This is a genomic window from Sorangium sp. So ce119 (assembly GCF_051524405.1).
Taxonomy (GTDB): domain Bacteria; phylum Myxococcota_A; class Polyangia; order Polyangiales; family Polyangiaceae; genus Sorangium; species Sorangium cellulosum_G.
In genome coordinates this window covers 10,423,592-10,481,262 of the sequence record NZ_CP150310.1, presented here as the reverse complement: position 1 = coordinate 10,481,262, position 57,671 = coordinate 10,423,592, and the positions used below count along the sequence as shown (strand labels likewise).

Genomic DNA, 57,671 nt, shown 5'->3' with positions numbered 1-57,671 from the left:
GCCGGCGAGCGACGGCTCGAGGAGCGCGGCCACCACCTTCGGCGCCGGGCCGTCCTCGCGCCCGAGCCCCCGGCGGACGAGCACCGCGAAGCGCTGCGCCATCGCGAAGGACAGCTCCTCCGGCCACGCCGCGGGCGCGATCCCGCGGTACGCGAGCTCGGGGAGGATCGCGAGACCGCGATCGGGGAGCTCCCTCTCCACGCGCGCGAGCACGCGGCTCGCCGAGAGGCTCCGGCGCAGGTGCTCGACGGGGTTCGTGCGCACGAAGTTGGTGATGCGCATGTCCACGGGCAGCTTGAAGAAGCAGTCCTGACCCGGCAGGTAGACGGTCCGGACCGACGACGTCGCGTGGGCGTGCTCGCCGAGCGGGCCGAGGTGGACGAGGCGCCCGTCGCGCAGGAGCGGCGCCACCTCGGGGCGCTCGAGGAGGTGGTCGGCCTGCCACGGATGGCAGGGCAGGAGCGGCCAGGAGCGGCGTGACGCGCCCGCGCGCTCCGACGCCTCGCGCCTGACCTCGGCCGAAGCGATCTCGCCGGTGCCCGGGAGCGCGTCCTCGAGGACGATCTCGGGCGAGACGGCGAAATAGTGGAGCTGGAACGAGGCCGACAGCTCCGGCCTGTACCGCTTCAGATCGGCCCGGCGGACCAGGCTCGAGCTCTTGGGGGCGGGGTGGAACGGGTGTCCGAAGACGAGCGACTGTTCGGCCCCGAGGAAGCCGTCGATGCCGTCCGACCGCAGCCACGGCGCCGGCGCCGCCTTTTCCAGGCGCGGCGCGGCGAACACCGCCGTGCTCTCCACGCTGCGCGCGACGTCGAGCAGCAGCTCGCGGCGCCGCTCCTCGGCCGCGGCGGGGCTCGCCTCGCGCAGGGCGAGCTCGGCCAGCATGACGTCGGCGAGCAAGAGGGGCTGCGTCACCTCCTCCGGCGGCGCGCCGCCGCCCGAGGCCACGAGGATGGGCCCAGCGAACTCGTGATGACCGGCCGGAGAAGATCTCCTTATCGCGGTCAGGATCGCCCTGCCCGTCATGGGCAGGTCGACGCGGATCGGATTGCCGTGCTGCCGCAGCTCCTCCTGCTCCCGCGGCGACGCGAGGTCGCTGTCGGGCGGGGCGGCGGGCAGCGGGCTCGCGCCGCCGACCTCCCGGAGGTACGTGTTCAGCAGGCGATGCATGATGATCGGCGCGACGGCGCCGGCGGCCTCGCTCCGGCCCTCGCGCGGGTCGGGCGCCGCGTCCCTCTTCGCGCTCAGCACAGCGGCAGCCATGTCCCTGCTCCCGCGTCGACCGCCGCCTGATAGACCGCCTGCGCGCAGGCGATGTCTTCAACGGCCATTCCCATGGGGTTGAGGAGGATGATCTCCCGATCGTCCTCCCGGCCTGGCCGGGCGCCGGCCACGACCTCGCCGAGCTCGGCGTGCAGCCGCTCCCGCGAGAACCGCCCCTCCTCGACGAGCTGGTGGATGACCTTCTTCTCCCGGTTGCACTGATCCCAGTCGTCGACGACGACCTTGTCGGCCTCGAGGAAGACCTCCTTGTGCACATCCATGATCGAGACGTTGCTCAGGAACGCGCCCTTCCTGAGCCACGCGTGCGGCAGGTAGGGTTTGTCGACGACCGTGGCGGTGATCACGAGCTCTCCCGCGCGCACGGCCGCCTCGGCCGACTCCGCCACGACGACCTCCGGCCGGCGTGGGCGGCTCGCCAGCTCGTCGGCGTACCGCCCCGCGGCCGCGCGGTTCACGTCGAAGAGGTGGACGCGCCGGACCGCCGGGAAGTGCTCCAGCACCATGTCGACCTGGGTGCGCCCGATCGGCCCGCAGCCGAGGCACGCGAGGTCCTCGAAGCCCTGCCGCGCGAGGTGGCGGGCCGCCACCGTGGTGACGGCGGCCGTTCGGTAGCTGCTGATCAGCGCCCCCTCGAGGATGGCGATCGGATAGTGGCTGTCCGTGTCGTTCAGCACGACGAGCGCGCTCGCGCGCTCGACGCCGCGCGCGGCCGGGTTGTCGTGCTTGCTGCCGATCCACTTGATGCCGGCCGCGGGGCGATCGCCGCCGAGGTACGCCGGCATGGCGATGATCCGGTCGGCGACGTGGTTCTGCTCGCCCCGCCAGCGCAGGTACGGCTTGAGCGGCTGGACGAACTTGCGCTCGGCGTGCAGCCTGAGCGCCCTCTCCACCGCGTCCACGTAGAGCCGGGTCGACGCGCCGCTCAGGCGCGAGACGTCGGCGCGGCCGAGGTACAGGAGCCGCTGCTCGCTCACAGCGCACCTCCCTGCCCCATCGCGAGGGCGGCCGGCCGCCGCGCGGGCCGCGCCGAGAGCAGCGGCCGGAGCTCGCCGTCGACGCCGTCGAGCCGGTCGACCCAGGCGTCGTCGTAGACCATGTCGAGGTACCGATCGCCGCGGTCCGGCAGCACGGTGAGCACCGTGGACGGGCGCGGCAGGCGCGGCGTCAGCTTGCGGATGGCCGACACCACCGCGCCGGAGGACCCGCCCGCGAAGATCCCTTCGTGCGCGGCGAGCGCGCGGCACCCGTGCACCGCGTCCCTGTCGTTCACGTGGATGACCTCGTCGATCTCGGCCGGGGTGAACAGCTCGGGCACGCGGCTCGCGCCCATGCCGGGCAGCTCGCGCCGCGCCGGCGGGCCGCCGAAGATCACGGACCCCGCCGCGTCGACGGCCACCACGCGGACGCGCGGGTTGTGCTCTCGCAGTCGCCGCGCGAGCCCCAGGATCGTGCCTGTCGTGCTGACCGCCACGATCAGCACATCGACGGGCGCCCCCAGCTCGCGGACGATCTCCTCCCCCTCCCCCTCGTAGTGCGCTCGCCAGTTGAGCTCGTTGGCGTACTGGTTGATCCACACCGTCCCCGGGGCGCTCTTCACGAGCTCCTGGACGCGGCGGATGCGCGTGCCGAGATAGCCTCCCTGCTCGTCGCGCTCATGGACCATGTCGATCCGCGCGCCGAGGGCGCGGAGGACGCGCAGGTTCGCGGGGGATATCTTCGGATCCACCACGCAGGTGAACGTGAGCCCATAAGCCCGCGCCACCATGGCCAGGGCGACGCCGAGGTTGCCCGAAGAGCTCTCGACGAGGGGCGTGCGGGCGTCGATGGTCCCCGCCTTGAGCCCCTGCTCCACGATGAAGCGGGCGGGGCGGTCCTTGACGCTCCCGCCGGGGTTCAGGAGCTCGAGCTTCGCGATGACGGAGAGCCCCTGGAACGGGAAGAGGCGCCGGAGATGGACCAGCGGTGTCTTCCCGACGCAACTGACGATCGAGTCGTGTACCATGCAATCCTCCTGTGGATCGGTCCTGTCGTTCAAACGTGGGTGCGGCTCAGTACGTGAATGCGTATCCGACGCTGACCCTCATCCCTGATCCGGCGGCGTGGCTCGAGTTCGAGCCGGAATAGAGGAGCTGCGACGTCACCGGCATGACCTGCTGGTTGAGCAGGTTGGCGACACCCACCCTCAGCCGGCCGGGGCCGACTTCGGCCGTGCTGAGCAGCTCGAGGAGCAGGAACGGGTCGACCGGGAGCTCGCCGAACCCGGGCTCGGCGACCCCGGAGAAGCGGTCTCGCGCCCCCGAGTAGATCGCCTGGAGCTGGACGTCCCAGTCCGGCACGATCTGCTTGCCGAGGTACGCGGTGACCTTCGGCGGCGGGATGCGGTACGTGTTGAGCGGCGTGTATGCCCCGTCATCCTCCCTGTCGAGCTCCCCCTCGAGGAGGCTCACGCCCGCGCCGGCGCGGAAGCTCTCGAGGAAGCGCGCGTCGACGGTCGCCTCCAGGCCATAGACCCGCTCGGGCGCGCGGACGACCGGCGCGTTGAGCCCGCCGGAGCTCGTGCCCAGAGATGACGTGTTGTAGAAGACTGCGACGGTCCCGGTCACGGCGCGCCCCTCGCGCCGGACGCCGACCTCGATGGCGTCCACGAGCTGAGGCTCGGTCTCGAGGCTCTCCACGGTGGAGCCCGCCGGCGCGTTGCGCAGGATGAGCCCCACGTCGGGCAGCGAGTAGCCCTGGGCGAAGCTGACGAAGGCCGAGAGCTGCGCCGGCATGGTCACGACCGCGCCGGCGTGCAGCAAGGGCCTTTGGAAGAACAGGCGTCCTCCCTCGACCGCGTTGCCGACGAGCGTCGTGTAGTCACCGACGCTCAGGGTGACGAGCTCCTCGCGCACCCCCGCGCGCAGCGCGAGCCATGGGGTCGCCGCCCATTGCAGCTGGACGAAGGGGGCGAGGTTCCCGACCTCCATCCGCGGCACCCACGTCCGGTATCCCGCGGCGCGGAACACGAGGCCGCCGCTCGCGTCGTGGGCCTCCTCGTCCATGATCGCCACCGGCTGCGCGGTGCGCTCGCCGGAGACGTCGATGCCGTAGAGCGCGGTGAGCCGGTGCGGGAGGGACGTGCTCGCCTGGAACCGCCCGCCGAGGCGCTGCGATTCGAGCTGCGACTGGACGATGTGGCGGTAGTTGGCCGCCTCGCGGCCGTCGAACGGGAAGAACCGGCTGAGGTAGTTCCGGAAGTAGATCTGCGCGTTCACCTCGCCGCCGAGCGCGCGCACGTTCCTGTAGGTCGCGCTCGCCTGCGCGTTGCGCGTCCCCTGCGGATCATCGAGGTCGAGGCCCCGCGCGGCGCGCGCCTTCAGCGTGCCCGGCGGCGCCGCGTCCACGGCGGGATCGCTCGCGAACTCGGTATCCTGGACGTTCTGGTAATAGCCGGCCGACAGCTCGAGCCGCTCGGCGGGGCTCAGCTCGACGCCGAGCCGCCACTGGCCGCTCCACGCCCAGAGGTCGCCCAGACCGCCCTGCCCGTGCGGATCGGGCGGGATGCGATCTCCCTCGGCGTCGAAGAGGCCTGTCGTCTTCTCGAGGCTCGCGTGCACGTTGTAATAGAGTCGACCGTGCTTGCCGGCCACGGCCTGGGCGACGCTGCCGGCGAGGCTGTCGGCCAGGTCGAGCGGCGCCGCGCTGGCCGCGACGTCCGTCGTGAGCTGGACGCCCTCCGCGGCCGGCCTGCGCGTGATGATGTTGACGATGCCGCCCGCGGCGCCCTCTCCGTAGAGCGGCGTCGTCCCGCGGATCACCTCGATGCGCTCCACGGCGAGCGGCGAGATCGTCTGGAGATCTCTCGAGACGTTGCGGATGGTGTGCTGGGGAATGCCGTCGATGAGCACCAGCACCTTGCGACCGCGGAGCGTCTGTCCGAACGAGCTTTGCGTCTCGCTACCCAGCCCCATCCCGGGCACGAGCTTTCCCAGCGCGTCGCCGAGGCTCCCGTTCGACAGCGCCGCCTCGGCCTGGACCTGCTCCTTCGACAGCACGGACACCGACGCGGGTACGGCGTCGATGCGCTCCGGCCGCCGCGCGGCCGTCACGAGGACCTCGATCGGTCGTGCCCCGGCGACCTGCGCGGAAGCTGCGGCCGCCTCGCCGGCCTGATCGCCTGAGGCCTGCGGCGCCGGTCGCTGCTCGGCCGCGGCGCCGGCTGGCTCGCCCGCAGCCTGGCCCAGCGCGCGCACCGGGGCGCCGATCGCGCCAGCGCCGGAGAGCAGCGCCACGGCGCAGCGAAGCGTCGCCCAGGCGCGACCCCTGCAGCGGCCATTGAATATGAATTTCATTTTCATATCGTGCGAAGATCTTTCCCTGCCGAGCGGTCGTGGTGACCGCTCTTCATCCGGACGCCGGCGCCTTCAGGGCGCTGAACGCCGTCGCGCTGCCCGCGCTCGCGAGTCTCCCTCCTTCCGGAGCTCGCCCGCCTGGCCGCCACCGTGTGCTCCCTCACCTACGCCTTGATGATGAATATGATTTTCATTTTCTTGTTTGAGATGCAAGCGGACTCTCAAGCGGGGCGCTTTTTGTGAGCTGGGATGCGTGTGAACGGAAAATTCTTTCCTCTGTGCGCATCCGGGGCGGCGATCGCGGGCGATGGCGAGCAGCGTCGGCGGCCCAGAGAGCGCCCGGACAGGTTCTCGCCGCTGAGGGCGCCGTCTCGCGGGCGGCCTCGACGGCCCTTCAGGTTCCCAGGTCGAGCGCGCAGCGCGCGCCGCTGGGCGGCGTGATCACCCTGTTGAAGAAGTCGCCCGTTCGATCCTCGCCTGCAGGTACGACCCAGCGCTCGCCCTCGAGCCAGAGCGCGAAGGGACGTCCCGTCGCTGTCTCCGCCGTCAAGACAGCGATGAACGGGACCTGCCCCGCGCTGCTCCTTCACGAACGACAGCGGCGGATCCGAGGGTTCGACCCACGCGGAAGCGCCCTTGCTCGATATCGGCTTCGCGGTCGACTATGCCCTTCCGCCCGTGCTCCGCATCGGTGGACACGCCGGCTTCGAGACGCTCTGGGCGAAGGGCTTTCGCGGCGGTCCTTCACCGGGATCCACGCCGGCGTCGCGTTCACCTTCGTGTTCAGCGGGCCCGCGCGATCGGCCACTGAAACAGCCGCCGCGCGATAGCGTCATCGAAGAGCCCGCCTCATCCGCCGCCCCTGCCCAGGAGCGCGCCCCGCGCTGCGCGCACGCCATCGGCCAGCGTCGCATAGCGCGGGATGGCGTACCGCTCGCATACCACATCGACGTTGCCTTTGCGCCAGAACCCCTCCGGGCAGACGACATGCATCTTCCCGGAGCGCCCGAACAGGCCGAGCTCGAGCAAGCTGATCGGCGACCGTGATCCGGCCGCGAAGTACATCAGGATGACGTCCGCCTCTTCCAGCCCGCGGAGCTCCCACTCGACCTGCTCCACGAAGCCCGGATTGTCGAGGCTCTGCGCCCAGTCGGGCTCCCAGCGCTCGCGCCGTGGATTCAGGATCACCACGTCGAGATCGGCGAGCTCCTGCGCGACGCTCGCCTGCCAGGGCTCGGCCTGGCCGTTATCGATGGTCCCGGCCAGGAAGAGCTTCGGTCCTCTCAACGCGTCGAACGGCCGTGGCGCCAGCACCTCGATCATCGGGAAACCTCGCTGTTCAGAGCACGTCGATCTCGCTGCCGCCCTCGCTCCGGCCCCCCTCGCGGTCGCGCTCGCCCGCGGCGCCTCACCCGCCCTCGCCGCCCGCGCCCACCCCGCGCAGCCCCGCCTCCGTGACCGCCTTCTCCACCCGGTCGGGCGACCACGCGCCGGCGTGCCGCGTGAACAGCGTCCGCCCCTTGAACGCGCGCCCCGCGAGCTCGCCCGGCATGTCGGGCCAGCGCGCCACGAAGCTCCCCTTCTCTGCCCCCTTGCGCGCCGCGACCCACGAGGGGACCCCGCCCTCGATCGTGAACCAGTCGATCACGCGGTCCACGTCCTGGGCCGCCTCCAGCCGCCCGATGAGCTTCGTGCTCGTGTTGCCGAACACGTTGTAATCCACCGAGCGGGGGCTCTGCGTGCAGAGCAGGCAGCCCACGCCGTACTTCCTGCCCTGCGTGAAGAGCCGTATCAGCGGCTGCTTCGCGGGCGGCTTGCCGCCGCCGGCAGGGATCCAGTCGCGCGCCTCGTCGATGTAGAAGAGCAGGTTCACCCTGCCGCCAGTGCTCGCGTCGACCGTCGTGATCATCCAGCGGTAGAGCTCCGTCGCGAGCGCCGCGAGGAAGAAGTGCTTCTCGTCATCGTTGCTGAGCGCGTTCAGGTAAACGATGTTGAGCGGGACGCGCCCGGGCCTCGACGGCCGGAGCAGCTCGGTGAAGTCGAGGCGCGTCCCCCCGGTGAACAGCCGCGCCGACGGGCCCTGCACGAACGTGTTGAGCCGGCGCGCGAGCCGCTCGCGCTCGGACTTGCGGATCAGCGTGTCCACCTCGTCCATGCCGAGGTCCTCCGGGGCGCTCACCGCGGCCACGATGTCCCGCAGCCGCACCGGCGCCGCGCGCGGCAGGTGCCGCAGCACCTGGTAGAGGAACGTGCGCTGCGACTCCTCCTCGCCGCCGCACGCGCACAGGCTGACGAGGTTCGCCGCCACGGCCACGAGCAGGCCCTCCTCCTCCTCGGCGCGCAGCGCGGGGTTCGCGATGTGCGAGAGCTCGCTCGCGCTCGGGAGCCGAAGCGGGTCGAGGCAGAGCCGCAGGCCGTGCGAGGACCCGGGCGTGAGGATGCGCGGCTCCATGCGCTCCTGGAGCTCCTCCCACGCGCGGCGCAGCGCCGGCGGCACGTCGGCGCGCGGGCGCGCCTCCATCATCTGGACCAGATCGCCCTGGGGATCGATCGCCAGCACGGGGACGCCGGCGCGCAGCGCCTCCTCGGCGATGATCTTGGCCATCCACGTCTTGCCGCTGCCCGCGGCCCCGACGACCGAGACGTGCGTCCGCAGCACCGCGGGATCCAGGCAGACCGGCGCGCCGCCGTCGTCGAACCCGAGGAGCATGCCGGTGACGCCCGCGGTCCGGGCCTCCGGCGGCCGCGCGCCCGGCGGCGCCGTGGGCCCGCGGCCCGGCGGTGCCTCCGCGGGCGCCTTTTTTTCGCGGCCCGGGGCCGGCGCCAGCTCCGGGCGCTCGGCCGGCTTCACGACCGCCAGCGCCGCTTCGAGCTCGGGATCGTCGTCCACCATCGGCTCGTCGGCCGTCGTCTCGCTGGCCGCCGGCGCGCGGGCCGCGGCCGGCGCGCTCTCGTCCACGCCGTCGCCGCGGGTGGCCTCGAGCGCCGTCCAGCGCCGGTCCCATGAGCCCCTGTCCTTGTGGCCCAGCGCTGCGACGCAGGCCCCGGAGCGCTCGTGCTTGCAGCCGTCGCAGTACGTGCGGTCGCCCGGCGGCGGCAGCCCCCCGGCGCCCAGCGCGTGGTCGGACCAGGCCACCATGCTGGCGATGAGCTCGTGGACCTTGCCGCGCTTCGCCTCGACCTCCTCCCAGCGCGCCTCCCGGACGCTGCGCGTCGGGTGGAGATAAAACACCGCCACGTCCGGCCTCGTGCCGTGCTGGTGGTGGTGCATCAGCGCGTAGGTGAAGACCTGGAACAGATCGCTGTTGGGAGAGGTCGCCGGCGTGAGCTTGTAGTCCACGATGCGGTGCTTCCCGAGCCGCGGATCGAAGTACACGTAGTCGATCGCCCCGGTCACGTGGACGTGGACGTCGTCCCCGACGTGGAAGGTCACGTCGACCCGCTTGCGCGAGTCCGCGAAGAGCTGATCCCTGAGCTCCGCCGCGGGCAGGCCGGCCGCCCTGGCGTGCACCGCGAGGCGCGCGAGCTCCTCCATGTAGACCTGGACCGCGGAGATGAAGCCCAGCCGCAGCGGCACGGGGCGCGCCGCGAGCGCGTCGAGGTCGAGGCACGCGCCGTTGAACCAGCGCATCAGCGCCTGCTGGAGGCCCTCGGCGTCGCGGGCGCCCTCGAGCGCGCCGAGCACCTCGTCCGAGCTCCGCGCGGCGGCGTTGAAGCGCTCCACCGCGGTGTGGAACAGCGCGCCGCAGCCGGGCGCCTCCCCGCCCTTGCGCCAGATGCGGCTCACGACCTTCCGCCCGTCCTGCCGCTCGGCCGTGGCGCGCGTGTCGAACCAGTGGAGCCTCGGGCACGTCGCCGCGACGCGGAGCTGGGTCACGTTGACGTGGACGAGCCTCATTTCTTGCCCCGGAGCTGGACGAACAGGTCGTCGTCCGTCGCCGTCGCGTGCACGTGGCCCTCGTCGTGGAGCGCCTGCGCCGTCTTCTTGATGTGCGACCAGGCCTCCGGGAAGCGCTTGTCCGACAGCTTCTTCCGGGCCGCGAAGATCTGCGCGAGCTCCTTCGCCATCAGGCCGAGGCGCCACGACAGCTCGGCCATGATGTGCTCCCGCGTCTGCTGCGGATCCCACGGCAGCGGCGCCACCGAGTCGGTGCCGCCCTTCACGATCTCCTCGGTGAGCAGCTCGCGCAGCAGCGGGTGCGCGAGCAGCAGGCTCTGGCGCTGGAAGGACGCCATCACCTCGGCCTCGGTCACCTTGCGGTACTGCCCGCGCGGGTGCTCGATCTCGAGGTCCTGGCTCCTCGCGGCGCCGAGCAGCCCCACCAGCGAGTCGAGCTCCGCGTGCCCGGCGAAGTCGAGGTGGAGGTGGAGGAAGCGCTGGCGGCCCAGCTTGCAGAGCGCGTCGTACGCGGCCTTGCCGGCGCCGCCGAGCCGCAGCGGCCGGCGCTCCTCGTCGGTGACGAGGATGCGCTTGTCCGTGTGCTTCGTGTCGTCGGCCATGCGCTGGAGCGGCATCCGCGCGCCGTGCCCGCTCGGCGCGCAGAGGAACGTCACGCCCGTGGTCACCGTCACGCCGTCGGCGCGCTTCTCCCTGGCCAGCAGGTGGTACGCCGGGGCCTTGCCCCGCTTCTTCGCGGTGAGGTGCTCGATGCTCACGAGCGTCGAGGCGTTCTGGCCGGCGCACCTCGCGAGCAGGTGGTGCGTGAGGCTCGCGAGGTTGTCCTCGTCGGGCGGCAGCGACGCCTGCTGCAGCCGGCGGCGCATCTTGCCTTCCTCGAGCTTCTTCTTCACCTCGGCGTCGATGACGTCCTCGAGCTTCGCGGTCGGCGCCGGCGCTCGGCCGCCGTCGGGGCCGGGGCCGGGCCACTCCTTGAGCCAGCGCTTGCCGCCGACGGCGGCGAGCCGGTCCTGCTGCGCCTCCCAGCGGTCGCGCGCCCAGAGGATCGCGTCCCGCGGCCTTAGCTCCTGCACGCCGTCGAGGCGCTGCTCGAGCCACGCGCTGCCGAGCGGGAACAGCCGATCGCGCTTGCGCGCGGCGATGACCTCCTCGATCTCCTTCTCCTCGAAGCCGGAGAGCGCGGCGTCGAGCCGCCCCTCGAGGATGGCGCGGGCTTCCTCGGGCGAGATCATGTGCAGCTCGAGGATCCGCTCGGCGATCCGGTCCCACGCGGCCGCCGGGATCACCTCGCCGGTGCGCAGGGAGAGCATGGACTGCTTCACCCCGGAGACGATCACGACGAGGTGCTTCGCCCGGTCGAGCAGCGCGTGCGCGTACGACATGAGGGCGCGCACGGCGTCCCGATCGAGGTTGTCGACCTGGTCGAGGCAGAGCACGAGCGGGAGCTCGGCGAGGGCGCACAGGTGGGCGAGGACGTGGAGGACGCGCTCCACCGCCGCGTCGTCCGGGAGGGCGAGGCCGTCGTCTGCGGCGCCGGCGGCCTGGTCGGGCAGGCGCGCGCCGTCGAGCAGGCGCGCCTCGTCGGGCCCGAGCGTCTCGCCGGAGAGCCAGAGCACCGCCGCGTGCGCGCGCCGCTCGGCGGCGGCGTCGCCGAGGCTCCCGTGCGACGTCCCGGTGAGGAACGCGTTGAGCACGGGGATGACCGCGTTCTGCGGGTCGATCCTGGCGCCGAGCCGGGCCAGCGCCTCCTTGCGCGCCTCGATCTCCCTGGGCCCCATCATCATCTTGCGGCCCTTGAGCGCGCCCGACCTGATGAGGGCTCGGTTGAGGATGGTGTAGAGGCGCGACTGCGTGTAGTCGCTCCCGCGGTGCCCCGCGAGGTCGCTGACGGTCGCGTTGAGCACGTACCGGAGCATCCGCTCGGGCGAGGCGAGGATGTTGTGCAGGTAGACGACCGTGGCCTTGTCTTCCCCGGCCCACTGGAACAGCCGCGCGAGCAGGTGGCTCTTGCCGACGCCGGGCGCGCCGATGAGCAGCGCGCCGAGGCTGATCGGCTCCTTCGCGGCGTCCTGCACGACGCGCGTGAGCTTGCTGAAGGCGTTCTTGTGGATCGACTCGACCGTGGCCTCGCCGCTCCCGACATCGGTGATGCGGTGGCTGCGGAACGGGTTGGTGCCCCGGACGGCCGCGAGGAAGCGCTCGAATGTGGGCTCCTCGCTGCTCATGCGCTCGCTGGTCATGCGTCGTGCCTCCGGGCGACGTAGACGAGCAGGTTGCCGGCTTCGAGGATGCCGGCCTCGCGCTCGGCGTCGGCCATCTGGTGGTGGCGGCCGTCGGAGGGGTCGAGCGAGTAGCGGCGCTGGCGCCGGAGGGCGGCGAGCTCGGCGTCGAAGATGGAGCGCGGGACGTCGGGAAGCGCGGCGCGGAGGGCGCGGAGGGTGACGTAGTTGAGGCCGCCGGCGTCGCGGTCGAGGGCGGTGAAGGCGGCGTCGAAGCGGGCGGCGAAGGGGGCGGCGGGGGCGCCGTCGGAGGGGGCCTCGCGGAGGGCGTCGGTGGGCGCCTTGCCGGCGCCGGCGGAGGCCGCGGGGTGGGCGCCGTTGGAGGCCGTGAGGCGGGGAGCGGCGTCGAGCGCGGAGGCGGTCGTGGCCGCGGCGGGGAGCGCGGGCGTGGCGGCGGCCGGGAGGACGGCGTCAGCGAGGAAGAAGAACAGCGGGGTCTTTCCGGTCAGGGCGCCGAGGGTCCGGGGAAGCCGGCGGTCGGCGATGCGCTGCTCGAGCGCCGCCTTGAACGCGCGGCCCAGGGCAGGCAGGAGGCCCTCGGAGAGCTGCGCCAGATCGACCGCGGGAGCGTCGGGCTTGCGCGCCGACTGGAGCTGCAGCTCCAGGAGCCGATCGGACTGCGCGACTGCCTCCAGGTCGTCCGCGAGCAGCACGAGCGTCGTACCGGGCCCTGGCTTCTTCTTGCCTCCCGCGGCGCGGGAGAGCAGCACGCGTCCTTTCGCGTCCCTGGCGCTCAGCGCCTTGAGGGTCACGGCGGGCGTGTCACCGGTCAGCTCCGCGAGCCGCTCGAGCGTCGGCGGGTACGACGCGCCGCCGAGCTGCTTCTGCGACTCGAGGACGCCGAGGAGCCTCGGCACCGGCGAGGGCGGCGGAACCTTCTTGCCCGCCGTGGCCCTCTGCTTCGCGGCAGCCTTTTCCTTCGGCTTCGCGGCAGCCTTTTCCTTCGGCTTCGCGGCAGCCTTTTCCTTCGGCTTCGCGGCAGCCTTTTCCTTCGGCTTCGCGGCAGCCTTTTCCTTCGGCGAGGCGGCCTTTCGGGGCGCAGAGGCCTTCTTCGGCTCCTCGGCGCTGCTCTTCCTGGCTGCCGTGGACTTCGTGGTCGTCGCCCGCGCACGCGGGCTCGATGCGGCGTTCTTGTTCGTGACCCACCTCCCGAGCGTCCGAGATTACTCGGGCGTCTCGCCATGGGAAGAGCCTCTGATCCATCGCCCCGCCGCGAAGGGCGAGCGTCTCGCGTGGCGCTGGCTCCGGACGATCCGATCGGGTGTAACGCCCTGGCGCACTCCGCGGCCGAAGCGGGCTCGTCCGTGGAACTGCCACGGCTCTCCAGCAATGCAGGGCTCCCTGCCTGTGTTCCGCCGACAGACCGCCTGTTGGTGCCGATCGGCAGCGAGGGAGTCTGCGGCCTGCTCACGAAAGAGGCGGAGGATAGCCGCGCTCCTTCAGCAGGACGAAGAGGCGACTCGAGCGCGGCAAGGATCCGAGCGTGACGCTCGCGGACCGTGATGTCAGGCCCGCCCGCCCAGCGACCCGGCGGCCGCGCCGAGGAGCGCGCCGGCCGCGATCGGCAGGCCGTGCGCGAAGGTGACGTGGAGGAGGTCGTCGTACGCGCAATGCGCCTGGATGCCGATCACCGCCCCGAGCCCGCACAGGGCGCCGATCGCGGCGCCGCGCCATGCCGGAGCCGAGAGGAACGAGCGGCGCAGGACGAACGCCGCCAGCGCGAGCGGCAGCAGCGCCATGCCGAGGCCGATCGCGCTGCACCTGAGGTTCGACCTCGGGGACAGCGGTCCGTCGGCGAGGCCCGACGTCGCGACGGCCGCGGCAAGGAACCCGACCGGCACCGCGGCGACGAGCGCCTGGAGCGCCCTCACGCCGGCCGGCAGACCCCGGGCGCGCGCCGCCAGCGCGAGCCGCAGGCCGACGCCGGAGAGCAACGCCCAGAGGGCGAGCGGGATCGCGACCCGGGGCGCGCCGAGATCGGCGCGGAAGCCCGCGATCCAGGTCAGGAGCAGGACCCAGGTGAGCCCCGCCAGCATCGCGCTCACGACGCGGCGCTCGCGCGCGGGCCGCGTGAGCGACGGCTCGGCCGGCGCCGCCATCACGGGCGGCGGGCGGTCGGCGAGGTGGCCCGCGGGATCGGGGATGTCCTCGAGTCCTTCCAGCAAATCGCGCTCATTCGCCATCGGCACCTCCCCGGACGCCTCCCGGAGCCCCCTTCCCGGCCTCGGGCCGCCGCCTGATCTCTTCGAGCTCGGCCCGCAGCGCCTCGTAGGCGCGGAACGCGCGGAGCTTCACCGCGCTCGGGGTCGCACCCAGGATGGCCGCGGCGTCCTGAACGCTCAGCCCCTCGTAGCGGAGCAGGATGAACGCCTCGCGCTGCGCCGCCGGGAGGCTCGCGAGCACCCGCTCGACGGCCCGCGCTGTCTGCGAGGCCATCGCGATGGCCTCGGCGTCGGCGCCGCGCGTGTCCGGCGGCTCGGCGCCCGGGTCGCTCGGGAGGCGCTCGGCGCTGCGGTGCCGCTCGGCGCGCGTGTGATCGAGGTAGACGTTGCGCGCGATGGCGTAGGCCCACGGGGTGACGGCGCCGCCGCGGGCGAAGGTCGAGCGGGCGCGGTGTATCCGCAGGAACGTCTCCTGCGTCAGATCGCCCGCGAGCGTCGTGGAGCTGCACATGCGGGTGAGGTACGCGAGCAGGCGCGCGTGGAGGGCGCGATGCACCTCGGGGAAGGCGCGGGCGTCGCCGCACGCGTACCGATCCATCGCGGTGTTCAGAGCGAGCTCGTCCATCGTGAACCAGCGGCATCACCCGACCCTGGCTCGCCGGTCCATCTCAGACCCGCCACGGCGCCGCAACGGCTCATCGCGCGGCGCGGGCGCCCTCACCTCGCGACGTCCTTCGCGGCGTCCTTCGCGGGGGCCGCGGCGCTGGCCGGCGTGGCCCCCGCGGTCGCGGTGAACTCCAGGGACACCATCGCCTCCTTGGCAACCTTGGGTGACAGCACCTCCAGCGTCTTCTGGGCGAGCTTGCCGAACGCCTCGCGCGGGCGGACGTCGTGCTCGGCGAGCCCGACGGCGAACGGCTTCACGGTCTTCACGGCGACGGCGGCGGGCCTGTCGCCCTCGTACCTGAACGTGGCCACGAGCTCGACGGTCTTCGGGGTCTGCCGCTGGTGGAGGAGGAGATCGCCGGACGCCGTGACGGTGATGCTCCGCTCCGGGCCGGACAGCCTCGAGAGGTCCTTCTCGCCGGAGGTCGAGATCGACTTGATCGCGAACTGGGCCTTTGCGTTCTTCTCGCGGACGTCCGGCGGCGTGTCGGTCGAGATCTCGAGCCACGTGCGCGCGTGCTCGTTCTGGACATCGCTCTTCTTCTCCTGGCCCGGCTTGCCGTCGTCGCCGACGCCGGTCTGGAGCAGCTCGAGGGGGGAGATGTCGACCGTGATCAGGCCCGTCGTCCTCGTGATGTCGGAGGGATCGACCTGCAAGGTCCCCTCGGCGGAGCCGTCGATCCGCCCGCGGATCTTCTCCTTGGGCGCGTCCATCATGAGCTCGACCTTGCTTCCCGCCCTGTCGATCGCGAAGGTCGCCGCGGCGGGCGCCTTCGCCTCCGGCGCCTTGAGCTCGGTCGCGGCGGGCGCGAGGGGCGCCTTCTCTTCCTGGCACGCAGCCGCGCTCGCGCCCGCGATCGCGAGCGCCGCGAGGAGCAGGGTCCTTGTCGAGATCGTCTTCAAGCTCGCCTCCTGGATTGCTGTGGTCGAGGCGCGCCGCCCGTGGCCGCCGCGGTGACTCCCTTGAGTTGAGCAGGAAGAATGGACGGTGGGGAGCCGGGAAGAGCTGCGCCCATCGGTACAGACCGCGCTGGCACGAGGAGGGCGCCCGACGTGATGGGCCCACGCGCCCGAGGCCACCGCCGGCCGTGCTGGAAAATTCCTCCCGGGCGCGATCGTGCAGGCGCGTGTGAGGGCCGCGAAACCGACCTGCACCCAGCGCGTAGCACCATCGAACGACGCGCCACGGGCCATCGCGGGCCGAGGCGGGCGCCATGCGGGCGCCCGCGGCCGCTCCGGTCTCCGGGGCGCGTTGGAGGAACGATCGCTGCCACGCGGCTCGCCGCGGCGGGGGCGATCCCTATCGCGTCATCTCATTCACCCCTTCTGGAGAAACGTCATGAAGATTCGGAGTCGCGCGCTGTCGGCCCTGCCCCTCGTCCTCACCCTCGCGGCTGCGTGCAGCGATGGCGGAGACGGCGATACCGCCGGCGCCGGTGGCATGGGCGGGGGAGGCGCCGGCGGGTCCGCTGGCGGGGATGCGGCCACGAGCTTCGATGTGACCATCGAGAACGTGACGCCCGCGCGGGATTACCGGGTGGCCGGCGTGTTCAACACGCCCGTGGGCGAGAGCATGCCCGGGCCGCTCTTCCCCGGGAAGAGCTTCGAGTTCCGCGTCGGCGCGCTGCCGGGCGACAGGCTGTCGTTCACGACGATGTTCGGGCAATCGAATGATCTGTTCTATGCGCCCGATGGCGCCGGGATCGCGCTCCACGACGACGCGGGCAAGCCGGTGAGCGGGGACGTGACCGACCAGGTCGCGCTGTGGGACGCGGGCAGCGAGGCCAACGAGGAGCCGGGCGCAGGGCCGAACCAGGCGCCCCGGCAGGGCGGCCCGAACACGGGCGCTCCGGACCCGGACAACACGGTGCGGCTGGTGCAGGATGACTATACCTACCCCGCTGTCGAGGAGGTCATCCAGGTGACGGTGACGCCGGAGCCGGGCAATGAGTTCACGATCCGGATCACCAACATGTCGGAGGTCGGGACGCTGATGCCCGAGGGCGGGGAGCCGGCCGCCGTGCCGCTGTCGCCGGGGCTCTTCGTGGTGCACACGACGGACGACCCGCTGTTCGTGGTCGGGCAGGCGTACCCCGGCAACGGGCTGGAGGCGCAGGCCGAGGACGGGAACCCGATGATGCTGCACGAGGGGGCCATGCCGCGCGCGGGGCTGACCTCGCCGGCGGCGCCGGGCGTCGCGGTGGTGCATGGGGCCGCAGCGCCCCTGTTCAGGTCGGGCGAGGCGGACCGGGGCGGGGGCCTCGAGATGCTGGCCGAGGACGGGAACCCGGCCACGCTCGCGGCGTCGCTGGAGGCCGAGGTCGGGGGCGAGCGCGGGATCTCGTCGGTTCTGGTCTACGACACGCCCGTGGGCGCCTCGATGCCGGGGCCGCTGCTGCCCGGCGCGAAGTTCCGCTTCACGGTGACCGCGCGGCCCGGCGAGCGGCTGACCTTCGCGTCGATGCTGGGGCAATCGAACGATCTGTTCTTCGCGCCGAGCGAGGAGGGGATCGCGCTGTTCGACGCGAGCGGCGAGCCGGTGAGCGGCGATGTCTCCGACCAGGTCTCGATCTGGGATGCGGGCACCGAGGTCAACCAGTGGCCCGGCGTGGGCCCCGACCAGGCGCCGCGCCAGGCAGGGCCGCAGATGGGCGCCGACGATCCCACGGACCAGGTGCGCCCCGTCGATGACGGTTATCTGTATCCTGCGGCGAACCAGATGCTGAAGGTGACCATCACCCCGGCGCGGTAGCGGCAGCGCGAGCGGCGGCGCTGGTCGCTGGATCACGGCCCCGGGCGCGCCCGGGGCCGTTCACGGGTGACCTTCGAGGCTGTCGCTCACGCAGAGGGCGGCAGGCGGACCGCTGATGCGCGACGGGGACCACGCGGCGCACCAGCACGGGAGGGTGGTACTTATTCCTTCTCTATCTCATCCAGCCGCAGACGCCGGTGTCCCTCGAACACTGTCAAGATCCGGATGCCCTCACCGGCGACGCGGTAGATGATTCGATGATTCGATAGGACCGCAGGAAGACCTCTCGGACGTCGTTGCGCCCGAGCTCCGGCACAACGCGTCCCCCGAGCGGCGCCATCGCCGCGAGCTCCGCCTGCTGAACGATGCGCGCCGTCCAGCGCTCAGCAGCCTTGCGGTCATCGCGTGCAATGAAGCGAAAGATGTCGACCAAGTCGTCGCGTGAACGTTCCGTCCAGACTACGGCCACGCGATCGGCCCGACCTCGCACTCCAGTGAATCCATGAGCGCCTTCGTGTCCATCACTCGACCCGCGGCGTCGTCCGCGAGCCCCTGTGCAACCGCACGGAGGAGGCGCACGTGGTCGTCGTCGGTACGTACAGGATCGGCCTGATCGCTCGTCGGAGTGATGGGCTCCATGAGGGACAGGGTAGCGCGCCGGCCCCTGCATGAGCAAGCGGTGCCCTGCCAGCAGATCGGGCTACGCGGCCTGCTGCGCGAGCGACCGGCATCCGCCGCCGCCCCGCTCGTCGACGTGCCCACCGCCCCGGAGGCCACGCTCGTCGACCTGGTGCTCGGCATCCCTGGCGCCGCCTCGCGCGTGCTCGGCCTGCTGCACCTCGGGCGCCTGACGCCCCACGCGCTCGCCCAATGGACCGAGCTGTCGCTCCACGACGCGCAGCGGCTGCTCGCCGCCCTCGAGATGGCCGCCACCTCCTTCGTGCTCTGCCACAATCATCCGAGCGGCGACCCCACGCACCGAGGAGGACGTCGAGCTGACGAGCGCCGTCGAGCACGCCGCGCCTCTCATCGGCGTACCCCTCGCCGAGCACGTCATCGTCACGCCCTCAGGCCGCTTCTCCTCCGTGTTCCGCCGCTGAGACCGGTCCGGTCTGCCGCCGGGCCTGCGCGACGCCAACCGAGGTCGGCCACCGCCGCCGTTGCGGATATCTTCTTACCGACGGCAAAACCATCGCATCACGATGATCGACGCTCGCACCGGCGGCAGGGCGCACATACCCCATCGCCCTGATGCCTGGCCCCGGTCCGGCATGGCGCTCATTGCCTCCGGACCACCGGGTTCCCGCGCAGTCAGCAACGATTTCCGCACGACTTGCTCCACCTGCCGGCAAGCGCTTGTCGTTCACTGAAGGCTTACGCGCACGACTCGTTGCTCGTACCCGTTTTTGCGCGCGATTTGATTCATCTCCGCGCACGGATCTGCGGTGGACACGCTGCGACGATGGATTGGAGTCGCACGCCGATGCACAACAGCTCTGACCAGTTCGCGAAGAACTTGTTGCGCGACGGGCTGAGCCTCGTCTCGGCGGCGCAGACCGAGGTCGAGGTGCTGGCGGCGACCCAGAAGATCGATGTCTTCAGCGTGCCTGATCCAGCTCGGGACGCCGAGCGCGCCAGCATGGGCCTGCTCGGCGAGCTCTCGGCAGAGCCCAGCCTGTTCGAGCCGTTCCACGGCACGCCGAGCCTCCGGCAGGTCCGGCGATGCCTGCGCAAGCAGCTCACGTGGCACCACGAGCTCGAGCGCCGCGCCCGCGCCGCAGCCGGCACCGTCGTGCCGGACGAGGACGCCGACGCGCCGCAGCAGCCGGCGGTGGACTTCCCTGCGCTGGTCTCGGAACCAACGAGCCGACGACCGACAAGGAGGACGACGTGAGCGCAGAGATCCGGGCCTGGTTCGAGGAGTACGAGAAGAACCTTCGGGCCGAGGCGCGGAAGGAAGGCCTCAACGAGGGGCGCGCCGAGGAGGCGGCGCGGGCCGTGCTGACGGCGCTCCGGGTCCGCGGCATCGCGGTGCCGGACGCCGCGCGGGAGCGCATCCTGGCCGAGAAGGATCCGGAGACGCTGGAACGGTGGCTCGAGCGGGCCGTCGTCGCCGCGTCGCTCGCCGAGGTGCTCGACGGCTTGAGCTGAGCGACGCTGGCCAACGACGGCCGGCGATACGGTCCACCCAGCCTCGTCGACGCCAGCGCAAGCGGCACGGGTCGGGCCCATGGCGAGGGTCGCGCGCTCACGTCCGGCATGACGCGCTAGAGTCCGCGCCCGATGAAGGACACCCTCACCGCCGCCGCGGCGCGGCGCATCGCGCTGGCAGCGCAAGGCTTCGGTGGACCGCGGCCGGGACCCGACACGACGCGACGCCAGCTAACGGGGCTGATCGAGCGGCTCGGGGTCGTGCAGCTCGACTCCGTGAACGTGGTCTCGCGCACCCACTACCTGCCGGCCTTCTCGCGGCTGGGCGCCTATCCGCGCCCGATGCTCGAGGAGCTGGCCTGGGCCCGGAAGCGGCCGCTGTTCGAGTACTGGGCCCACGAGGCCTCGCTGCTGCCGCTCAGCGCGCAGCCGCTGCTGCGCTGGCGGATGGCCGACGCCCGCGACGGGGTCGGCGTGTGGAAGGGCGTCGCCCGCTTCCTGCGCGAGCACCGGGCGGTGGTCGACCGCGCCCTGGAGCAGATCCGCGAGCGGGGTCCCCTCGCCGCCTCCGAGCTGGAGAGCAGCAAGAAGGGCCAGGGCGGCTGGTGGGGCTGGAGCGACGCGAAGCGCGCCGCAGAGTGCCTGTTCTGGACCGGCGAGCTGACCACCGCCACCCGGCGCGGCGCCTTCGAGCGGGTCTACGGCCTGCCGGACAAGGTGCTGCCCAGCGCCGTCCTCGAGGCGCCGACGCCGGCGCGCGAGGATGCCCAGCGCGCGCTGCTCCGCATCGCTGCCCGGGCCATGGGGATCGCCACCGAGCGCGACCTGCGCGACTACTTCCGCATGGGCGTGGCCGAGACCAGGGCCCGGGTGGGCGAGCTGGTGGAAGCCGGGGAGCTGCTGCCGGTGAGCGTGAAGGGCTGGCGCGAGGCCGCCTTCCTCGATCCCGCCGCGCGCCGGCCGCGCCGGGTCGAGGGCGACGCCCTGCTCTCGCCGTTCGACAACGTGATCTGGTTCCGCGAGCGGACGGAGCGGATGTTCGGCGTGCGGGTGCGCCTGGAGATCTACACGCCCGCGCCGAAGCGCACCCACGGCTACTACGTCCTGCCCTTCCTGCAGGGCGAGGCGATCACCGCCCGCGTCGACCTGAAGGCCGACCGCAAGGCCGGCGTGCTGCTCGTACAGGCCAGCCACGCCGAACCCTGGGCAGACGACGAGACGCCGGCGCGGCTGGCGGCGGAGCTCCAGCGAATGGCGGGCTGGCTCGGCCTGGAGGCGGTGCGGGTCGAGCCGAAGGGGGACCTGGCCGCGCGCCTTGCAGGCGCCCTTCCCCGGGTCCGCTCATCCGACGACGGCGCGCCCTGAATGACGCGGGCCTCTACCTTCGACGCTGGGCGCCGGCCTCACGCGCTCTTCTTGAGCTTGTGCAAGATGATGGTGTTGCCTTCGGTGTCTTGCATGACCGCCATGCGGCACACAGGCGATTGGACGTCGTCGGCCATGAACGTCACGCCTTCGCCCTTGAGCCGCGCGACGAGCGCATCAAGGTCTTCGACCTCGAACGCGATGCTCGCGCCGCCCGGCTCGGCGGCCGACTTCGGATCGGGATGATTGAACAGCGCCAGGCAGCCGCCGCCCGGCAGGTCATATTCGGTCCACACCCCGTTAGCCGAGTGGCTGCCCACGCGCAGGCCGAGCGTGCCTTCGTAGAATGCGCGAGCGCGCTGCGTGTCCTTCACCGGAAACATCGTGAACGCCACTTTCTTCAGCATGCAGACCTCCAGCGCGTCGCGGACCGGCAGCGTACCCACAGCCAGGCCACCGGATCCACGTCGCAGATCAATTCAGATGGTAACTCGACAGAGATCCCGGGCGCGGCCCTCGTGACGTCCGCGCGACGGAGGGGTCAGGCCGCATTCTTGACCATGCCCGCGAACCGCTCGAGGCGCGTGACGACAGGGACCACGATGTCCGGGGCGCGACGCTTGCCATCCTCGTTGAACCAGACCGCCTGGACGCCGAACGATCGAGGCGCCACACAGTCGTGCTCGAGAGAATCGCCGATCATGGCGATATGGTGCAGCGAAAACCCGAGCCGAGCTGCGACCGCCTGCCAGAACTCTGGCTGATTCTTCTTGTACCCAAGCTCCGTGTAGCAAAAGATCTCGCGGAAGAACCTCGCAAATCCGACCCGCCCGAGCGCGGCCTCGATCATCGGCTTGCGAGAGACGCTCGCGTTGGTGGCGATGCACAAGGGCACATGCCCCTCCAGCGAAGTCAAGCACTCCGCTGCACCAGGGATCGCTTGCACGGTGGGCCACAAGCCCATCGGCAGGTCGTCGGGGCCATCCTCCGACATGAGCGTGCCGCCCCAATCGAAGCACACGGCGCGGACGTCAGACAGTCGATCCATGCGGGCTGACGTCCTGACGTTCACCATCCCGCGCCGCAGCCGGCCGTCTGTCGAAGGGCCGGCCTTGCTCCCCGCTCGAGCGCGTGACGAGCTGCACGCCCGGCTCGACGCCGTGGCGCGGCGACACGTCGGGGCCCACGCGCTCGAGGCGGCCACCGACATCCAGGCGATTCAGACGCTGCTCGGCCACGGGCGAGTAGCGTACCTGGCGGCCACCCCGTCCTGTCAAGACGACCAGCGCGGGAGCGTCGGGCTCGACGCCGGACGGAGTCGCGAGCGGGCCCTCATCAGAAACGGCGGGCCTGCCACGGGCGCGTGATGCCCTCCGGTCGGCGTCAGCCGCCCGGAGGAGCGCCCGTCAGTTCTTGACGAACCCGTTGAAGAGCCCGATGCACATCTCGTCGAGCGAGCTCTCGCCGAGGACGATGTCCCTCGGCGCGTTGAGGTTCTCCTCGAGGAGCGCCCTCTTCACGAACGGATTGTCCATCGTGTTGTCGTAGCGGCAACGCAGGCTCATGACATCGCCGGTCTTCAGGACGGGGAGCTCCTCGATCGGCGCGTCGATGGTGTACGTCTGCTGCCAGTTGAAGTCCCACCTCGGCGTCTGGACCACGCACTCCTCGGCCGGATCGGCGCCCTGCGGGCTCGGGCGCTCGACGTCGACCTTCATGTCGGTCCCGACATAGTGCATGTGCGTCATCGCGCTGTAGAGCCGGATCCCGTCCACCAGCGATTCCCCCATGAACTCCTCGGGGAGCGTGACCTTCATGACCTCGGTGTGGTCCTTGACCCCTGCTGGGACGAAGAACTCGACCCCTTCCCTGTCGTTGGGCCCCGGCTGGAGCCCCTCGCCGTTCGGCCATTGCGAGGGGAAGTTGCCGAACGCCACGAAGACGACCCTGTACTCCGGCGGCTCCGGGAGGAGTCGAAGCTGGATCTTGGTCGCGTCAGGCTCGGCCATCGCGCCCGCCGGGTGGTAATGGACCTGCATCACCAGCCTCGACCCCGCGGGGACGAGGAAGCCGGCGTTGGGAGGGAACTCGGTCGGTCGCCCGCCCGGCACCCACACGCCGAGGACCTGGGTGTCCTGGACGCCGGAGCTGCCAAAACACTCGTAGCCGCCGTCGGCGTCGGCCAGGGCGTCGCTCTCCGCGTTCGGGTCGGTGAAGACCACCACGTGGTGGACGACCTTCGAGTTCCCCGGGACCACGTTCATGCCGTTCACGAACGTGTCCTGCGTGAGCTTCGGATCCATGACGAAGCAGCGGAACTGGTCCTCGTCGCCGCCCGTCACGTACGGCTTCGCGGGCTCGATGGTGGCGCTGACGCCCTCGAGGCCATGGATCCCCGACGGATCGATCGCGGCGGGCGCGTCCGCGGGGTCGCCCTCGGGGGCGCCGGCGTCGTGCCAGGCCTCGAGGGTCGCGAGCTCCGCGTCGGAGAGCCTGCTGTCGTCCTTCCAGCCGAAGCGCGGCGTGCACTCGTCCGTCTCGATGGCGCCCCAGGGCGGCATCGTCCGGTCCTGCGTCACCGCCACGATCCGGCTCGAGACCTGCTTCGCGTCGGCGTAGTCGGTCAGGCTGAAGGGCGCGATCTCGCCGGGCGAGTGGCAGCCCTGGCAGCGCTTCTGCAGGATGGGCGCCACGTCCTTGTGGAACGTCGGGCCCGCCGCGGGGCCCTCCACCGGAGGATTCGTGCCCTCGGGCTCGCTGCCGCAGCCCATGACGGGGACGAGCGAGGCGAGAACGATGGTGCAGGCCCTGTTGATCATGGTCATTGTCTCCTCTTCTTCCACGCTCCCACGCGTGCTGAAGACCCGAAGGAACACGGTCGCTGGGCGGGGGGTGTGCGCTCCATGTCCTTGCGGCTCATCACCGCGGCGCAATCCGGAATGAGCTCTCGCGGATCCGGCGTCAACAAGGGAGGCCTTGATCGGCCCGTACGGTCCTGCCTGGCCTTCCGCCGGCCCCGCGCCATGAGCGACACGGCCCGCGCCCCCGCCGCCACGCTCGTCGACGTCGCTACCGCGCCGGAGGCCGCGCCCGTCGCCCTGGGGCTCGGCATCCTGGGCGCGGATTCGCGCCTGCTCGTCCTGCACCGCGGTCCGGTGTCCGCCAAGTCTGCGCGACGCCGTACCAGGTCGGCCACCGCTGCTGGTGCGGATATTTCCTTACAGATGGCAACGTCATCGCATCACGGTAGTTGATGCACGCGAGAGGCGGAGCGTACGTACCCCCAGGCCGCCGCGTTGCCTGCCCCCCACCTGGCATGGCGCCCATTTCCCGGACTGCCGAAAACATCACGCGACCAACAACGATTTCCACACGACTTACTCTGCCTGTCGGCAAGCGCTTGCTGTTCGATGACTCTTTACGGGCATGAATCGCTGCTCGTGACGCTTTTCGCGGATCATACAATTCATCTCCGCGCACGGATCTGCGGTGGACACGCTGCGACGATGGATTAGAGTCGCACGCCGATGCACAACAGCTCTGACCAGTTCGCGAAGAACTTGTTGCGCGACGGGCTGAGCCTCGTCTCGGCGGCGCAGACCGAGGTCGAGGTGCTGGCGGCGACCCAGAAGATCGATGTCTTCAGCGTGCCTGATCCAGCGCGGGACGCCGAGCGCGCCAGCATGGGCCTGCTCGGCGAGCTCTCGGCAGAGCCCAGCCTGTTCGAGCCGTTCCACGGCACGCCGAGCCTCCGGCAGGTCCGGCGATGCCTGCGCAAGCAGCTCACGTGGCACCACGAGCTCGAGCGCCGCGCCCGCGCCGCAGCCGGCTCCGCTGCAACAGACGAGGACGCCGACGCGCCGCAGCAGCCGGCGGTGGACTTCCCTGCGCTGGTCGTCATCGGCCGGGGGCGTCCGGAGACGGTGCTCGACGCCTACCGCTGCGAGCCGGTGCAACCAGGCGTCTACCACGCCGTCCCGGGCCTGGTGATGCGTGTCATCGTGCTGGCCGAGCTGCCCCGGACGCGCGCGACCCTGCTGCTCCGGCTGCTCGGCTCAGGCCGCGTCCTGCGCGAGGCGCTGGCCGACCTGGCCGCGCTGCCCGACGACGCCTGGGAGAAGAGCGTCGCCAGGCCGCTGCTGGTACACTTCCGGCTCGGAACCAACGAGCCGACGACCGACAAGGAGGACGACGTGAGCGCAGAGATCCGGGCGTGGTTCGAGGAGTACGAGAAGAACCTTCGGGCCGAGGCGCGAACGGAAGGCCTCAACGAGGGGCGCAGGGAAGGCCTCAAGGAAGGCCGCGCCGATGAGGCGGCGCGGGCCGTGCTGACCGCGCTTCGGGTCCGCGGCATCGCGGTGCCGGACGCCGCGCGGGAGCGCATCCTGGCCGAGAAGGACCCGGAGACGCTGGAACGGTGGCATGAGCGGGCCGTCGTCGCCGCATCGCTCGCCGAGGTGCTCGACGGGCTGAGCTGAGCCATACCGGCCAGCAACCGGCTGCCCGGCTCGCCACGCCAGCGCAGCAGACCGAGCTCGCGCTCCACGACGCCCAGCGGCTGCTCGCCGCCCGCAAGCTCGGCCGGCGCGTCCACGCCGCGCGCCCCCGCCACCTCGTATCGGCCCGGAGCTCCACGGCCCCCCAAGGCGATCCCCCAGATCGCCCGGGGGTGATCTGCCGGATCGCCCACGCGCGCGCGCTCGACCCCGCTCCCGCCCTGATTCGACCTCGGTCCTTGTCGCGAGTGAATTTGTTTACCCTCACGGACGGGCACGGACGCTGCAAGTCGCAGCCACACGAGCGAAGCACTCAGGTCGCCGTGGAAACGAGAGGAGGACGCATGGATCGGAGAGAGGGCTGCACAGCGCTGCTGACCGTGGCTTGCCTCGGCGCTGTCGCGGGGTGCATCACCGCGGCCGACGCGCCGGAAGGCGCGGAGGACACGACGAGCCAGGGGTACGCCGAGGTGTCCTACGGCCCCGGCCCGGGCTGGAACCTCGCGTGGTCGGACGAGTTCGACGGTTCGAGCCTGAACACGGCCAACTGGAACGTGCTCACGAGCAACTACGATCCGGTCACCAACAACTGCAACTTCGGCACCGGAGAGCTCGAGTATCCGCGCGCCGCGAACGTCGCCGTCCGCGATGGCAAGCTGATCATCTCCGCGCAGCGCACGAGCGACAACCCGGCCGCGCCCCAGTGTACCGGGTACGGCGGGCGCTCCTTCTATTCCGGGCGCATCCACACGAAGGGCAAGGTCGAGCGACGGTACGGCAAGATCGCCGCGAGCATCAAGGTGCCCTCCGGCTACGGGATGTGGCCAGCGTTCTGGACCCTGGGCGCCAACATCGACTCCGGCGCCAACGCGTGGCCTCGCTCGGGCGAGATCGACATCCTCGAATGGAGATCCACCGAGCCCACCTGGATGCAGTCCGCCGCCCACTGGTGGAACGGCGGAGAGGCGCACTGGGGGACCGGAGCGAACCGGGGATCGAGCCTCGCCGATTCCTTCCACGTCTACGAGGTCGAGTGGTCGTCGAGCAGCATGATCTTCAGGCTCGACGGCAACATCGTGGCGAACAACACGTACTACCACGGCGAGACGGAGTTCCAGCAGAACCACTACATCCTCTTGAACCTCGCCATCGGAGGCAACTGGTACGGCAACCCGAGCCCCGCGAGCATCGATCTGCCGTCGGGCACCACGAAGACCATGGAAGTCGAGTGGGTGCGCTGGTACCAGCAGGGCGGCGGATCGAGCGGCATCTCCCTCACCAACCCGAGCTTCGAGTCCGGGTTGACGGGCTGGACCAGCTGGAGCCCGAACGGCACCGGGGCAGCGAGCTTCAGCGAGACGTACAACGGCGCACAATCCGGCGCTTACCACCTCACCCACTGGACCAACGGAGCTCCGTTCGAGGTGTGGACGTACCAGACGCGCTCAGGGCTCGCGACGGGCGACTACAAGGTCCGAGCGTGGGTGAAGAAGGCCGGCGGCTACGACTTCAGCCGGCTCCAGGCCAAGACGTGCGGCTCGTGCTCGCCCACCTACACGACGATCGGGACCCATGGAAGCTGGACGCAGATCGAGACGCCGGCCATCCATGTCACGGGCGGCTATCTGGAGTTCGGCTTCCACACGAAGGCCACCTCCGGCAACCCCGCCAGCTTCATCCACATGGACAGCGTCGAGCTGATCCGCCTCTGACGCCGCTGGGGGCACCTCCACCGCGGAGAAAACGAACCACAGAGGCACAGAGGGCACAGAGGTTCTTTGGTTGTTCCTCTGTGCCCTCTGTGCCTCTGTGGTTCAAATTTTCTTCATTCCTGGGTGTTTCAAGCGGATCGGCGCGCTAGAGGTGCCGGGTCTCGGCCGGCGGTCTCCCCCAGTCGTTCGCTCGACCATCGGCGTATCGAACGGGAGCCTCGACGAGCTCGCGAGGATCGACGTCATCGAGCGCCCCGAGCTGGACAGCGACGTAATCGCCCCCGATCTCCGCGACATGGCCGCGGCCGAACGAGCGCACGCCGCAGTGCTTGCAGAACAGGTGATGACCGACCTTGTGGTTGAACTGATAGTCGCTCAGGTCCTGCTCACCCGAGAGCAGGCGAAACGCGTCCGGGCGGATGATCGCATTCCAGTTCCTCGTCTTCGTGCAGATGGAACAGTTGCACTTGTTCGTGCCCAGGCTCAGATCGATGTCCGCCTCGAATCGAACCGCGCCGCAGTGGCAGCTTCCTCGATAGGTCTTCAGCATGGGACGGGCCTCCACAGGTGGTCGTGTGACAGTTCACCGCTTGCAGCAACCTCCTCGACGAGCGGCAGGAAGCCCCGGCCGCCGAGGGCGTCGCGAAGAAAAGCCTGCTCGTCTCGCCGGTGCAAGCCGGCGCTTCGGGTCGATGCGCGCGCCGGGGAGGCGACGCGCGCCCTGCTGACCGCGCTCGGGGTTCGCCGCAGCGCCGTGCCGGACCTCGCGCGGCACAGCCGCGGAAGACGCTCCGCGGGTCGCCGGCCCGGGGAGACCACGTGGTACGCTGTGGCACACGCCGCGCCCCCGCGGGCCCAGCCGCGCCGGCGCGCGCGCCTCGCGAGCTCAGCCGCGGGGCCGATCGCGCTCGCCGAGCGGCCCAGGAACCGCGCCGCGGTGCGCATGGCCCCCCGAGCGCCGTCCGGCCTTCGTCAAGGCTGCATGATTGGGCCGCCACCGGAGCGACTCCGCACCTCATAAAGAGATGGCCAGCGCGACCGGCCCGGTCACAATGTCCCCATCACAGGAGGCAGACGTGAAGCTTCAGAGGGTGCTCGTCCTGTCCAGCGTAGGACTCGTTTCGGCCTGCTCGGGCGCAGGTTCAGAGGATCCAGCGGCCCCTCCGGCGCTGACCTGCCAGGCCTCACCGGAATGCGCGGCCGCGCCCGAGACGCCGCTGTGCGACCAGGCGATCGGCGAATGCGTCGCGCTCCCGGCCGGACACCCCATCGGCGTGAAGGACGGCAGCCCGTCCTCGGTCACGCTCGTGCCGGTGTTCGAACCGGACAGAATGCGTGAGCCGACGGATCTCGACTTCAACCCGGAGAGGCCGGACGAGCTCTGGGTGGTGAACCGCAAGGACGACAGCGTGACCATCATCTCGAAGCCGGGCGCGCCGGACAGCCAGGCGGTCCGCCTCCGCGACCCCGCCGCCTCGCACTTCATGGACCGGCCGCCGGCGATCGAGTTTGGCCACGCGGGCACGTTCGGCGTCTGCGGGGACAGCGACAACGGCGGCAACTACTTCATGGGTCCGACGCTCTTCTCCTCGGACCTCGCGATCTTCGCGGAGGAGACGCCCGACGGCCTCGGGTCGCACCTCGACATGCTCCACTCGAGCCCCTTCTGCAAGGGCCTCGCGCACGAGCACGGCAACGTGTACTGGGTCTTCAACGGATACGACCTCTCGATCGACAGGTACAACTTCGCCGTCGACCACGGCCCCGGGAACGACGATCACGCCGACGGGGAGATCTCCCGCTATGTGCCGGGCGAGGTGCTCGGCATCGACGAGGCGCCGAGCCATATCTTCTACCGCGCCGAGGACCGCCACCTCTACATCGCCGATACCGGTCACAAGCGGCTGCTGAAGCTCGATACAGCGAGCGGCACGCCCGGGAGCAGCTTCGACGGGAGCGAGCCGGTCGTGGCGCGCCACCACGTCGACGGGGCCACGCTGACCGAGCTCGTCCCCCCGGGGACGCTCGAGACGCCGAGCGGCATCGAGGTCCAGGAGGGCATCGTGTACGTCACGGATCACGCGACCAGCCGGTTCCACGCCTTCGACCTGGAGGGCCGGCCCGTCCGCACCCTGGATACAGGGCTGCCCGCGGGCTCGCTCGCCGGGTTCACCTTCGGGCCGGACGGCAAGATCTACTTCGTCGATCTGCTGTCGAGCCGGGTCTACCGGATCGATCCCATCCTGTGAGGCGGACCGGCGGCGGCGGCGCAACCCGGGTGCGCCATCGTTCCTGACCGGATCAGAAAGCAGGCGTTGAGCCCCTCCGGCGTGTGGATACGCCAGGCAAGGATGGCCTCGATGGCCCGGCCCACCCCCTCCCCTGCCGGTCACAAAGAGCTGTTAGTTTCCGCCCGCTCTGTGATACCAGGAACAAGGAGCGAGGGGGAATGTCTTCTCCTATAGCGCCGTCCTCTCACCGTGTGCGCGCCTGCGCGCTCCGCGTCGGTCGGGTATGCCATCGGCCGGGGGACGGTCGCCGGAGGTACCGGGACCGTGAATATCCATGCAAGAGCGAGAAACTCTGCATCCTGGGCTTGTCCTCATCGCAGATGACAGCTCGGACAACCTGGAGGTGCTCTCGAGCGCGCTCATCTGCGACGGGCTGGAGGTCGCCGTCGCGAGCGACGGCGAGGAGGCCGTCGAGCTGGCCAGCCGGGCGCAGCCGGACCTCATCTTGCTCGACGCGCTGATGCCTGGCCTCAGCGGGTTCGAGGCGTGCCGGCAGATCAAGGCCAATCCGGCGACGCAGAGCATCCCTGTCATCTTCATGACGGCGCTCGCTGAAGCGAAGTTCAGGATCCGGGGCTTCCGCGTGGGCGCGGTGGACTACGTGACCAAGCCGTTCGAGGAGACCGAGCTGCTCGCGCGGGTTCACACCCAGATCTCGCTCCGGCGCGCGACGCGGGCCCTCGAGGAAAAGAACAGCCGGCTCTCGGAGGAGATCCGGGAGCGCGGCAGGGCCGAGGAGGCGCTGGCCGAGGCCGTGCAGCAGCTGCGCGACGCGAACGCGCAGCTCTCGGAGCAGCTCCTGGAGCGCGAGCGCGCCGAGGCCGCCAGGGCGGCGCTGCAGGAGCAGATCATCGCGGTGCAGCGGGAGAGGCTCCTCGAGCTCGCCGCGCCGCTCATCCCGATCGTCGACGGCGTCCTCGTCATGCCGCTCGTCGGCACGGTGGACGCCGAGCGCGCGAGCCAGGCGATCGAGACAGCGCTGTCCGAGGCGGCCAGGCGCGGGGCGGATCACCTCATCATCGACATCACCGGGGTCAAGGCGGTCGACGCCACCGTCGCGTGCATGCTGCTGCGCGCGGCGAGGGGGCTCTCGCTGCTCGGCACGCGGGCGATCGTCACCGGCGTCCGCGCCGAGGTGGCGCAGACGCTCGTGGGGCTCGACCTGCACCTCGATGGCATCGTGACGAAGGCCACCCTGCAGTCGGGCGTCGAGCACGCGCTGCGGACGCGCGGCCGCAGGCAGGGCTGAAGCGAGCTTCGAGGAGCGGGCGGAGCGGCAGCTCGCCCGGCACCTCCGCGGGGACCGAGAGAGGGGGAGGACGCAGGATGGAGCTGAGAGACTACGCGGTGGGGGAGGTGATGCACGAGGGGAGCGAGACCCGGGTGTGCCGCGCGGTCCATCGCCCCTCGGGCGACAGGGTGGTGCTCAAGCTCCCGGCGGCGGCCGCGCCGAGCTCCCGCGTGGCGGGGCGCATGATCCATGAGCACCGCATCCTGACGCAGCTCGGGGCGGTGACGGGGATCGCGCGGGCGCGGGAGCTCCTGCAGCAGGGCGGCGCGGTCGGGCTGGTGCTCGAGGACCCGGGGCTCCAGTCGCTGGATCGCGTGCTGGCCGAGCGGGGGCGCCTGCCGGTCGAGGCGGGGCTGACGGTGGGCGCGCTCCTCGCGCGGGCGCTCGAGGCGGTGCACGCGGCGGGCGTCACGCACAAGGACATCAAGCCGCAGAACGTGCTCGTCGACGCGGCGTACACGCAGGTCAAGCTGCTCGACTTCGGCATCGCCTCGTCGCTGCCGCTGGAGGCGACGGCGGCGAGCGTCCCCGAGGGCATCGAGGGGACGCTGGCGTACGTGTCGCCGGAGCAGACGGGCCGCACCGCGCGCGCGATCGACGCGCGCACCGACCTCTACTCGCTCGGCGTGACGCTCTTCGAGGCGCTGTCCGGACGGCTGCCGTTCACCGAGCGCGACCCGCTCGCCCTCGTGCACGCCCACCTGGCCAAGGAGCCGCCTGCCCTCGACGAGGTCGCCCCGGACCTGCCCCCCGGCATCGCGGCGATCATCGCCCGGCTCCTGGCGAAGGACGTGGACCGGCGCTACCAGACGGCCCGGGGGACGGCGGAGGACCTGGAGCGAGCGCTGCGCGCGTGGCGCGAGCGCGGCACGGTCGAGCGCTTCCCGCTCGGGGACAAGGATTTCTCGCGCAGGCTCCGGCTGCCGGACGTCCTCGTCGGGCGAGAGCACGAGCGCGAGCGGCTGGGCGCCGCCTTCGCCAGCGCCGCAGAGGGCGCGGTGGAGCTCGTGCTCATCGGCGGCCCGTCCGGCATCGGCAAGACGGCGCTGGTGCGCACCGTCTACCGCGACATCGCGCGGGCCGGGCGCGGGCTCCTCATCTCGGGCAAGCACGACCAGCTCGCGCGCTCGACGCCTTACGCGGCCATGGCGCAGGCGTTCGGGGCGCTCATGCAGCAGTGGCTGGCGAGCCCGAAGCCGGTGCTCCGGGCGTGGCAGGCGCGGATCAAGGCCGAGGTCGGGGACAACGCGCGGCTCATCGCCGACGTGGTGCCGGAGCTCGATCGGGTCATGGGCAAGCTCGCGCCGGTGCCGCCGGTGCAGGGCGATCAGGTGCTCGCCCGCCAGCGGCTGACGTGGCTCAACTTCGTGCGGGCGGTCACGACGCCGAACGCGCCGCTCGTGATGTTCCTCGACGACATGCAGTGGGCCGACAGCGCCACGCTGGAGATCCTGAGGACGCTGCTCACGGACGCGGAGCGGAGGGATCTCCTGCTGATCGCGGCGTACCGCGACAACGAGGCGCCCCCCGAGCACCCGCTGTGGAAGCTCGTGGCGTCGGTGGGCGAGAGCGGGGCGAAGGTGACAAGGATGTCGGTGGGGCCCTTGTCGGAAGAGCACGCGCGAGCGTGGGTGGCGCGCGCGCTGAGCGGCGAGGCGGCGCGCGTTACGCCGCTGTCGCGGACGCTGTGGCAGAAGACGCGTGGAAACCCGTTCTTCATGGAGCAGCTCCTGCTCTCCTGGCACCGGCAGGGCAAGGTGGTCAGGGACCCGGACACCGGCGCGTGGCGCTGGGACCAGAAGGAGCTGGAGCAGGCGCAGGTCACCGACAACGTCGTTGCCCTCCTGACGGACAAGGTGCTCGAGATGCCCGAGGCGACCCAGCAGCTCCTGGGGCTCGCCGCGTGCGCGGGGCACACGTTCCACCTCCACGACCTGGAGCGGCTCAGCGGGTGGGATCGCGCCCGGGTGACCGGGGCGCTGTGGCCCGCCATGCAGGAAGAGCTGGTGGTGCCGACCGACGGAGCCTACCGGTCGGCGCAGGCGCTGGGGCAGGCCGGCGGCGGGACCGTGGAGGGCGCGCTGGACGCCGAATACCGCTTCTTGCACGACCGCGTGCAACAGGCGAGCTACGAGCGGATCGCGCCGGCGCAGCGCGCCCTCGCGCACCTGGAGATCGGCCGGCGCCTCTGGGCCCAGCGCCGGGCCCAGGGCGGCACACCGCAGCAGCTGCTGGAGCTCGTGCGGCACCTGAACCTCGGCTCGGCGGGGATCGACGCCGCCGAGGAGCGGGAGGCGCTGGCGCGGCTGAACCTCGAGGCCGCGCGCGCCGCGAAGGCGGCGAGCTCGCACCGGCTCATGGCGAGCCTCGCGGAGACGGCGCAGGCGTTGCTGGACGTGGACGCGGACGTGGACGACGGCGCGCGGCGCGACGACCCGGAGCTGGCCGCGCAGCTCGCGCTGGAGCGGCTCGAGGCGGCCTTTCTGCTGCGCGAGTTCGACGACGTCGAGGCGCGGTCGGCGCGGCTGCTCGCGACGCCGCTGCCGGCGCTCGCCAGGCTCTCGGCGCAGGAGCTCCGCGTCCGGAGCTGCCAGGCAGCGGGCCAGTTCGCGCGCGGGGTGGAGCTGGGGCTCGCGGTGCTCGCGGAGCACGACATCGTGTTTCCGGTGACGGACGAGGAGCGCCGCGCCGCGCTCCTCGAGGAGTCCGCCGCGCTGGATCGATGGTTCGAGGACGATCCGGGCGCGTTCGACCGGATGCCCCCCGATCCCTCCGTGGAGCACGTGCTCGTCGACGCGCTGACGATGCACCTGATGGTGTGCGCGGCGATCGGCGGCCAGCCGCTGCTGTCCACGCTCGTGATCACCCGCGCCGTCCAGCGGGTGCGGCGGCACGGCGTGCTCACGCCCGTTTCCCCCTTCATCATCGCCTGCTTCGCCAACGTGTGGTCGCTCTCCACGGGGATGTACCGCCGGTCGGCGAGCTGGGTCGGCCCCGGCGTGCGCGCGGCCGAGCGCGTGGCGTCGCCGTTCCTGGCAGAGTGCCTGTCGTTCCTGGGGCAGTACACCGTCTATTCCCGCCCCGCGGACGAGATGGGGCCCATCTTCGAGCGGACCTGCGCGACGGGCCTGAAGATCGGCTCGTTCCAGGGGACGAGCTGGGGGCTGGAAGGCGACCTGTTCTATCACCGGGTGTGGCGCGGCCAGCCGCTCCGCGAGCTCGAGGCGCACCGGGCGGCCCGCTGGGGGCTGATGCAGCGCGCGGGGACGGCGCTCGGACACCATTTCTTCGAGGCGATCGCCTCGTGGTGCGGCCGCCTGATGACAACGGGCGAAGCGGAGATGGTCCTGCCCGAGGAGCCGTTCGCGCGCGGGTCGCGCTCGCTCCTGGCCGACGGAGACGGGATGGCGGCCGAGCTGGCGCGCATCCTGGAAGCGCACCTGTTCCTCGTCGTCGGCGCGTATCCGATGGCGCTCTCGCGGGCCCGGGAGGCCGAGCAGTTCCGCGTGTCGATCTTCGGCTTTCCCCCGGTGACCGACGTGCCGCTCTGGCTCGCGCTCGCGGCCGCGAGGTGCTGGCGGCAGGACGCGGGCGCGGAGGAGCAGGCCAGGCTGCGCGAACACATGGAGCACGGCCTCGCGCGCCTCTCGTACTTCGCCGAGGGGTGCCCGGAGAACTTCCTGCACAAGCTGCGCCTCCTCGAGGCCGAGGCCGCCCGCGTGCAAGGCAAGACCGACGAGGCCATGGCCAGGTACGACGAGGCCATCGCGCTGGCGCGCGGGCAGCGCTTCCTGCACATCGAGGCGCTCGCGGCGCAGCTCTGCGCCGAGTTCCACCTCGAGGCGGGCAGGAGCCGCATCGCGGCGCTGTACCTGCGCGAGGCCAGGGACGCCTATGCCCGCTGGGACGCGCACGCCGTCGTGGCCCACCTGGAGGCGAGGTGGCCCGCCCTGCTCGGCGCGCCTGCCCAGCCCGCGGCGCCCGCGGCGCCCGCGACGCCCACGACGCCCACGACGACGGAGCGCCGCCCCGCGACGAGCCTCACGACGCTCACCACCACGAACGCCACCGGCAACGCGCAGCTCGACGTGAACACGGCTGTGCGCGCGGCGCGGGCGCTGTCGAGCGAGCTCGACCCGGAGCGGGTCGTCGGCCGGCTGATGGAGCTCGTGCTGGAGAGCGCGGGGGCGCAGCGCGGCGTCCTGCTGCTGGTCGAGGGAGAAGAGCTCTCGGTCGTGGCGCGGCTCTCGGTGGAGGGAGGCCGGATCGAGACCGGCCTGTCCGAGCCGCTGTCGCAGAGCGCCGAGGTGGCGAGGGCGGTCGCGCACTACGTGGAGCGCACGGGCGAGCCGGTCGTGGTGGACGACGCCAGGGCCGACGCGCGCTTCGCGGCCGATCCGTACCTGGCCTCGCACGGCGTCCTCTCGCTCCTGGCGATCCCCCTGTCGCACCGAGGGCGCCTGCTCGGCGTGCTCTACGTCGAGCACCGCGAGGCGCCCGGGGCGTTCCACGAGAAGCGGGTGGAGCTGCTGTCGGTGCTCGCCTCGCAGGCCGCGATCGCCGTGGAGAACGCCCTCCTCTATCGAGATCTGGAGGCCAAGATCAAGGAGCGCACCGCCGAGCTCCACATCGCCAAGGAGGCGGCCGAGCGCGCCAACCAGGCCAAGAGCGACTTCCTCTCCAGCATGAGCCACGAGCTGCGGACGCCGCTCAACGGGATCATGGGGTATTCGCAGATCCTCGTGCGATCGCCCGAGCTCCCGCCGAGGGGGCGGGAAGTGCTGCACCTCATCCAGAAATCGAGCGACCACCTGCTCGCGCTCATCAATGACGTGCTGGATCTGGCCAAGATCGAGGCGGGCAAGATCGAGCCGGTCCTGAGGGAGTTCCAGTTCCCTCCCTTCGTGAAGACGGTGGTCGACCTGTGCCGGGTGCGCGCCCAGGAGAAGGGGATCGCGCTCACCCACGCGCTGCGCGGCGCCGCGCTGAAGGCCGTCCACGCCGACGAGAAGCGGCTGACGCAGGTGCTCTTGAACCTCCTCGGCAACGCCATCAAGTTCACCGAGCGGGGCGGCGTCTCCCTCGACGTCGAGGTGCTGGAGGAGCGCGTCCCTGCGGGGCGGATGGTGCGCTTCCGCGTCGAGGACACCGGCCCTGGGATCGCGCCGGAGCACCTGTCGCGGATCTTCGAGCCGTTCGAGCAGGTGGGAGACCAGCGCGCGAAGGCCGAGGGCACGGGGCTCGGGCTCGCCATCACGAAGAAGCTCGTGGAGCAGATGGGCGGAGCGATCCAGGTACAGAGCCAGCTCGGCGCGGGCAGCGTCTTCACCGTGACGCTCCCGCTGGCCGAGGCGCGATCGTCGGCGAGCCCGATCGACGACGATGGGTGGGAGGCGATCGTCGGCTATCGCGGCGAGCGCCGCGCGATCCTCGTCGTGGACGACAACGCCGACAACCGCGCCGTTGTGCGCGAGCTGCTGGCCCCCCTCGGCTTCGATCTCTGCGAGGCGGACGGCGCTGAGGCGGCGCTGCGCGTGGCCGCCCAGCGCGCGCCGGCGCTCATCCTGATGGACCTGGCCATGCCGGGCATGGATGGCCACGAGGCCACGCGCCGCCTCCGGCAGATGCCCGAGCTCGGGCGGGTCGTCATCGTGGCCTCGTCGGCGAGCAACTCCGAGGCCGAGCGGCGGGAGAGCGCCCGTTCCGGGTGTGATGACTTCCTGCCCAAGCCCATCAAGGCGAGCGCGCTCCTGGACAGGATATCGGGCCTGCTCGGCGTCGAGTGGCTCCGCCGCGAGGAGTCGCCCGTTCGGGGCGCGCCCGCGGAGGGGCCCGCGGGCGCCGGGCAGCTCGTGCGGCCTCCGGCCGAGGAGCTGGCCCTCCTTTCGGACCTTGCGGACAAGGGGCTCGTCCGCAAGGTCCTGGAGGAGGCGGAGCGGATAAGGCAGCTCGACCCGCGGCTCGGCCCCTGGGTCGACGAGCTCGTGGCGCTCGCGCGCGGCTACCAGACGCGGAAGCTGCGGGAGTTCGTCCGACCGCCCTTCGTCAGCGGGGTCGTCGCTGGCGCGCGCGCGGAGGGGCGATGAGCGACGACGGCGCGCGGAGGAGCTCGGCGAAGCGCGCGAGCGGAAAGCGCGCGGCCGCGTCGGCCCGGTAGACGGCCGTCCACCGCTCGGGGAGGCCGTCGCGGGTGAAGCGGCGCGCGACGACCTCGCCGCGCGCGATGCTCGGCGCGACGGCCCAGCGGGAGACGAGCCCGACGCCGAGGCCGGCCTTGACCAGATCCACGAGCGCGTCGGTGAGCGGCACGCTCGTGGCGAGCGGCATCGGCGCGCGCTCGCTGGCGATGAGCTCGCGGAGGCGCTCGACGTCGCTCCGCGGGGCGTCGTGGGTGAGGAGCTTCTCGCGGCCGAGCTCGACCACGGTGACGTACGGGCGCGCGGCGAGCGGGTGCGACGGCGGGACGATGACCGTCCACTCGTCGTCGAAGAGCGGCTCGACGACGAGCGCGCGATCGCGCACCGGCGAGCTCACGACGGCGAGCTCGATCTCGCCGCGGAGGAGCGCGGCGACCGGCTCGCGCCGCGCCTCGAGCGCGATGCGCACGTCGACGTCGGGGTGGTCCTTCGCGAGCGCCGAGAGCACCGGCGGGAGCCAGTGGTAGGTGGTGAAGCACTCGACGGCGATGCGGAAGACCTCGCGCTTGCGCGACCCGGCGTGCTGCAGGTCCCGCTCGACGCGCGCCAGGTCGGCGAGCATCGCGCGCGCGGCGTCGAGCAGCCGCGCGCCGGCCGGGGTGAGCTTGAGCTGGCGCCGGACGCGCGTGAAGAGGACGACGCCGAGGCGGCCTTCGAGCTCGGCGAGCTGGTGGCTCACGGCCGACTGCGTGAGGTGGAGGCGCGCCGCGGCGCGCGTGGGGCCGCCCTCTTCGGCGATGGCGCGGACGAGGCGGAGGTGGCGGATCTCGAGCATCTGGGACATGAGCTGACCTCATGAAGTCATGGGAAACATGAGTTTCTCACATGCCGAGACGACGTTCATAGTGGCTTCATGAACACGACGACCTTTCGCCCCCAGCAAGATCAGCCGTTCGAGACCGTCGCGCCCGGCGTCCACTTCAGCTTCCTGCGCCGCCACGGCGGCGGCGGCGGGATGACGGTGCTCGTTCGCATGGAGAAGGGCGCGCGCGCGCGGCGCCATGACCACCCGGGCGGCGAGGAGACGTACCTCGTCTCGGGGAAGCTCCGGGTCGGCGAGCGCGTGCTCTCGCCGGGCGACTACCTCTGGACCGCGCCGGGCGAGAGCCATGACGGGTATGCCGAGGAGGAGAGCGTGTTCTTCGTCGTCCTTCCGGGCGGACTCGACGTCACCGAAGCGCGCTGAGCGCGCGCGAACCGGGCCGAGCGACGCGTTCCGCGCCCCCTATGACGAGATGGGGGAAGACCTCTTCGACGGCCATCACACCGGCGACCAGTTCTTCGAGGCGCTGCCCACGACGCTCGAGGAGCTGTTCACACCGCAGTTCCTGGACTCCCTGCGGCCCCCGACGGGCACGCTCCTCGAGGCGCTCCCGGAGGCCGACAGCACGTGCGATTGGCGTCCCGGCGTGCCCGTGCATCTCCACGCGTCATCCGGCGATCGCGACGTGCCGATCGCGAACGCGCACCATTGCCAGGAGCTGCTCGAAGCGCGGGGGGCCGAGACCAGGCTGGTCGACTTCGGCGAGGTGGACCATAGCACCTCCGTTACCCTGAGCTTGCCGAAGGTGCTCGAGCAATTCGCCGCGCTCGAGGATTGAGCCCAGCCGACGCGGCGGCTCTGGCCACGCACAGCCAGACGTCTGGTGATGGTCAGTTTTCCCGCGAGTGATCAAAATAGCCTGATCCCGGTGGCGACTGCGGATCTCGCCGCGTAGGTTCGGCCGCAAGCAATTGCGGTACGCGGGTGCTGCGAACACCCCGGACCGCGTGGCCGAACCCCGCTGCGAACGAGGTCCGACGTGTCCGTTGTACACTTCGTGCTCGTCGCCGCGTGGAGCGCCATCCGGCGCGGCAAGTACCGGCCAGACCCGAAGGGAAAGCCGCGCGACGCGCTCCGGAAGTGGCTCCACGGCATCGCGTGGCCGCAGGCGGCGAAGTACCTGGACTCGGCGTACGTGCGGCGCTTCATCCTGGACCCGCAGCCGCTCGGCAGGCTCCGCGGCATCGTCGGTCCGAGCCTCGACGGCCAGGTGGAGACGCGCGACCTGCTCAGGGCGATCGAACGGCTGGAGCCGCGCCATCGGGAGATCCTGCTGGCCGTCGACGCCCCGGAGACCCTCTCGGCGTACGCCGCGCAGCGCGGGATGAACCCGTTCACCGCGGCCAGCCGGCTCCGCATCACCCGGGAGGCACTCGCGCTGCGGCTCCGGAGGTGGCGCTGATGAAGATCAACATCCGCGACCCGAAGCACCGGCACAGCCTCACCTTCCCCGGGAAGCCGGTCACCCGGCGCATCTCGCCCGACGACATCGAGGCGTGCGTGCGTGCGTGCGAATGGCTACCGGCCGACCGCGTCCATCGCGCGCGACTGGCCGGAGGACATCGCGTTCTCCTGGATCCCGCCGCAGTGGCCCGACCCACGAGCCCCGCCGTTCCACATCCAGCCGCGAATGGTGCCGGGCCCGAGGCTGTGCTCGCAGCCGCTGGAGCCCGTCATCAAGGCCATCGCCCACAACGAGAAGCGCACCCCGGGCGAGGTGCTGCGCGAGATCGCGGTGATGGCGCTGATGGTCGAGGGCGGCGGGTCGCCGACCCATCAGTTCCGAGGCCCAGCCAAGCCCCCGGCGCGTTACGAGAGATATATCGTCAGCGATACGCGCAGTACCTCCAGGCGATCGGCGCCGTAGGGGGGCAACATCATTCGCGAGCGCCAGTCACGCGAAGTCACCAAGCGCCGCCTTGGCGGCTGCAACGTACTCATCCCGGATCAAGTTTGAGGTTAAAAGATCCTTAAGAATAGGCTTGAGTTCGTCGAGCGTAAAATCACGCACATCGAATGCGTGCCTGTACCTACCAGCAATAAGCTTACGAACGAGCTTCAGTCGTTCGTGCTCGTTTGCGGTATCGAGCTCGCGATGGGTGTGGTCATAGGCCGGAACGATATGCGGATTATCTTCGTTCGCAATCAGCTCCGGGGCTACTTGCGACCTCTTAAACAACAAGACCCATACCTGACTAGGGGGAACGGACCGCGGCGTGCCCGTCAATCGAAATAGAAGCAATGCAAGCGCGTGCAACTCCACCGTGGCGTTAGCATTACCTCTACGAAACACCTCAGAAGCAATACTGCCACACCAGCGCCCTATCCGACCAACGCGTAGGACGAGCCTAATAGGCAGCAGAGGGTTCACCATAGATCCCTCCACGTAAGCCCAGGCAGACTTCCTGCGTTCCTTGTCTCTAGGCTTGAGAGCGCCCGCACACTGCGAAGCATCAGGATTTTTTTCTATCCAGCTACCACGCCCCGATATGCCTATTGCGAGCCACTCTTCCACAATGGTTTTCGCTCCGACATCAAATATGAGCCGACGCACGCAAGAAAGCTGCTGCTGCGCGACGCACACGCTCCGATGCTTCGGTAGACAGTCGTGTCATCATCGAGCGAAGCTCTCGCTTTCCGTGTCTTGATAAGTGAGTAGCCACAGCAACTGCTGCCACTTGCAAATGCTCGTCGTGCTCGTCGTCGGCAGAGCACATGTGCCGGATGAGTTCCAAAACCATCGGCTCAAACGAAGCAACCTTCGCTCCGGCAATAGCCTCCATGGCGAGGATTCGCTGATCCTGGTCGCATGAGACACCAATCCGGCCGCGAGCTATACCATAAAGCTCGTTAGCAACCGCTTCATCGCGGTACGATCTAAGGCGGGTCTGTATAGCCGATGTAGCAGCATCAATCGAGTCGATGTCACGAGCCGCCATGAGCGCGATAACGAACGGATTACTAGGCCCCTGATGGCTCGCCGTCTCCGGCGCGCTGGTAGGCACGTCAGATGCTGGCCCTCTCGCGGTCTTTATGTTACCAGGAGGCGGTATCCGCGCATTCGTCGTGTATACGTCACGCATCTCAACTAGAGATGACAGTGCGTTTGCGTATGCTCTTGCGGGTAGTTGATCAACTAGCCAGTGACACAGCGCACGCACAAAGTGCGCCTCAATATCACCGTAATTCCTATCGGTCGCCTGCTCGCGAGTTACACGTACCTCGTGCCGAATCGTTGGCGTGGTCCAGGGTACCATCGTCTGGCGTGCCGGCGATCTAGTCTGCGTCGGGGTCCCGCGGTTCCATTGCGCTGTGGAGGTGCTGGGTGATGTACCAGCGAAAGAGGTGACCAGCTCGTCGGTTGAACTCATCGAGGACATTGTCGACTACTCCAGTCTCGGTTTGCTTCTCGGAAAAGAAGTCACTGTCGATGATGTAGGTCGGCTTCACCCCGTCGTGGTCGAGGCCGTGTACAATGCGTACCCGACCAGACTCCTCGGTGAGCCGCACAATGAGCTCTCGCAGCACGTGCTCTACATTTGGGCCAATCGACGCATCGGCAAGCTCGCCAAGAGCCTCTGATGTCAGAAGCTCTCTCCATTCAACGCCAACTAACCCGAACGCCTCGCGGTCAATTCGATCGCGGTAACGAAGGCCGACACGGCTAAAGAACGCGGGTGCGTACACGTCACGAAGAGCGGACAGCGGAGTCCGCAGCTTCTCCTTGAAATCCGACCATTGACGATACGCCTTAGTCGTTAGCGCGATGAAGTCTTGCGCCAGGGAAAGCGTCCATGATTGGTCGGCCGACGAAAACTCGTGCGTAACGCCACCGCCTGCCGAGATCGCTTGCATTATTTCTGGTGGCAATTGCAGTCCGAGCGGCGGCTGCGCAACGACGCGCCTGTACAGTGGGAACGTAACTCGGACTGAATCTTGAAACGCGGCGGGCGGCTCTGCCACGATTCGAAGAATCGGTGGAAAGCGGAGCTGACAGACAACTTCCTCCAGTGGGTTTTTGCCGTACAAGACACGCTTTGACTCGGGGAATGGCATCGGTCGCTCGACGTTGGATCCTTCGGCCGCCTAGAGTACACCATGCGCCGGCCGTGGCGCGCAACACCTGGACCCCGTACGCTATTCCAGCGAGCCCGTCTGTGACGGCAGGATCAATACCTGGGGCTCCGCGTGCGTGCGACCACCACATGTGGTGGTCCTTGCGTGGCCGCGGCGGCGCCGATGAGAGTGGCCGGACCTGTGAGCTGGACTAACGCGCTGCGTTGTCGGGTCAGACTTCACGACGGGGACAGGCTCATCTGCTTCCAATGCATCGGCCCAGGCGCGGACGGCGGCTCTGACGGCGGGGGGGTGGGGGCGCTGCGTGCGCGTGCGGCGGGGATGTCGAGGGGGGCGGCGCCGATGGCGTGGCTCAGGCGTCGGGTCGAGCGTCAAGGCGACGGCGACTCGGTTCGGCCTAACTGAACGCGCCCGCGATACATCTGGCGCTGACCTCGTACGCTGCTTCTCGCGGGCCGGTCTGCCCGCGGGAGGTCTTCATGTGGAAACCTGGTGACGTGACACCGTACGGCTCGCTGGTGATCGCAAACCACATTGTCAGGGATACGAGGTGGGTTGTTCTGCTGAAATCGGATCCTTTGAACCTGTGCTTCGTACCGCTTCCGCTCAGCTATGAGCGGAGAGAGAGGCGGCCCGCGGCCGTCCCCTAAGCACCCGTCAAGGCCGCGGTGGGCCGGTTGGTCAAATTAACCACCACCACACGTCTGGCCACGGACAGCCAGACGTCTGGCCACGGACAGCCAGACGTCTGGCCACGGACAGCCAGACGTCTGGCCACGATGTCGATGGCCGTGAAAGCCTGCAGCCGATCGCTCGCGCAAACAACCTTCTATCACCCGAGGTGAGCGCGGCGATTCGCCCTCGAACTCCTCGAATCGTTCTGCTTTTCCTGCCCTGCCCCCTGCCCCCTGCCCCCGCGCCGTGGGGCCGTACTCACCGCGGCTGAGGCATCCGCTGCAGGTGGCGCACGCCGGCGACGGAGCCGGCCAGCACGCGGGCGTGCCGCCGCACCTCGGCGGCGCCGAGCGGCCCTCCGTGGCCCAGGTAGAAGGTCTGCACCCCCTCGTCGACCAGCCGCTCCAGCTCGACGCCGACGGCGCGCGGGTCCAGCTCGAAGGGGGGCCGGATCGCATGGCCCATGCGCGCCAGCCCGCCCAGCATCAGCCCCGAGGCGACCAGATCGCCGACCAGCGCCTCGCGCGACTCGAGGACGACCGAGAGCGACCCCCGGGTGTGTCCCGGCGTGTGGCGCACGCGACCCGCGACCCCGTAGGGCGCCAGGTCGAGCGTCTCGTCGCCGGACAGCACGAGGTCGGGCGCGACGGGGGCGTAGCGCTCGTGCACGAGAGGGGCCCGGACGAACACGCGGCCGAACCACCCGGTCGGGCAGAAGGTCATCGGGGCACGTCCGTTGAGGTGCTCGACCTCGGCCTCGTGGGCCACGACGAGCGCTCCGGACCGCTCGCGCAGCGCGGCGGCGCCCCCGGCGTGGTCGACGTGGGCGTGAGTGACCACGATCAACTTCAGGTCGGACCAGCCGCGGCCCGCGCGGGTCAGCGCCTCACCCACCCTGGGCGCCGCGCCCGGCACGCCGGCATCGATCAGCACGCACCCCGCGGCGCCGACGAGCAGGTGGGCGTTGAGCATGCGAAAGGGTAAAATGGGCACGCGAATGATCTGGATGGCAGACATGATGTTCCTCCGGGGCCGAACGCCTGGTCCCAGCGTGGGGTGCCCTGGCGGGCAGCGCCTGGCCCGATTCGACGCGGCGGATGGTCCACGATGGAACTGACCCACGTGGCGGCGCCCCCGGACTCGATGCTCGAGCGCGCGGTGCGGGCCGGCCCGGGCGAGCTGCTCTGGCTCGGCGACGCGCCGTTCGAGGTCCGCTGCGAGCCCCTGCACGCCACGGGGCTGCTCAAGATCGTCGCCGTGGCCGAGGGCGAGGGGGTCGTCGCGCAGGGGGGCCGCCGGGCCATCCTGCGCGAGGGGACGTTCGCCTGGATCCAGTCGGACGCCCCCTTCGAGCTCTCGATGAGCCGGGGGCGGCGGCTGCTGCTGCGGCTGCCGCTCTCGGTGGTGCAGCAGCGGCACCCGGGGGTCGACCTCCGGACGGCCGTCGGGCGCGGCGAAGAGCACGCAGGCGAGCGGGTCGTGGCGGGGCTCCTGCGCCAGATCCTGCGCGAGAGCTCGTCGCTGTCGGAGCGCGACTGCATGGCGGCCGTGGGCGTGGTGCTCGAGGCGATCGGGATGTGCGGCCGCGCGCCCGAGCTCCCGCGGGCCCGGGTCGAGCGGGCGCTGGCCGAGATCGAGCTGCGCCTCGGCGACCCGGCGCTCCAGCCGGCGGACATCGCGCGGGCGCAGGGGGTGAGCCGCCGCTATCTCGACGGCGTGATGGCAGAGCAGCTCGGCAGCTCGCTGGCCGCGCACATCCGGCGACGTCGCCTCGAGCGGGCGGCGAGCGAGCTCTCGACCCGCCCGGACGACGCGGTGTTCGAGATCGCCGCGCGCTGGGGCTTCCGCGACACGAGCCACTTCACGCGCCTGTTCCGGGGCCACTTCGCCACGACGCCGGCGGCCTACCGGCGCGCCGCGCTCGACGGTCTATCCATCGATTGATCAGCTAGAGCTTCGGCAAGGCGGACCGCGCGAGCTCGAGGATCTTGCCGCGCACGAACCGGCACGCCTCGTCGTCGTCGGTGCCTGTCGGCCACAGGAGCTCTGTCGGCGTGCCCTCGATCTCGAACGGCAGCGGGCGCGTGGCGAGGTGGCTCCGGGTCTCGCGGATGTTCGCCGCGACGATGGCGGGGACGGTGGCGACGAGGGAGCTGCCGTCGAGCAGCGCGCCGAGGGTCGCGAACGACGAGACCGAGCAGCGGACGTTGCGCGGGCGCTGCACCACGTCCTCGACGATGCCGCGCAGGTCGCCGTTGTAACTGACGATCACGTGCTCGAGCGCGAAGTAGTCGTCCGCGGTCAGCTTGCGCCGGAGGCGCGTGTGGCGCGGATCGAACAGGCACACGAAGCCACTACAGAACAGCGGCTGTCGGCGCACGGTCACGGGGAGCTCATCGGCGACGGTGACCGCGGCGTCGAGGCCGCCCGCGAGCGCCGCCGCGACCGTGCGGAACTGCACCGGCACGGCGATCACGCGCATCCGCGGCGCCTCGCGCGCGAGGGCGCGGAGCAGCGCGGGCAGGAGCCAGAGCTCGCACGTGTCCGACAGGCCGATGCGCAGCGTGCGCTCGCTGGTCGCCGGGCTCCAGTGCGGCTCGCTGAGCGCGGCGTCGACGATCGCCTGGAGGTGGGGCGAGAGCGCCGCGTGCAGCCGCGCGCCCCGCCCGGTGAGCGCGAGTCCACGCCCCCGCCGCACGAACAGCGGAGCGCCGATGGTGGTGGTCAGCCGGCGCAGCGCCGCGCTGACCGCCGGCTGGGTCAGGTACAGCCGGCTGGCCGCCGCGGTGACGCTGCCCGTGTCCGCGACCACCACGAACACGCGCAGGAGGTTGAGGTCGAGGTCTCTCCCATAACCGGCGTTCATGTGACGTATGTACCCTATTCCTTGGTGGGGTGGGACGCGCGGGGGCATGGTCGCTTTGCGAGGAGATCACCATGCGCGACAAGACAGCTCCATCCATGCCTGATCCTGGAGCGTTATCCAGGGAGGCCGCCGACGCGCCGGACATCGGCGCCAGGCTGATCGCGGCCTCCCTCCTCACGCGACGTCAGTTCACCGCGGGCTCGATCGCGGCGACGACGGCCGCGGCCAGCGGGCTGTCGCTGCACGGGATCGGCTGCGGCCCCGCCGACAGCCCGTTGACGAACGCGGACGCGACCCTCGGGTTCATCGTCAACGGCGCGAGGGTCGAGCTCGACATCGACCTGCGATCGTCTCTCCTGGATGTGCTCCGCGAGCAGCTCCAGTTGACCGGCGCCAAGAAGGGCTGCGACCACGGCCAGTGCGGCGCGTGCACCGTGCACCTCGACGGCCGTCGCGTCGCGTCCTGCCTCACCGCCGCCGTGCAGGCCGACGGCCGGGAGATCACGACGATCGAGGGGCTGTCGACGAGCGACGGGCGGCTGCACCCCATGCAGCAAGCCTTCATCGATCACGATGCATTGCAGTGCGGGTATTGCACGCCCGGCCAGATCATGGCGGCGGTGGCCTGCGTCCGCGAGGGCAACGCCGGGTCCGCGGAGCAGATACGCGAGTACATGAGCGGCAATCTGTGCCGGTGCGGCGCCTACACGGCCATCGTCGCTGCGATCCAGCAGGCGGCGCCGGAGATCGAGGGGACCTGAGCCATGCGAAGCTTCACGTACACGCGCCCCGCGACGCCGGCCGAGGCCGTCGAGGCCATGGCCGACTTCGGCCCCGGAGCCCGGTTCCTGGCGGGAGGGACCACGCTCTACGATCTCATGAAGCTCGGCGTGGAGGCCCCCCTCCGGATCATCGACGTCACCCACCTCGACGCGCTCGCGCAATTCGACACCTCCGGTCCGGACGAGCTGGTCTTCGGGGCGATGGCGCGGATGAGCGATGTGGCCGCAGATCGCCGGCTGCGGGAGGACTACCCCGCGCTGTCGGAGGCGCTGTGGAAAGCCGCCTCGCAGCAGCTCCGCAACATGGCGCGGCTGGGCGCAAACCTGCTTCAGCGGACCCGCTGCGCCTATTTCCGCGGAGGCGAGGCGTTCCCCTGCAACAAGCGGGCGCCCGGCAGCGGGTGCGCGGCTCGGGACGGCCTGGATCGCGGCAACGCGCTCCTCGGCGCGAGCGACGCGTGCGCCGCTGTGTATCCGGGGGACTGGGGCGTGGCCCTGGCGGCGTTCGACGCGGTGGTGGACACGCTGAGCCCGCGGGGCGAGCGCTCGATTCCCCTCCTGGATCTGCACCGGGAGCCGGGCGAGACGCCGGACGCCGAGACGAACCTGGCCGCCGACGAGCTGATCGTCCGCGTCCGCGTCCCGAGGTCCCAGGCGGGCCGGGCGTCGACCTATCACAAGATACGCGACCGCGAATCCTACGCGTTCGCGCTCGCGTCGGCGGCCGTCGCCGTCCGGCTCAGCGGCGGCGTGATCGAGGAAGCGCGGGTCGCCCTCGGCGGCGTCGCGACCCGGCCGTGGCGGTCGCGGGAGGCCGAGGGCGCGCTGCTCGGCCAGCCCCTCACCGTGGAAGTCGCAGAGCGCGCTGGCCAGGCGGCGTTCGCGGCCGCGAGGCCAGGCACCCACAACGCGTTCAAGGTCGAGCTGGGGGCGCGGACGGTCACGGACGCCTTGATGATCGCACGAGAGAGGGTAGAAGTGCCATGAGCAACCCGGATATCCCGAGGGTCGACGCGCGCGAGAAGGTCCGCGGCGCGACCCAGTATGCCGCCGACCATGTCGTCCCGGGGCTCGCCCACGCGATGCTCGCGGTGGCGACGATCGGCCGCGGTCGCCTCGTGAGCATCGATGTGGACGAGGCCCGCGCCGTCTCCGGCGTTCGGCTCGTCCTGACCCACAGCGACACGGCAGGCATGAAGTCGCCCGGGTACGTGCTCGGCGGCGGCTACGGCGTCCAGAGCCTGCTGCCGATGCTGGATACCGCGATCGCCTACCGCGGCCAGCCGATCGCGATCGTGGTGGCCGACTCGCTCGAAGCGGCCAGAGAGGGCGCGGCGCTCGTCCGCGCCACGTACGAGCAGGAGGCCCCCTGCGTGCGGCTCGACGCGGAAGGCGCGGAGATCCTCGCGCAGGCCGACTCCCCGTTGCCGAAGCCGGCCTTCGCGGATCGGGTCGCCGGCGACGCGGAGGGGGCGCTGTCGGCGGCCGCGGTGCGTGTGGACACGACGTTTGAAGGCCCTCCCCAGCACCAGAACCCGATGGAGCTCCTGGCCACCGTGGCGGAGTGGTCCGGCGGGACGCTCACGGTCCGCGAATCGACGCAGAACGCCGAGGCGCTCAGGCACGGGTTGGCCCAGGTGTTCGGTCTGCCGCCGGCCAGGGTCAGGGTGCTCTCGCCCACGGCGGGCGGGGGCTTCGGCCAGAAGAACTCGTTGCAGTCACATACAGCGCTTGTCGCGCTGGCCGCGCGCGAGCTCGGCCGACCGGTCAAGCTGGTGGTGCCCAGGGCGCAGGTCTTCAATGGCGCCAGCTTCCGCCCTGCCAGCCGCCATACGGTGCGGCTGGGGGCCGACGCGTCGGGGACCCTGGTGGCCGCCGTGCACGAGGTCGATCACCAGACCTCGCGCCACGACCTCTTCCCGGCGATCTACGCGGATCTGACAGCGCGCCTCTACGGCATCCCGAACTTCCGCGGCCGCGAACGCCTGGTCCGCAACGACATCCAGACGCCGGGCTTCGCGCGCGCCCCCTTCGAGCACATCGCCGCATGCGCCTTCGAGACCGCTGTCGACGAGCTGGCGTACGCGCTCGGGCGCGACCCTGTCGTGCTCCGCGTCGCCAACGACGCGTCGACAGACCCGCTGACCGGACTACCTTTCTCGTCCCGGCACGTCGTGGCGTGCCTGGAGCGGGGCGCCGAGAGGTTTGGCTGGGAGCGGCGAACGCCGGAGCCGGGCTCGATGCGCCTGGACGACGGCACGCTCGTCGGGTGGGGCGTCGCGATCGGGGCCTACAAGGCGGCGACCGCGCCGGCCGTCGCGATGCTGCGCCTGACGGACGCGGGCGAGATCTTCGTGAGCGTCGGCGGACACGAGATGGGCCAGGGCATCCGCACGGCCATCGCGGCCACGGTCGCGATGGAGCTCGGCGTCCCGGCCGAGGCGGTGAACGTGCTTGTCGGGAGCACGGGTGTCGTGCCCCAGCACCTCACCGCGGGCTCCTGGGGGGCCGCGACGACCCTGCCCGCGGTGCGCCAGGCGGCCTTGAACCTGCTGCAGGAGCTGCAGCGGCTCGCGGGGGACGGGCCGGCCAACCGCACGTTCCAGCAGATCCTGCGCGACGCCGGCGAGCCGCACGTCGACGTCGAGGCGCGTCACCGCGCGCCCGGCCAGCCCGAGGCGATCTTCGACCGTGTCGCCCTGGGGCACGTCTCGGCCGTCGGCCCGGCCTACCCCGAGTTCGTCTCGATGAGCTACTGCGCCCAGTTCGTCGAGGTGCATATCGAGCCGCGCACCCGGCGGATCCGCGTGCCGCGCGTGGTGAGCGTGGTCGACTGTGGCCGGGTCATCAGCCCCCGCACGGCGCGCAGCCAGATCCTCGGCGGCGTGGTCTGGGGGATCGGCGCGGCGCTGCGCGAGGTGAGCGAGGTGGATCCCCGGTACGGCGGGTTCCTGAACGCCGATCTCGCGGAGTACGTGATCCCGGTCAACGCGGACATCGGGTCGATCGAGGCGGAGTTCATCGACGAGCCGGATCCGGTCATCAACAGCCTGGGCGTCAAGGGTCTCGGCGAGGTGGTGATGGTCGGCGTGGCGCCCGCGATCGTGAATGCCATCCATCACGCGACCGGGCGCCGCATCCGCCATTTGCCCGTCCGGATCGAGGACGTGCTGTGACGCGAGGAGGGAGCCGGTGAACGAAGCACGCGCCGTGATCTCGCTGTGGTCCGAGGCCGTCCGCGACCGAAAGGACGCGGTGCTGGCGACGGTGGTGAGCGTGGAGGGGTCGGCGTACCGACGCCCCGGCGCGCGCATGCTGCTCGTCGAGGACGGGCGCCGCGTGGGCTCGGTGAGCGGCGGCTGCCTGGAAGGCGAGGTGGCGCGCAAGGCGTGGTGGTTGACCCGCACCGGCAGCCCCGCCCTCGCCCGGTACAGCACGCGCGAGGAGGAAGACGGTGAGCGCCCGTATGACCTGGGCTGCGAGGGGGTCGTTCACGTGCTGCTCGAGCGATTGCGCCACGAGGAGGAGCCGGTCGAGCCGATCCGCTTCCTGGCGTCGTGCGTCACGCAGCGGCGCGCGGGGGTGCTCGCGACCGTGATCGGCTCGGTCGACGCCGCCCGGGCTCGCGTCGGGGACCGCGTGACCCTCGACGCGGACGGCCGCACCGGCGGCCGGCTGCCGGACGCCGCGCTGGCGCGGAGCATCGCCGCGCGCGCCGCGAGCACGCTGCAGCGCGGCGCCTCCGAGCAGGTCGCGTTCGGGGGCGCCCACGCGCGGGTCGACGTCTTCCTCGAGGTGATACGCCCGCCGCGCTCGCTCGTGGTGTTCGGCGGCGGCCATGACGCGGTCCCGCTCGTGCGTCTCGCCAGGGAGCTCGGGTGGCACGTGACGGTGGCGGACGCCCGGGCCGACCGCGCCCGCCGGGACCGCTTCCCCGCGGCCGACGAGGTCGTGGTGACGGACCGCGCGTCCCCGCTCGCCAGCCTCGCCATCCCGCCCGGAGCGGCCTGCGTGCTCATGACCCACAGCGTGGAGCAGGACCGGGCGCTCCTGCGGGCGCTCTCCACGGTGCCAGTCGCCTACCTCGGCCTGCTGGGGCCGCGCCGCCGCACGCAGCGCCTGCTCGCCGAGAGCGGCAATCCCACGTTCGCGTGCGCGGGCGGTCTGCACAGCCCCATCGGCCTCGACCTCGGGGGCGACACGCCGGAGGAGATCGCGCTCGCCATCCTCGCGGAGGCGCAGGCGTGCCTGTCTCGCCGCGAGGGCCGCAGCCTGCGCGACCGTCCCGGCGGCTCGATCCACCAGCCCACCGAGCGCGCCGGCGAGCTGCTGGCGGCGGGGGCCACCCGGTGACCGCGGGCCGGCGTGTAGAGGGGCCGCGCAGCGCACGACGACCCACGCGGCCATCTCACCGCGCGCGCTCGCCCTCGGCGAGGCGGCGCAAGGCCTCCTGGATCCCGTCCAGGCCCGAGAGGTCGAGCCCGAACTCCCCCTCGAGCACGCCGCGCAGCGCGTCCGCGCTCTCGAGCGTGCGCTGCTCGACGTCTCCGTCGCGGCGCCGGTACGTGAGCTCGCGGTCGAACAGCGTGATGCGACCGGTGGCTGTCGGTCGCGCCACGACAAGGCTCCGCACGAAGAGCGACTCGGGGTGGGTCGAGACCCACCAGTTGAAGAGATCGTAGTCGGCGGCGAGCTGCTCGGTCCCATCGAACCAGTACAGCGCGCGCCAGGCCTCACCCGACTTCACCTCGAGCACCTGACCGCCATCCTCTCCGCGCAACCGGAAGGTCTCGAGCGGGGTCTCCTGCTCGACGTCGTGCACCAGCCTGAGCGGCGCCACCGGCGCGATCACCCCGAACCCGACGTCCGCGAGGTAAGGCCCCTCCGCCAGCTCGACGCGGAGCAGCATGTGGCTGCGCGGCCTGGTCTCGCCCTCGGGCGCGCCCCACCGCACGCGCGCCGCGAGTCCGCGCACCTCGAACCCGAGCGCGCGCAGCGCGCGCCCGAGCAGCCCGTTCTGCTCGTAGCAGTACCCGCCGCGGCGGCCGTGCACGAGCTTGCGTTCGAGCGCCGCAAGGGAGAGGTCGACGCGCCGCCCCGACCACGGGTCGAGGTTCTCGAACGCGATCGCGCGCGGATGCAGGGCGTGGATGGCGCGCAGCGTATCGAGCGTCGGCGCGCGCGGGCCGTCGTATCCAATGCGCGCGAGATAGGCGTCGAGCGCGATCATGCCGCCTCCTTTCGAGCCGGGAAGGCTCCCGGAACCACCGATCCCTCGGACCAAGGACTGATCGTTCATGTGATCATCCTGCTACATGGACGATCAGGTTGGTAGACGGGCCCATTTGGACGCATCGTCCACCAGGTGGTACGATGGTCGGTCCGATGGACGAATGGAACGACCTCGCGCTGTTCGCGCGCATCGCGGAGCACGGCGGGCTGTCGGCGGCGGGGCGCGCGCTCGGCGTGCCCAAGTCCAGCCTGAGCCGGCGTCTCCAGTTGCTCGAGGAACGGCTGGGGGTGCGGCTCGTCCAGCGCACCTCGCGCAAGTTCATCATCACCGCCGTGGGCGAAGAGGTGCTCGAGCACGCGCGCGCGATGCGCGTCGCCGCGGACGCCGTCGAGAGCGTGGCGCGCGATCGCGTCGCGGAGCCCAGCGGGATGATCCGCATCACCTGCTCGATCGGCATGAGCAAGCACCTCGTCGCGCCGCTCTTGCCGCGCTTCATGGCGCGTCATCCGAAGGTCGACGTGTTCCTCCACGCGACCAATCGCTTCGTGGATCTGGTCGAGGAGCGCTTCGACCTCGCGCTCCGCGGCTATGGCGGCCCGCTGCCCGACACCGGGCTGGTGCAGCGGCTGCTCTCGCCGACGCCCTGGGTGCTCATGGCCGCGCCGCGCTACCTCGATGCGCGCGGCGTGCCCGCGACGCCGGACGAGCTCCGCACACATACAGGGCTGTTGCTCGGGGGGCCGAGCTCTCGCGCGGTCTGGAGGTTGCATTCTCGCGAGGCGACCGAGGAGATCCCGTTCGTGCCGCGCCTGCGCACCGACGATTCCGTGACGTTCCTGGGCGCGGCCGTGGCGGGCCTCGGCGTCGCCGCGCTGCCCGAGTACGCGTGCGGTGACGAGCGCGCGCGCGGGGAGCTGCGGCGCGTGCTGCCCGGGTGGCAGGTCGGCGATCACCGCGTGACGATGCTGGTGCCGTCGCGCCGTGGACAGCTCCCGGCGGTGCGCGCGCTCGCGGACTTCCTTGCGGCCGAGGTGCCGCGGCTCGTGAGGCGCGGGACCTCTCGCGCCGGCTCGAGCGTCAATCCCTCCCGTGAACGAGCCCGGGCCCGATCTCCTGCTGGCGAGCGCGGAGAGGAGAGGTAAGCGCTGACGGATCCCCCGGTGCCGAGGATGCGTGAGACAGGGCTCCTCTCGAGATCTGGCAGAGCGCGGGGGGGCGCCATCGTCGGCACCGAGCTCTGCCAGGACGGGATCAGCGGGAGACGAGATCGCTCATCCAGGGCACGTCGTCGGGCGTCGCACTCTTGATCTCGTCGGCCCACGCCTCGTCGGTCATGCGCTCGAAGTTCCCGGTGATCGTCTCGAAGTACGACGAGGCGAGCCCCACGAACGCGCGCGGCGCGCCGCCGCACGGATCGGCCGTCACGACCATGAGCCGCGGCATGCCGGTGCCGACGTGCAGCACGCGACCGACCGGCGCGCCGCCAGCGTCCGTCGGCTGGGTGTGCACGTCGACGATCGTCGGATCCTGCAGCACGCTCTTGAGCGGGTCGAAGAAGAGCTGCGCGTACCACCCGCTGGAGCCATACGGAATACCGCAACCCCGCTGGACCTTGACGGCCTGGTTGATGAAATCGAGGTGTTCCGGCGTGAGGGGCAGGCCGGCGCGCTGGTTCGCGGCCATCTCGCCGAGCGTCCGCGCGACGTCGCGGAGCTGCGAGAAGTACGCCGGCAAGCGCTGGTCGAGCAGCGGCTCGAGCGGCACCGCGTTCAGCAGCTCGAGCGTGCTGACGATCTCGCCGCCGTGCTCGGCCAGCTCGGCGATGCGCGCGAAGAACTCCGGGTACGGGTCGACGTACGCGTCCGGGAACTCGCACGTGGCCCCGCCCGTGTACGACTGCTTGGCGTAAAGCAGGGTGTCGTGGCGGAGCTCGGCCCAGGAGGCGAGCTGGGTGTTCAAGAGGCGCCGGCCCCACGCCTCTGTCTTCGTCACGCCGGGCAGCTCCCCGCCGTCGCCGAGCGCCCGCGCCGGTGAGAGCTCCCGCAGCGCGCCGAGCCAGCGGCTGTAGAGGTTCTTTCCCCAGAAGTCCCCGGGGTGCGCGTCGACGAGCACGCGCATCATGTGCAGATCGGACGCGTAGTCGAACTGCCCCAGCTCCGGCGCGAGCAGCTGGCCCGCCTGGTCGTTGCCGAGCGCGGCGAAGGCCACGTCGAGCGGGCTCGGCATCATGCGCTTGACCGCGCCGCCCTTCACCCGGTCGTAGACCACGTTCGAGAACACGTGCGCGTCGACGACGTACCGCTGGCCGAGCAGCGCGAAGCTCGACGAGAGGGGGAGCGTGCCCTTGTCGAGCCCGTTGATCATGATGTGGCTCGAGATCCGCTGTGTCCCGTGGCCCTTCTCGACCACGACCTTGGCGATCTGCTCGTCGGGGACGCCGGCCAGCCCGGCGGCGTCGCCGAGGCCGAGGTCCTCGAGCAGGCCGTCGAGCTCGGGCAATGTCATGTAGTCGCTCTCGCCGACGAAGGCCTGGATCGCGTCGTCGATGCGCTTGTAGCGGTCGAGGGTCTTCGCCTCGGCGAGCGCGCGCAGCACGTACGCGCCCTCGAGCTGCCGCCGGTGGAAGCGCTGGGTGCCGTCCGGCTGGGCCTCGAGGAAGCGGAAATCCACGCGGCCGAGCCACATCATGCTGCGGAAGTAGCGCGCGAGCAGGGGGCGCGCGGGGTCGGCGTAGTGGCCGCGCGGCTCGAACTGCGAGAAGTCCATGAGCCGGTCGGCGCCGAAGAGGCGCACCTTGCCCATGCCCTGGTGGGCCTGGGCGCCCGCGACGAGCTCGTCGATCGTGGCGGCGTCAGCGCCCGCGACGGGGGCGACCGGCGCGCCGTCGAGCAGCGCGAGCGCGACGGCCGTGAAGAGGTCCGCGTCCGCGCGCGCCTCGGCGCCGAACTCTCCGCCAGCGCCCTCGGCGAGCCGCGCGCGCATCTCCTTCAGCATCGTCCCGAGCTCGGGCGCCAGCGAGGCGTACTCCAGGGCCGTCAGGATCGATTCGTACGAGCGGTGGACCGCGTACAGGATCGAGTCCGCGGACACGTAGAGCGGCAGATCGAGCGCGTAGATGCTCTCGTAGCCGTAGACGAACGTCGGAAAGGACTTCTTGCTCGAGATGACGAATCCGTTCTCGGAGAGCTTCGCGAGCTCGTCCTCGTCGAGCGCGAGCGCGGTGCTCTGGAGGAGCGACATGCCCTCGGCGTCCGCCGGCGCGTAGGAAAGGCCCGACGCGAAGGAGACGGGGTGCTTCGCGGCGAAGCCGTCGGCGGTCATGCCCGCCGAGGCCTCCCGCTCGGCGAGCAGCGCGTCGAGCTCCGCCTGCTGCTCGGGCCCCAGCGGCTGATCCGGCAGCGAATCGATCGGCGGATCGATCGGCGGATCGACCGGCGGATCGATCGACGAATCGGGCGGCTGATCCGTCGGTTGATCCGGTGGGCGCTGGGCGCCGTCGACGCCGGGCATGGGCCGGCTCACCTCGCCCGAGCAGCCGGCGGCGAGGGCGACGAGGATCGGTACGACGTGAAGGCGAAGAAGCATGTTGCGCATCGTGTTTCCTCTCCAGGGTGCGCCCGGGGCACGACGATCCTGCCGTGAGCGAGGAAGGTGCCGCGGGCGAGGGATACTGGGCCGTGCTCGCGCGACAGGATAACACAGCACGGCTCCGGCCATGCGGCGCTCGACAGACCGTCTTACCCACGGCGCGCGATCAGGAGGGCCGGCCGCTATCGATATGCCCGAGCAATAGAATTACGATGGAGCCGCGGGCGGGCCGATTGGAGTTGAAATCGACCCTCTGATCGCTGACATTCGATCCGAGAGGTGATCTGCCCATGCGGAGATCCGGGTTGAGCCTTCGATCTCTCGGCTGGCTCTGCGCTCTGGGTTCCTGGGCGCTCGCCTGCACCGGGCAGCTCGGGGATCCGTCTCCGGGCTCGGCGAGCGATGGAACGGGCAGCGATGTCCCCCTGCCGCAGGCCGACGGCAGCTTGCCCTACGCGGCGCCACAGCCCGCCTCCGCGGCGCTGCGCGCCCGCACGTGGCTGCTCACCCCGGAAGAATACGGCCGCTCCGTCCAACACGTCCTCGGCGTGCCGGTCGACGTTTCCGACATGGATCCCGTGCCGGACAACGGCGTCTATCCGAACATGTCCACCAGCGGGCTCGTCCGCGCGACCCTGGCCGAGCAGTACGCGGCCAAGGCCGAAGCCGCGGTGCTCGCGCTCAGCGATCAGCAGCTCCTCGCGTTGATCCCGTGCGGCAAGGTGAACGCGACGTGCAAGGCGGACTTCCTGCGCGCGGCGGTGAGCAAGGCGTTCCGGCGGCCCGCGACGGCGGAGGACCTGACCAGGTACGGGGAGGTCTTCGATCTCGCCGCCGCGTCCGGGGATCCGGAGCTGCCTTTCCGCTGGGTGCTGAAGGGCGTGCTGAATTCACCCTATTTCCTGTACCGGACCGAGATCGGCGCGCCGAGCGACGAGGCGAGCGCCGCGTTCCGGCTGACGGACCACGAGATCGCGACCTTCCTCTCGTACAGCGTGCTCGGCGCGCCGCCCACGGCGGCGCTGATCGCCGCCGCCGATCGCGGTGAGCTCGCCGATCCCGCGCTGCTCCCTGGCCATATCGAGGAGCTCCTCTCGACGCCGGGCGCCGCCGACCAGCTCGGCCATTTCCTCCTCCAGTGGTTGCGGCTCCACACGTTCGAGGCCGAGGTCGAGAAATTCGAGGACGTGTTCCCCGGCTTCGCGGACGTGAAGGCGGCGATGTTCGCCGAGACGCAGAGCTTCCTCCGCGCGCACGGGGGCATGCAGGGCTCGATCGCGAGCCTGCTCACGGCGCCTGTGACCCCGTCCGATCGCGCGCTCTCCGCGTTTTACCGCAGCGACGCCTCGGGCGCGACGGACACCGCGCGGAGCGGCCTGCTCTCCCTCGGCTCCGTGCTCGCCAGGACCGCCAAGCAATACCTCACGTCCCCGACGCTCCGCGGCCTGTTCATCCGCGATCAGCTGCTGTGCCAGCACATCACGCTGCCCGAGAACTTCACGCCGCCGCCGATCGAGGAGAGCGAGCTGCGCACGGCCCCGAAGACAACGCGCGAGCTGTACGAGACGCACGCCGCGCAGGCGGCCTGCAAGGGCTGCCACGCGCTCACCGACGATATCGGCTACATGCTCGAGAATTTCGACGGCGCGGGCCGCTACCGGACGCTCGAGCAGTACAGGAGCCCGTCGCTCACCGCGCCCGCGGCCGCGCCGCAGCCGATCAACGCGGTGGGCCGGCTGGTCAACACCGACGTCGACGGCGCGTACGACAGCGCCGCCGCGCTGGGGGAAGCGCTGTCGCGCAGCACCTGGGTCCGCGAGTGCGTGGCGCGGCAGGCCTTCCGCTTCTATTTCGGCCAGGCCGAGCCTGCGCGCGGCATTCCGCCGGTCGTGCAGGGCACGGCGGCGCTGGATCGCACCGGTCTCCTGCGCGACCTGCTCGTGGCGCTCCTCTCCTCGCCGAGCACGGTGGAGCGCGCGCGCGAATAGCTCAGGCCATCGAGGATCGAACATGCCCAGGCCCTTCGACGTATCCCGACGCGACATCCTGAAGACGGCGCTCGGCGCGATGTTCCTGGCGCCGCTGCTGCGCCACCGCGAGGTCGAGGCGCAGACCGTCGTGCCCAGGCGGCTGGTGCTGATCTTCACGCCCGACTCGCACCCTCCCGAGTGGTGGCCGACCGGCAGCGGGTCCACGTTCCAGCTCCAGGAGCCGCTCGCCGATTTCCGCGGCCTGGAGAAGGACATGCTGTTCTTGCGGCGGCTCGACCACGCCTGGACGTTCGATAACCATCACGAGGCGGGCATGGCGCAGCTCTTCACGGGCGCGCGCTTCGTCGACGAGAGCTCACACCACGCGAACGGTCCCTCGCTCGATCAGATCCTGCTCAAGAACTCCGACCTGCGCGGCGGCACGCCGCTCGCGAGCATCCACCTGTGCGTCGCCGATCGCGGCGGCGCCGACAAGCGCCACATCATCTCCTACAGCGGCCCCGGCCAGCCGATGACGCACACGGCCGACCCCGCACGCGCGTTCGGCACGATCTTCAACGGCGTCAACTTCGGCGGCGACGCGCCGACGTCGCCCACCACGACGCCGGACGCCGTCGCGGCCGCGAAGCGCGCCGCCGACGAGCGCATCCTCCAGATCAACACCGGCGAGCTCAAGACCCTCCAGCGCTTCCTCGGCGAGGCCGAGCGCCAGAAGCTCGAGCTCCACGTGGAAGCGCTGTTCGAGCTGCAGCAGCGCATCA

Annotated in this window: 49 protein-coding genes (2 of these 49 running past the window's edge); 23 read left to right on the top strand and 26 right to left on the bottom strand. The window is 71.0% G+C overall.

Annotation, left to right across the window (positions count from 1 at the left end; translation table 11 throughout):
• From WME76_RS39710 to WME76_RS39670, 9 genes are all read right to left on the bottom strand, one after another.
• Positions 1–1,263, bottom strand: the 5' portion of a protein-coding gene (locus WME76_RS39710) for an IucA/IucC family protein (protein WP_437957358.1). Its footprint begins 612 nt before the window's first position; only the first 1,263 of its 1,875 coding nucleotides appear in the window; its start codon is at positions 1,261–1,263; its stop codon lies off the left edge, out of view.
• Positions 1,245–2,258 carry a 2,3-diaminopropionate biosynthesis protein SbnB gene (sbnB, locus tag WME76_RS39705; protein ID WP_437957357.1) on the bottom strand — a complete coding sequence of 338 codons (1,014 nt, stop codon included), beginning with the start codon at positions 2,256–2,258 and terminating at the stop codon, positions 1,245–1,247. The genes WME76_RS39710 and sbnB overlap by 19 nt, the downstream gene beginning before the upstream one ends.
• Positions 2,255–3,286 carry a 2,3-diaminopropionate biosynthesis protein SbnA gene (sbnA, locus tag WME76_RS39700; protein WP_437957356.1) on the bottom strand — a complete coding sequence of 344 codons (1,032 nt, stop codon included), beginning with the start codon at positions 3,284–3,286 and terminating at the stop codon, positions 2,255–2,257. Before sbnA ends, sbnB begins: the two co-directional genes overlap by 4 nt.
• A gap of 46 nt (positions 3,287–3,332) precedes the next feature.
• Entirely contained in the window at positions 3,333–5,615 is a 2,283-nt protein-coding gene (locus WME76_RS39695) for a TonB-dependent receptor (protein WP_437957355.1), read from the bottom strand.
• A gap of 394 nt (positions 5,616–6,009) precedes the next feature.
• The gene (locus tag WME76_RS39690) at positions 6,010–6,165 is read right to left on the bottom strand and encodes a hypothetical protein (RefSeq protein ID WP_437957354.1); all 156 of its coding nucleotides are present in this window, start codon (positions 6,163–6,165) and stop codon (positions 6,010–6,012) included.
• A 299-nt stretch (positions 6,166–6,464) separates the two neighbouring features.
• Positions 6,465–6,938: a nucleoside 2-deoxyribosyltransferase domain-containing protein gene (locus WME76_RS39685; protein WP_437957353.1), complete on the bottom strand. Its 474-nt coding sequence runs from the start codon at positions 6,936–6,938 to the stop codon at positions 6,465–6,467.
• Positions 6,939–7,023: 85 nt separating this feature from the next.
• Entirely contained in the window at positions 7,024–9,513 is a 2,490-nt protein-coding gene (locus WME76_RS39680) for a helicase HerA-like domain-containing protein (protein WP_437957352.1), read from the bottom strand.
• Complete coding sequence (locus tag WME76_RS39675; protein WP_437957351.1) at positions 9,510–11,753, bottom strand: hypothetical protein; 2,244 nt, start codon at positions 11,751–11,753, stop codon at positions 9,510–9,512. Before WME76_RS39675 ends, WME76_RS39680 begins: the two co-directional genes overlap by 4 nt.
• The gene (locus WME76_RS39670; RefSeq protein ID WP_437957350.1) at positions 11,750–12,649 is read right to left on the bottom strand and encodes a hypothetical protein; all 900 of its coding nucleotides are present in this window, start codon (positions 12,647–12,649) and stop codon (positions 11,750–11,752) included. Before WME76_RS39670 ends, WME76_RS39675 begins: the two co-directional genes overlap by 4 nt.
• 31 nt (positions 12,650–12,680) lie before the next feature.
• Here WME76_RS39670 and WME76_RS39665 point away from each other — a divergent pair, with 31 nt between their 5' ends.
• Positions 12,681–13,295: a hypothetical protein gene (locus WME76_RS39665; RefSeq protein WP_437957349.1), complete on the top strand. Its 615-nt coding sequence runs from the start codon at positions 12,681–12,683 to the stop codon at positions 13,293–13,295.
• A gap of 2 nt (positions 13,296–13,297) precedes the next feature.
• On the opposite strand, the gene WME76_RS39660 is transcribed toward WME76_RS39665, so the two are convergent.
• From WME76_RS39660 to WME76_RS39650, 3 genes are all read right to left on the bottom strand, one after another.
• Positions 13,298–13,957, bottom strand: coding sequence for an NrsF family protein (locus WME76_RS39660; protein WP_437957348.1), 660 nt, complete (start codon positions 13,955–13,957; stop codon positions 13,298–13,300).
• A 7-nt stretch (positions 13,958–13,964) separates the two neighbouring features.
• Positions 13,965–14,579, bottom strand: a complete 615-nt coding sequence (locus WME76_RS39655) for an RNA polymerase sigma factor (protein ID WP_437957347.1) — start codon at positions 14,577–14,579, stop codon at positions 13,965–13,967.
• A gap of 92 nt (positions 14,580–14,671) precedes the next feature.
• Entirely contained in the window at positions 14,672–15,523 is an 852-nt protein-coding gene (locus WME76_RS39650) for a hypothetical protein (protein ID WP_437957346.1), read from the bottom strand.
• 436 nt (positions 15,524–15,959) lie between these two features.
• Here WME76_RS39650 and WME76_RS39645 point away from each other — a divergent pair, with 436 nt between their 5' ends.
• On the top strand, positions 15,960–17,372 hold the full coding sequence (locus WME76_RS39645; protein WP_437957345.1) for a spondin domain-containing protein: 1,413 nt from the start codon (positions 15,960–15,962) through the stop codon (positions 17,370–17,372).
• Between the two features lie 214 nt (positions 17,373–17,586).
• Here WME76_RS39645 and WME76_RS39640 read toward each other — a convergent pair whose 3' ends face one another.
• The 3 genes from WME76_RS39640 to WME76_RS39630 form a co-directional block, all read right to left on the bottom strand.
• Positions 17,587–17,805, bottom strand: coding sequence for a type II toxin-antitoxin system RelE/ParE family toxin (locus WME76_RS39640; protein WP_437957344.1), 219 nt, complete (start codon positions 17,803–17,805; stop codon positions 17,587–17,589).
• Positions 17,806–17,831: 26 nt separating this feature from the next.
• The gene (locus tag WME76_RS39635; RefSeq protein ID WP_437957343.1) at positions 17,832–18,011 is read right to left on the bottom strand and encodes a hypothetical protein; all 180 of its coding nucleotides are present in this window, start codon (positions 18,009–18,011) and stop codon (positions 17,832–17,834) included.
• A gap of 61 nt (positions 18,012–18,072) precedes the next feature.
• On the bottom strand, positions 18,073–18,324 hold the full coding sequence (locus tag WME76_RS39630; RefSeq protein WP_437962245.1) for a hypothetical protein: 252 nt from the start codon (positions 18,322–18,324) through the stop codon (positions 18,073–18,075).
• Here WME76_RS39630 and WME76_RS39625 point away from each other — a divergent pair.
• The 4 genes from WME76_RS39625 to WME76_RS39610 all read left to right on the top strand — a co-directional run bounded on the left by WME76_RS39625 (position 18,295) and on the right by WME76_RS39610 (position 20,888).
• Entirely contained in the window at positions 18,295–18,624 is a 330-nt protein-coding gene (locus tag WME76_RS39625; protein ID WP_437962209.1) for a hypothetical protein, read from the top strand. The two genes, WME76_RS39630 and WME76_RS39625, sit on opposite strands and share 30 nt — an antisense overlap.
• A 231-nt stretch (positions 18,625–18,855) precedes the next feature.
• The gene (locus WME76_RS39620; protein ID WP_437957342.1) at positions 18,856–19,266 is read left to right on the top strand and encodes a hypothetical protein; all 411 of its coding nucleotides are present in this window, start codon (positions 18,856–18,858) and stop codon (positions 19,264–19,266) included.
• Positions 19,263–19,523, top strand: coding sequence for a hypothetical protein (locus WME76_RS39615; RefSeq protein WP_437957341.1), 261 nt, complete (start codon positions 19,263–19,265; stop codon positions 19,521–19,523). The genes WME76_RS39620 and WME76_RS39615 overlap by 4 nt, the downstream gene beginning before the upstream one ends.
• A 132-nt stretch (positions 19,524–19,655) precedes the next feature.
• Entirely contained in the window at positions 19,656–20,888 is a 1,233-nt protein-coding gene (locus tag WME76_RS39610) for a winged helix-turn-helix domain-containing protein (protein WP_437957340.1), read from the top strand.
• Between the two features lie 38 nt (positions 20,889–20,926).
• Here the strand turns inward: WME76_RS39610 and WME76_RS39605 are convergent, their stop codons facing one another.
• The 3 genes from WME76_RS39605 to WME76_RS39595 all read right to left on the bottom strand — a co-directional run bounded on the left by WME76_RS39605 (position 20,927) and on the right by WME76_RS39595 (position 23,707).
• A complete protein-coding gene (locus WME76_RS39605) occupies positions 20,927–21,295 on the bottom strand; it encodes a VOC family protein (RefSeq protein WP_437957339.1) in 369 nt (122 codons plus the stop codon).
• Between the two features lie 134 nt (positions 21,296–21,429).
• Positions 21,430–21,936 carry an HAD family hydrolase gene (locus WME76_RS39600; RefSeq protein WP_437957338.1) on the bottom strand — a complete coding sequence of 169 codons (507 nt, stop codon included), beginning with the start codon at positions 21,934–21,936 and terminating at the stop codon, positions 21,430–21,432.
• Between the two features lie 358 nt (positions 21,937–22,294).
• The gene (locus WME76_RS39595; RefSeq protein WP_437957337.1) at positions 22,295–23,707 is read right to left on the bottom strand and encodes a hypothetical protein; all 1,413 of its coding nucleotides are present in this window, start codon (positions 23,705–23,707) and stop codon (positions 22,295–22,297) included.
• Between the two features lie 708 nt (positions 23,708–24,415).
• Here WME76_RS39595 and WME76_RS39590 point away from each other — a divergent pair.
• Together WME76_RS39590 and WME76_RS39585 are read left to right on the top strand one after the other, a co-directional pair.
• Positions 24,416–25,366 (top strand): hypothetical protein, encoded by a 951-nt coding sequence (locus tag WME76_RS39590; RefSeq protein ID WP_437957336.1) that lies wholly within the window; start codon positions 24,416–24,418, stop codon positions 25,364–25,366.
• Between the two features lie 362 nt (positions 25,367–25,728).
• Entirely contained in the window at positions 25,729–27,096 is a 1,368-nt protein-coding gene (locus tag WME76_RS39585; protein ID WP_437957335.1) for a glycoside hydrolase family 16 protein, read from the top strand.
• Between the two features lie 145 nt (positions 27,097–27,241).
• Here WME76_RS39585 and WME76_RS39580 read toward each other — a convergent pair whose 3' ends face one another.
• Positions 27,242–27,646: a GFA family protein gene (locus WME76_RS39580; protein WP_437287280.1), complete on the bottom strand. Its 405-nt coding sequence runs from the start codon at positions 27,644–27,646 to the stop codon at positions 27,242–27,244.
• A gap of 526 nt (positions 27,647–28,172) precedes the next feature.
• On the opposite strand from WME76_RS39580, the gene WME76_RS39575 reads away from it, so the two are divergent.
• From WME76_RS39575 to WME76_RS39565, 3 genes are all read left to right on the top strand, one after another.
• Positions 28,173–29,345, top strand: coding sequence for a hypothetical protein (locus WME76_RS39575; protein ID WP_437957334.1), 1,173 nt, complete (start codon positions 28,173–28,175; stop codon positions 29,343–29,345).
• Positions 29,346–29,661: 316 nt separating this feature from the next.
• The gene (locus WME76_RS39570) at positions 29,662–30,636 is read left to right on the top strand and encodes a response regulator (RefSeq protein WP_437957333.1); all 975 of its coding nucleotides are present in this window, start codon (positions 29,662–29,664) and stop codon (positions 30,634–30,636) included.
• 77 nt (positions 30,637–30,713) lie between these two features.
• Entirely contained in the window at positions 30,714–36,764 is a 6,051-nt protein-coding gene (locus WME76_RS39565; RefSeq protein WP_437957332.1) for an AAA family ATPase, read from the top strand.
• On the opposite strand, the gene WME76_RS39560 is transcribed toward WME76_RS39565, so the two are convergent.
• Positions 36,724–37,659 (bottom strand): LysR family transcriptional regulator, encoded by a 936-nt coding sequence (locus WME76_RS39560; protein ID WP_437957331.1) that lies wholly within the window; start codon positions 37,657–37,659, stop codon positions 36,724–36,726. The genes WME76_RS39565 and WME76_RS39560 overlap by 41 nt on opposite strands.
• Before the next feature lie 69 nt (positions 37,660–37,728).
• Between WME76_RS39560 and WME76_RS39555 the strand changes: the two genes are divergently transcribed.
• The 4 genes from WME76_RS39555 to WME76_RS39540 all read left to right on the top strand — a co-directional run bounded on the left by WME76_RS39555 (position 37,729) and on the right by WME76_RS39540 (position 39,565).
• Entirely contained in the window at positions 37,729–38,061 is a 333-nt protein-coding gene (locus WME76_RS39555; RefSeq protein ID WP_437957330.1) for a cupin domain-containing protein, read from the top strand.
• Between the two features lie 49 nt (positions 38,062–38,110).
• Positions 38,111–38,476 (top strand): hypothetical protein, encoded by a 366-nt coding sequence (locus tag WME76_RS39550; RefSeq protein WP_437957329.1) that lies wholly within the window; start codon positions 38,111–38,113, stop codon positions 38,474–38,476.
• A gap of 201 nt (positions 38,477–38,677) precedes the next feature.
• A complete protein-coding gene (locus WME76_RS39545; RefSeq protein WP_437957328.1) occupies positions 38,678–39,100 on the top strand; it encodes an RNA polymerase sigma factor in 423 nt (140 codons plus the stop codon).
• A 102-nt stretch (positions 39,101–39,202) separates the two neighbouring features.
• Positions 39,203–39,565 (top strand): hypothetical protein, encoded by a 363-nt coding sequence (locus WME76_RS39540; RefSeq protein ID WP_437957327.1) that lies wholly within the window; start codon positions 39,203–39,205, stop codon positions 39,563–39,565.
• 27 nt (positions 39,566–39,592) lie between these two features.
• On the opposite strand, the gene WME76_RS39535 is transcribed toward WME76_RS39540, so the two are convergent.
• The 3 genes from WME76_RS39535 to WME76_RS39525 all read right to left on the bottom strand — a co-directional run bounded on the left by WME76_RS39535 (position 39,593) and on the right by WME76_RS39525 (position 43,467).
• Positions 39,593–40,282 (bottom strand): hypothetical protein, encoded by a 690-nt coding sequence (locus WME76_RS39535; protein WP_437957326.1) that lies wholly within the window; start codon positions 40,280–40,282, stop codon positions 39,593–39,595.
• A gap of 692 nt (positions 40,283–40,974) precedes the next feature.
• A complete protein-coding gene (locus WME76_RS39530; protein WP_437957325.1) occupies positions 40,975–41,754 on the bottom strand; it encodes a TIGR04255 family protein in 780 nt (259 codons plus the stop codon).
• A gap of 954 nt (positions 41,755–42,708) precedes the next feature.
• Positions 42,709–43,467, bottom strand: a complete 759-nt coding sequence (locus WME76_RS39525; protein WP_437957324.1) for an MBL fold metallo-hydrolase — start codon at positions 43,465–43,467, stop codon at positions 42,709–42,711.
• Between the two features lie 90 nt (positions 43,468–43,557).
• Here WME76_RS39525 and WME76_RS39520 point away from each other — a divergent pair, with 90 nt between their 5' ends.
• Positions 43,558–44,394: a helix-turn-helix transcriptional regulator gene (locus WME76_RS39520; RefSeq protein WP_437957323.1), complete on the top strand. Its 837-nt coding sequence runs from the start codon at positions 43,558–43,560 to the stop codon at positions 44,392–44,394.
• A gap of 4 nt (positions 44,395–44,398) precedes the next feature.
• Here WME76_RS39520 and WME76_RS39515 read toward each other — a convergent pair whose 3' ends face one another.
• Entirely contained in the window at positions 44,399–45,316 is a 918-nt protein-coding gene (locus WME76_RS39515) for a LysR family transcriptional regulator (RefSeq protein WP_437957322.1), read from the bottom strand.
• Between the two features lie 95 nt (positions 45,317–45,411).
• Here WME76_RS39515 and WME76_RS39510 point away from each other — a divergent pair, with 95 nt between their 5' ends.
• Genes WME76_RS39510 through WME76_RS39495 form a run of 4 tightly spaced genes read left to right on the top strand, consistent with a single transcriptional unit; the run spans position 45,412 to position 50,451 of the window.
• Positions 45,412–46,077 carry a (2Fe-2S)-binding protein gene (locus WME76_RS39510; protein ID WP_437957321.1) on the top strand — a complete coding sequence of 222 codons (666 nt, stop codon included), beginning with the start codon at positions 45,412–45,414 and terminating at the stop codon, positions 46,075–46,077.
• 3 nt (positions 46,078–46,080) lie between these two features.
• On the top strand, positions 46,081–47,085 hold the full coding sequence (locus WME76_RS39505) for an FAD binding domain-containing protein (RefSeq protein ID WP_437957320.1): 1,005 nt from the start codon (positions 46,081–46,083) through the stop codon (positions 47,083–47,085).
• A complete protein-coding gene (locus tag WME76_RS39500) occupies positions 47,082–49,274 on the top strand; it encodes a xanthine dehydrogenase family protein molybdopterin-binding subunit (RefSeq protein ID WP_437957319.1) in 2,193 nt (730 codons plus the stop codon). The genes WME76_RS39505 and WME76_RS39500 overlap by 4 nt, the downstream gene beginning before the upstream one ends.
• 16 nt (positions 49,275–49,290) lie before the next feature.
• Positions 49,291–50,451, top strand: a complete 1,161-nt coding sequence (locus WME76_RS39495) for an XdhC family protein (protein WP_437957318.1) — start codon at positions 49,291–49,293, stop codon at positions 50,449–50,451.
• A gap of 55 nt (positions 50,452–50,506) precedes the next feature.
• On the opposite strand, the gene WME76_RS39490 is transcribed toward WME76_RS39495, so the two are convergent.
• Entirely contained in the window at positions 50,507–51,328 is an 822-nt protein-coding gene (locus tag WME76_RS39490) for an arylamine N-acetyltransferase family protein (RefSeq protein ID WP_437957317.1), read from the bottom strand.
• A 155-nt stretch (positions 51,329–51,483) separates the two neighbouring features.
• Here WME76_RS39490 and WME76_RS39485 point away from each other — a divergent pair, with 155 nt between their 5' ends.
• On the top strand, positions 51,484–52,473 hold the full coding sequence (locus tag WME76_RS39485; RefSeq protein ID WP_437957316.1) for a LysR substrate-binding domain-containing protein: 990 nt from the start codon (positions 51,484–51,486) through the stop codon (positions 52,471–52,473).
• Positions 52,474–52,582: 109 nt separating this feature from the next.
• Here WME76_RS39485 and WME76_RS39480 read toward each other — a convergent pair whose 3' ends face one another.
• Positions 52,583–54,916 carry a DUF3160 domain-containing protein gene (locus WME76_RS39480; protein ID WP_437957315.1) on the bottom strand — a complete coding sequence of 778 codons (2,334 nt, stop codon included), beginning with the start codon at positions 54,914–54,916 and terminating at the stop codon, positions 52,583–52,585.
• 308 nt (positions 54,917–55,224) lie between these two features.
• Here WME76_RS39480 and WME76_RS39475 point away from each other — a divergent pair, with 308 nt between their 5' ends.
• Together WME76_RS39475 and WME76_RS39470 are read left to right on the top strand one after the other, a co-directional pair.
• The gene (locus WME76_RS39475; protein ID WP_437957314.1) at positions 55,225–56,907 is read left to right on the top strand and encodes a DUF1588 domain-containing protein; all 1,683 of its coding nucleotides are present in this window, start codon (positions 55,225–55,227) and stop codon (positions 56,905–56,907) included.
• 22 nt (positions 56,908–56,929) lie between these two features.
• Positions 56,930–57,671, top strand: partial view of a DUF1552 domain-containing protein gene (locus tag WME76_RS39470; protein WP_437957313.1) — the 5' portion only. It continues 641 nt past the right edge of the window; only the first 742 of its 1,383 coding nucleotides appear in the window; it begins with the start codon at positions 56,930–56,932; the stop codon falls past the right edge of the window.

Coding starts and splice junctions, on each gene's coding strand:
- WME76_RS39570 (WP_437957333.1), top strand. CDS start 29,662: ATGCAAGAGCGAGAAACTCTGCATCCTGGGCTTGTCCTCATCGCAGAT.
- WME76_RS39520 (WP_437957323.1), top strand. CDS start 43,558: ATGGAACTGACCCACGTGGCGGCGCCCCCGGACTCGATGCTCGAGCGC.
- WME76_RS39500 (WP_437957319.1), top strand. CDS start 47,082: ATGAGCAACCCGGATATCCCGAGGGTCGACGCGCGCGAGAAGGTCCGC.
- WME76_RS39595 (WP_437957337.1), bottom strand. CDS start 23,707: ATGATCAACAGGGCCTGCACCATCGTTCTCGCCTCGCTCGTCCCCGTC.
- WME76_RS39585 (WP_437957335.1), top strand. CDS start 25,729: ATGGATCGGAGAGAGGGCTGCACAGCGCTGCTGACCGTGGCTTGCCTC.
- WME76_RS39560 (WP_437957331.1), bottom strand. CDS start 37,659: ATGTCCCAGATGCTCGAGATCCGCCACCTCCGCCTCGTCCGCGCCATC.
- WME76_RS39510 (WP_437957321.1), top strand. CDS start 45,412: ATGCCTGATCCTGGAGCGTTATCCAGGGAGGCCGCCGACGCGCCGGAC.
- WME76_RS39530 (WP_437957325.1), bottom strand. CDS start 41,754: ATGCCATTCCCCGAGTCAAAGCGTGTCTTGTACGGCAAAAACCCACTG.
- WME76_RS39480 (WP_437957315.1), bottom strand. CDS start 54,916: ATGCTTCTTCGCCTTCACGTCGTACCGATCCTCGTCGCCCTCGCCGCC.
- WME76_RS39555 (WP_437957330.1), top strand. CDS start 37,729: ATGAACACGACGACCTTTCGCCCCCAGCAAGATCAGCCGTTCGAGACC.
- WME76_RS39550 (WP_437957329.1), top strand. CDS start 38,111: ATGGGGGAAGACCTCTTCGACGGCCATCACACCGGCGACCAGTTCTTC.
- WME76_RS39490 (WP_437957317.1), bottom strand. CDS start 51,328: ATGATCGCGCTCGACGCCTATCTCGCGCGCATTGGATACGACGGCCCG.
- WME76_RS39590 (WP_437957336.1), top strand. CDS start 24,416: ATGCACAACAGCTCTGACCAGTTCGCGAAGAACTTGTTGCGCGACGGG.
- WME76_RS39645 (WP_437957345.1), top strand. CDS start 15,960: ATGAAGATTCGGAGTCGCGCGCTGTCGGCCCTGCCCCTCGTCCTCACC.
- WME76_RS39600 (WP_437957338.1), bottom strand. CDS start 21,936: ATGGATCGACTGTCTGACGTCCGCGCCGTGTGCTTCGATTGGGGCGGC.
- WME76_RS39620 (WP_437957342.1), top strand. CDS start 18,856: ATGCACAACAGCTCTGACCAGTTCGCGAAGAACTTGTTGCGCGACGGG.
- WME76_RS39685 (WP_437957353.1), bottom strand. CDS start 6,938: ATGATCGAGGTGCTGGCGCCACGGCCGTTCGACGCGTTGAGAGGACCG.
- WME76_RS39605 (WP_437957339.1), bottom strand. CDS start 21,295: ATGCTGAAGAAAGTGGCGTTCACGATGTTTCCGGTGAAGGACACGCAG.
- WME76_RS39695 (WP_437957355.1), bottom strand. CDS start 5,615: ATGAAATTCATATTCAATGGCCGCTGCAGGGGTCGCGCCTGGGCGACG.
- WME76_RS39610 (WP_437957340.1), top strand. CDS start 19,656: ATGAAGGACACCCTCACCGCCGCCGCGGCGCGGCGCATCGCGCTGGCA.
- sbnA (WP_437957356.1), bottom strand. CDS start 3,286: ATGGTACACGACTCGATCGTCAGTTGCGTCGGGAAGACACCGCTGGTC.
- WME76_RS39625 (WP_437962209.1), top strand. CDS start 18,295: ATGGCCGCCACCTCCTTCGTGCTCTGCCACAATCATCCGAGCGGCGAC.
- WME76_RS39675 (WP_437957351.1), bottom strand. CDS start 11,753: ATGACCAGCGAGCGCATGAGCAGCGAGGAGCCCACATTCGAGCGCTTC.
- WME76_RS39680 (WP_437957352.1), bottom strand. CDS start 9,513: ATGAGGCTCGTCCACGTCAACGTGACCCAGCTCCGCGTCGCGGCGACG.
- WME76_RS39655 (WP_437957347.1), bottom strand. CDS start 14,579: ATGGACGAGCTCGCTCTGAACACCGCGATGGATCGGTACGCGTGCGGC.
- WME76_RS39565 (WP_437957332.1), top strand. CDS start 30,714: ATGGAGCTGAGAGACTACGCGGTGGGGGAGGTGATGCACGAGGGGAGC.
- WME76_RS39580 (WP_437287280.1), bottom strand. CDS start 27,646: ATGCTGAAGACCTATCGAGGAAGCTGCCACTGCGGCGCGGTTCGATTC.
- WME76_RS39525 (WP_437957324.1), bottom strand. CDS start 43,467: ATGTCTGCCATCCAGATCATTCGCGTGCCCATTTTACCCTTTCGCATG.
- WME76_RS39485 (WP_437957316.1), top strand. CDS start 51,484: ATGGACGAATGGAACGACCTCGCGCTGTTCGCGCGCATCGCGGAGCAC.
- WME76_RS39515 (WP_437957322.1), bottom strand. CDS start 45,316: ATGAACGCCGGTTATGGGAGAGACCTCGACCTCAACCTCCTGCGCGTG.
- WME76_RS39635 (WP_437957343.1), bottom strand. CDS start 18,011: ATGGAGCCCATCACTCCGACGAGCGATCAGGCCGATCCTGTACGTACC.
- WME76_RS39505 (WP_437957320.1), top strand. CDS start 46,081: ATGCGAAGCTTCACGTACACGCGCCCCGCGACGCCGGCCGAGGCCGTC.